The 55915-nt window shown below is 66.8% G+C and carries 48 protein-coding genes (2 of these 48 running past the window's edge); 22 read left to right on the plus strand and 26 right to left on the minus strand.

Annotated features, from left to right (window positions below; translation table 11 throughout):
• Nucleotides 1-996: the 5' portion of an AraC family transcriptional regulator gene (locus tag AC1Q5W_RS14220; RefSeq protein ID WP_492643503.1), read on the minus strand. It extends 48 nt beyond the left edge of the window; only the first 996 of its 1044 coding nucleotides appear in the window; the start codon lies at nucleotides 994-996; its stop codon lies beyond the left edge, outside the window.
• A 180-nt stretch (nucleotides 997-1176) separates the two neighbouring features.
• Between AC1Q5W_RS14220 and AC1Q5W_RS14225 the strand changes: the two genes are divergently transcribed.
• The 3 genes from AC1Q5W_RS14225 to AC1Q5W_RS14235 are packed head-to-tail and all read left to right on the plus strand — an operon-like array spanning nucleotide 1177 to nucleotide 3996.
• On the plus strand, nucleotides 1177-1791 hold the full coding sequence (locus AC1Q5W_RS14225; protein WP_492643502.1) for a DedA family protein: 615 nt from the start codon (nucleotides 1177-1179) through the stop codon (nucleotides 1789-1791).
• Nucleotides 1788-3248, plus strand: a complete 1461-nt coding sequence (locus AC1Q5W_RS14230; RefSeq protein ID WP_492643501.1) for a pyridoxal phosphate-dependent decarboxylase family protein — start codon at nucleotides 1788-1790, stop codon at nucleotides 3246-3248. The genes AC1Q5W_RS14225 and AC1Q5W_RS14230 overlap by 4 nt, the downstream gene beginning before the upstream one ends.
• 16 nt (nucleotides 3249-3264) lie before the next feature.
• A complete protein-coding gene (locus tag AC1Q5W_RS14235; RefSeq protein WP_492643500.1) occupies nucleotides 3265-3996 on the plus strand; it encodes a sulfite exporter TauE/SafE family protein in 732 nt (243 codons plus the stop codon).
• Between the two features lie 42 nt (nucleotides 3997-4038).
• Here the strand turns inward: AC1Q5W_RS14235 and AC1Q5W_RS14240 are convergent, their stop codons facing one another.
• Genes AC1Q5W_RS14240 through AC1Q5W_RS14250 form a run of 3 tightly spaced genes read right to left on the minus strand, consistent with a single transcriptional unit; the run spans nucleotide 4039 to nucleotide 9909 of the window.
• Entirely contained in the window at nucleotides 4039-5484 is a 1446-nt protein-coding gene (locus AC1Q5W_RS14240; protein WP_492643499.1) for an efflux transporter outer membrane subunit, read from the minus strand.
• The gene (locus tag AC1Q5W_RS14245; protein WP_492643498.1) at nucleotides 5477-8632 is read right to left on the minus strand and encodes an efflux RND transporter permease subunit; all 3156 of its coding nucleotides are present in this window, start codon (nucleotides 8630-8632) and stop codon (nucleotides 5477-5479) included. The genes AC1Q5W_RS14240 and AC1Q5W_RS14245 overlap by 8 nt, the downstream gene beginning before the upstream one ends.
• A gap of 11 nt (nucleotides 8633-8643) precedes the next feature.
• Nucleotides 8644-9909, minus strand: a complete 1266-nt coding sequence (locus tag AC1Q5W_RS14250) for an efflux RND transporter periplasmic adaptor subunit (protein ID WP_492643497.1) — start codon at nucleotides 9907-9909, stop codon at nucleotides 8644-8646.
• A gap of 166 nt (nucleotides 9910-10075) precedes the next feature.
• On the opposite strand from AC1Q5W_RS14250, the gene AC1Q5W_RS14255 reads away from it, so the two are divergent.
• From AC1Q5W_RS14255 to AC1Q5W_RS14270, 4 genes are all read left to right on the plus strand, one after another.
• Nucleotides 10076-10708, plus strand: coding sequence for a TetR family transcriptional regulator (locus AC1Q5W_RS14255; protein ID WP_492643496.1), 633 nt, complete (start codon nucleotides 10076-10078; stop codon nucleotides 10706-10708).
• A gap of 89 nt (nucleotides 10709-10797) precedes the next feature.
• Complete coding sequence (locus AC1Q5W_RS14260; protein WP_492643495.1) at nucleotides 10798-12990, plus strand: FUSC family protein; 2193 nt, start codon at nucleotides 10798-10800, stop codon at nucleotides 12988-12990.
• Nucleotides 12991-13060: 70 nt separating this feature from the next.
• The gene (locus tag AC1Q5W_RS14265; protein ID WP_492643494.1) at nucleotides 13061-15973 is read left to right on the plus strand and encodes an aconitate hydratase; all 2913 of its coding nucleotides are present in this window, start codon (nucleotides 13061-13063) and stop codon (nucleotides 15971-15973) included.
• 48 nt (nucleotides 15974-16021) lie between these two features.
• Nucleotides 16022-16333, plus strand: a complete 312-nt coding sequence (locus AC1Q5W_RS14270; RefSeq protein WP_492643493.1) for a hypothetical protein — start codon at nucleotides 16022-16024, stop codon at nucleotides 16331-16333.
• Between the two features lie 65 nt (nucleotides 16334-16398).
• On the opposite strand, the gene trhP is transcribed toward AC1Q5W_RS14270, so the two are convergent.
• Nucleotides 16399-17784 (minus strand): prephenate-dependent tRNA uridine(34) hydroxylase TrhP, encoded by a 1386-nt coding sequence (trhP, locus tag AC1Q5W_RS14275; protein ID WP_492643492.1) that lies wholly within the window; start codon nucleotides 17782-17784, stop codon nucleotides 16399-16401.
• A gap of 99 nt (nucleotides 17785-17883) precedes the next feature.
• Here trhP and AC1Q5W_RS14280 point away from each other — a divergent pair, with 99 nt between their 5' ends.
• Nucleotides 17884-19065, plus strand: coding sequence for an FAD-dependent monooxygenase (locus AC1Q5W_RS14280; protein WP_492643491.1), 1182 nt, complete (start codon nucleotides 17884-17886; stop codon nucleotides 19063-19065).
• A gap of 8 nt (nucleotides 19066-19073) precedes the next feature.
• Here AC1Q5W_RS14280 and AC1Q5W_RS14285 read toward each other — a convergent pair whose 3' ends face one another.
• The 5 genes from AC1Q5W_RS14285 to adh form a co-directional block, all read right to left on the minus strand.
• Nucleotides 19074-19496: a bacteriohemerythrin gene (locus AC1Q5W_RS14285; protein WP_492643490.1), complete on the minus strand. Its 423-nt coding sequence runs from the start codon at nucleotides 19494-19496 to the stop codon at nucleotides 19074-19076.
• 21 nt (nucleotides 19497-19517) lie between these two features.
• Entirely contained in the window at nucleotides 19518-21101 is a 1584-nt protein-coding gene (locus AC1Q5W_RS14290) for a methyl-accepting chemotaxis protein (protein WP_492643489.1), read from the minus strand.
• 175 nt (nucleotides 21102-21276) lie between these two features.
• Nucleotides 21277-22566 carry a kynureninase gene (kynU, locus tag AC1Q5W_RS14295; RefSeq protein ID WP_492643488.1) on the minus strand — a complete coding sequence of 430 codons (1290 nt, stop codon included), beginning with the start codon at nucleotides 22564-22566 and terminating at the stop codon, nucleotides 21277-21279.
• Between the two features lie 75 nt (nucleotides 22567-22641).
• Nucleotides 22642-23007 (minus strand): DUF779 domain-containing protein, encoded by a 366-nt coding sequence (locus AC1Q5W_RS14300; RefSeq protein ID WP_492643487.1) that lies wholly within the window; start codon nucleotides 23005-23007, stop codon nucleotides 22642-22644.
• Nucleotides 23008-23089: 82 nt separating this feature from the next.
• Nucleotides 23090-24610, minus strand: coding sequence for an aldehyde dehydrogenase (gene adh / locus AC1Q5W_RS14305; protein WP_492643486.1), 1521 nt, complete (start codon nucleotides 24608-24610; stop codon nucleotides 23090-23092).
• 351 nt (nucleotides 24611-24961) lie between these two features.
• Here adh and AC1Q5W_RS14310 point away from each other — a divergent pair, with 351 nt between their 5' ends.
• A complete protein-coding gene (locus tag AC1Q5W_RS14310) occupies nucleotides 24962-26929 on the plus strand; it encodes a sigma-54-dependent Fis family transcriptional regulator (RefSeq protein WP_492643485.1) in 1968 nt (655 codons plus the stop codon).
• A gap of 1 nt (nucleotide 26930) precedes the next feature.
• On the opposite strand, the gene AC1Q5W_RS14315 is transcribed toward AC1Q5W_RS14310, so the two are convergent.
• The 3 genes from AC1Q5W_RS14315 to AC1Q5W_RS14325 are packed head-to-tail and all read right to left on the minus strand — an operon-like array spanning nucleotide 26931 to nucleotide 29429.
• Nucleotides 26931-27248, minus strand: coding sequence for a YkgJ family cysteine cluster protein (locus AC1Q5W_RS14315; RefSeq protein ID WP_492643484.1), 318 nt, complete (start codon nucleotides 27246-27248; stop codon nucleotides 26931-26933).
• A gap of 12 nt (nucleotides 27249-27260) precedes the next feature.
• Nucleotides 27261-28181 carry an ornithine carbamoyltransferase gene (gene argF, locus AC1Q5W_RS14320; RefSeq protein WP_492643483.1) on the minus strand — a complete coding sequence of 307 codons (921 nt, stop codon included), beginning with the start codon at nucleotides 28179-28181 and terminating at the stop codon, nucleotides 27261-27263.
• Between the two features lie 33 nt (nucleotides 28182-28214).
• Nucleotides 28215-29429 carry an aspartate aminotransferase family protein gene (locus tag AC1Q5W_RS14325; RefSeq protein WP_492643482.1) on the minus strand — a complete coding sequence of 405 codons (1215 nt, stop codon included), beginning with the start codon at nucleotides 29427-29429 and terminating at the stop codon, nucleotides 28215-28217.
• A gap of 240 nt (nucleotides 29430-29669) precedes the next feature.
• On the opposite strand from AC1Q5W_RS14325, the gene AC1Q5W_RS14330 reads away from it, so the two are divergent.
• Complete coding sequence (locus AC1Q5W_RS14330) at nucleotides 29670-30014, plus strand: DUF3579 domain-containing protein (RefSeq protein WP_492643481.1); 345 nt, start codon at nucleotides 29670-29672, stop codon at nucleotides 30012-30014.
• A gap of 36 nt (nucleotides 30015-30050) precedes the next feature.
• Here AC1Q5W_RS14330 and AC1Q5W_RS14335 read toward each other — a convergent pair whose 3' ends face one another.
• Both AC1Q5W_RS14335 and AC1Q5W_RS14340 read right to left on the minus strand, forming a co-directional pair.
• Nucleotides 30051-30350 (minus strand): flagellar basal body rod protein FlgC, encoded by a 300-nt coding sequence (locus tag AC1Q5W_RS14335; protein ID WP_492643480.1) that lies wholly within the window; start codon nucleotides 30348-30350, stop codon nucleotides 30051-30053.
• 77 nt (nucleotides 30351-30427) lie between these two features.
• On the minus strand, nucleotides 30428-31078 hold the full coding sequence (locus AC1Q5W_RS14340) for an FMN-dependent NADH-azoreductase (RefSeq protein WP_492643479.1): 651 nt from the start codon (nucleotides 31076-31078) through the stop codon (nucleotides 30428-30430).
• Between the two features lie 121 nt (nucleotides 31079-31199).
• On the opposite strand from AC1Q5W_RS14340, the gene AC1Q5W_RS14345 reads away from it, so the two are divergent.
• Both AC1Q5W_RS14345 and AC1Q5W_RS14350 read left to right on the plus strand, forming a co-directional pair.
• Nucleotides 31200-32120 (plus strand): LysR family transcriptional regulator, encoded by a 921-nt coding sequence (locus AC1Q5W_RS14345; protein WP_492643478.1) that lies wholly within the window; start codon nucleotides 31200-31202, stop codon nucleotides 32118-32120.
• Between the two features lie 18 nt (nucleotides 32121-32138).
• Nucleotides 32139-32678, plus strand: coding sequence for a flavin reductase family protein (locus AC1Q5W_RS14350; RefSeq protein ID WP_492643477.1), 540 nt, complete (start codon nucleotides 32139-32141; stop codon nucleotides 32676-32678).
• A 126-nt stretch (nucleotides 32679-32804) separates the two neighbouring features.
• On the opposite strand, the gene rpsT is transcribed toward AC1Q5W_RS14350, so the two are convergent.
• Entirely contained in the window at nucleotides 32805-33104 is a 300-nt protein-coding gene (gene rpsT / locus AC1Q5W_RS14355) for a 30S ribosomal protein S20 (protein WP_492643476.1), read from the minus strand.
• Between the two features lie 104 nt (nucleotides 33105-33208).
• Between rpsT and murJ the strand changes: the two genes are divergently transcribed.
• The gene (murJ, locus tag AC1Q5W_RS14360) at nucleotides 33209-34774 is read left to right on the plus strand and encodes a murein biosynthesis integral membrane protein MurJ (protein WP_492643475.1); all 1566 of its coding nucleotides are present in this window, start codon (nucleotides 33209-33211) and stop codon (nucleotides 34772-34774) included.
• Nucleotides 34775-34796: 22 nt separating this feature from the next.
• Nucleotides 34797-35642: a SirB1 family protein gene (locus tag AC1Q5W_RS14365; RefSeq protein ID WP_492643474.1), complete on the plus strand. Its 846-nt coding sequence runs from the start codon at nucleotides 34797-34799 to the stop codon at nucleotides 35640-35642.
• Between the two features lie 74 nt (nucleotides 35643-35716).
• On the opposite strand, the gene AC1Q5W_RS14370 is transcribed toward AC1Q5W_RS14365, so the two are convergent.
• The 5 genes from AC1Q5W_RS14370 to purM form a co-directional block, all read right to left on the minus strand.
• A complete protein-coding gene (locus tag AC1Q5W_RS14370) occupies nucleotides 35717-36721 on the minus strand; it encodes a GlxA family transcriptional regulator (RefSeq protein WP_492643473.1) in 1005 nt (334 codons plus the stop codon).
• A gap of 21 nt (nucleotides 36722-36742) precedes the next feature.
• Entirely contained in the window at nucleotides 36743-37312 is a 570-nt protein-coding gene (locus tag AC1Q5W_RS14375; protein WP_492643472.1) for an isochorismatase family protein, read from the minus strand.
• Between the two features lie 117 nt (nucleotides 37313-37429).
• A complete protein-coding gene (locus AC1Q5W_RS14380; RefSeq protein ID WP_492643471.1) occupies nucleotides 37430-38299 on the minus strand; it encodes a ParA family protein in 870 nt (289 codons plus the stop codon).
• A gap of 133 nt (nucleotides 38300-38432) precedes the next feature.
• Nucleotides 38433-39623: an MFS transporter gene (locus AC1Q5W_RS14385; protein WP_492643470.1), complete on the minus strand. Its 1191-nt coding sequence runs from the start codon at nucleotides 39621-39623 to the stop codon at nucleotides 38433-38435.
• A gap of 8 nt (nucleotides 39624-39631) precedes the next feature.
• Complete coding sequence (gene purM, locus AC1Q5W_RS14390; RefSeq protein ID WP_492643469.1) at nucleotides 39632-40675, minus strand: phosphoribosylformylglycinamidine cyclo-ligase; 1044 nt, start codon at nucleotides 40673-40675, stop codon at nucleotides 39632-39634.
• Nucleotides 40676-40807: 132 nt separating this feature from the next.
• On the opposite strand from purM, the gene AC1Q5W_RS14395 reads away from it, so the two are divergent.
• From AC1Q5W_RS14395 to AC1Q5W_RS14420, 6 genes are read left to right on the plus strand one after another with little or no spacing between them, the layout of a single operon-like run.
• Entirely contained in the window at nucleotides 40808-41890 is a 1083-nt protein-coding gene (locus AC1Q5W_RS14395) for an AI-2E family transporter (RefSeq protein WP_492643468.1), read from the plus strand.
• 10 nt (nucleotides 41891-41900) lie between these two features.
• On the plus strand, nucleotides 41901-42587 hold the full coding sequence (gene hda, locus AC1Q5W_RS14400) for a DnaA regulatory inactivator Hda (RefSeq protein WP_492643467.1): 687 nt from the start codon (nucleotides 41901-41903) through the stop codon (nucleotides 42585-42587).
• Nucleotides 42587-43321, plus strand: coding sequence for a histidinol-phosphatase (locus AC1Q5W_RS14405; protein WP_492643466.1), 735 nt, complete (start codon nucleotides 42587-42589; stop codon nucleotides 43319-43321). The genes hda and AC1Q5W_RS14405 overlap by 1 nt, the downstream gene beginning before the upstream one ends.
• Nucleotides 43322-43328: 7 nt before the next feature.
• A complete protein-coding gene (gene pcnB, locus AC1Q5W_RS14410) occupies nucleotides 43329-44930 on the plus strand; it encodes a polynucleotide adenylyltransferase PcnB (RefSeq protein WP_492643465.1) in 1602 nt (533 codons plus the stop codon).
• Nucleotides 44931-44937: 7 nt separating this feature from the next.
• Entirely contained in the window at nucleotides 44938-45408 is a 471-nt protein-coding gene (gene folK, locus AC1Q5W_RS14415) for a 2-amino-4-hydroxy-6-hydroxymethyldihydropteridine diphosphokinase (protein WP_492643464.1), read from the plus strand.
• A 59-nt stretch (nucleotides 45409-45467) separates the two neighbouring features.
• Nucleotides 45468-47066 (plus strand): methyl-accepting chemotaxis protein, encoded by a 1599-nt coding sequence (locus tag AC1Q5W_RS14420; protein WP_492643463.1) that lies wholly within the window; start codon nucleotides 45468-45470, stop codon nucleotides 47064-47066.
• A 35-nt stretch (nucleotides 47067-47101) separates the two neighbouring features.
• On the opposite strand, the gene AC1Q5W_RS14425 is transcribed toward AC1Q5W_RS14420, so the two are convergent.
• Genes AC1Q5W_RS14425 through AC1Q5W_RS14440 form a run of 4 tightly spaced genes read right to left on the minus strand, consistent with a single transcriptional unit; the run spans nucleotide 47102 to nucleotide 51359 of the window.
• Nucleotides 47102-47557 carry a RidA family protein gene (locus AC1Q5W_RS14425; RefSeq protein ID WP_492643462.1) on the minus strand — a complete coding sequence of 152 codons (456 nt, stop codon included), beginning with the start codon at nucleotides 47555-47557 and terminating at the stop codon, nucleotides 47102-47104.
• Nucleotides 47558-47571: 14 nt separating this feature from the next.
• On the minus strand, nucleotides 47572-48477 hold the full coding sequence (locus AC1Q5W_RS14430; protein WP_492643461.1) for a transglutaminase family protein: 906 nt from the start codon (nucleotides 48475-48477) through the stop codon (nucleotides 47572-47574).
• Nucleotides 48477-51086 carry a circularly permuted type 2 ATP-grasp protein gene (locus AC1Q5W_RS14435; RefSeq protein ID WP_492643460.1) on the minus strand — a complete coding sequence of 870 codons (2610 nt, stop codon included), beginning with the start codon at nucleotides 51084-51086 and terminating at the stop codon, nucleotides 48477-48479. Before AC1Q5W_RS14435 ends, AC1Q5W_RS14430 begins: the two co-directional genes overlap by 1 nt.
• 36 nt (nucleotides 51087-51122) lie before the next feature.
• Nucleotides 51123-51359: a DUF3079 domain-containing protein gene (locus AC1Q5W_RS14440; protein ID WP_492643459.1), complete on the minus strand. Its 237-nt coding sequence runs from the start codon at nucleotides 51357-51359 to the stop codon at nucleotides 51123-51125.
• Between the two features lie 197 nt (nucleotides 51360-51556).
• On the opposite strand from AC1Q5W_RS14440, the gene AC1Q5W_RS14445 reads away from it, so the two are divergent.
• On the plus strand, nucleotides 51557-51760 hold the full coding sequence (locus AC1Q5W_RS14445; protein WP_492643458.1) for a hypothetical protein: 204 nt from the start codon (nucleotides 51557-51559) through the stop codon (nucleotides 51758-51760).
• Nucleotides 51761-52036: 276 nt separating this feature from the next.
• Here the strand turns inward: AC1Q5W_RS14445 and AC1Q5W_RS14450 are convergent, their stop codons facing one another.
• Nucleotides 52037-53776, minus strand: coding sequence for an STAS domain-containing protein (locus tag AC1Q5W_RS14450; protein WP_492643457.1), 1740 nt, complete (start codon nucleotides 53774-53776; stop codon nucleotides 52037-52039).
• A 57-nt stretch (nucleotides 53777-53833) separates the two neighbouring features.
• Between AC1Q5W_RS14450 and AC1Q5W_RS14455 the strand changes: the two genes are divergently transcribed.
• A protein-coding gene (locus AC1Q5W_RS14455; RefSeq protein ID WP_492643456.1) for a DNA internalization-related competence protein ComEC/Rec2 crosses the window boundary here: on the plus strand, nucleotides 53834-55915 show its 5' portion. 357 nt of this gene lie beyond the right edge of the window; the window shows 2082 of its 2439 coding nt (coding positions 1-2082); its start codon is at nucleotides 53834-53836; the stop codon falls past the right edge of the window.

Consider the following 55915-nt stretch of genomic DNA (forward strand, 5'->3'; position numbering starts at 1 on the left):
CCGCAGTTCCCGGGGGCTGCAGCCAAACCACCGGTGGCAGCTGCGCGTGAGGACCGAATGCTCGCAATAACCCACCATGAGCGCAATGTGGGCCAGACTTGGTTTGGTCGATTGCAGCAGCAGTTCCAGAAAGCGGTCGCGTCGCACGGCGTCGAGCAGCGTGTCAAAACGCTGGCCTTCCCGCTGCAGTCGGCGCTGCAGGGTCTTGGGGTGCAGGGATAGTGCGGCCGCAATGTCGGTCTGGTTCACGCGACCCATGGCCATCAGCTGGCGCAGCAGGGTACGCACCCGATCCGATACCAGGTTGTGCGACGTGCCGAAGTGCTGCTCGATGTAGCTTTGCGCCATGTGCATCAGGAGCGCGTTCCTGCCGGGGAGCGCCGTGTCGAGCTCCGCCGTGGCAATGCGCACCGCGGCGAAAGCGGTATCGAAACGGCATTCGCAATCCAGGTACCTGGCGTAGTGCGCGCTGGAGCCCATGCGGGCGTGGGGAATCAATACCTGTTGGGGGCGGAGCTGGTTGTTGGTGAGCCAGCGCAGGACGTTCAGGACTCCCAGGAGCACGAACTCCGTTGCCTGTGCGCAGGCCGTCAAGGTGCCGTCGTTGACGATGACGGTCACGTCCACCAGATGGGGCTGGTCGGGCACGGGAACCAGGGAGGTGCGCATCACCGGGCTGAAGATGTGGCTGTATTGCGCCCCCAGGGAGAGGGCGGCCTTCAGGGTCTCGGCGTGCCGCATCAGCAGGGTCAGGGGGCCTTCCAGGAAGGCGGTCTGGTGCTGGGCCAGCTTCAGGCCAAAGTCAGGGCATTTTCCCGCCTGCGCCGTGTTTTCCAGCAAGCGGATAAAGGCCTGGTAGGCGATGAAATTGTCGGTCTCGATCAGGTTGCGGATCGACAGGTTCACCTTGCGCAACTCGGCCAGCGGATCCCTTCCAATGGACCGGGCGGCTGTTTCATAGCCCTGCAAGGCAGCGGCGCGTATCAATGTGGTCATGGAGGGCGTGTTTTTCCGTTGGATCAGGGCTTACCCGAATGTCCTTGAAAGTCAAATCATAGTCCTTCATTGTCAAGTTTTGCATGCGCAAACACCGCACCATCCGGGAAGTGGTCGGGTCAACGCCGCAGCTTGGCGTGTGCAGTGCCCGGTGGACCTTTTTGAGAAACGGAAAACTCCATGATGGAATCGGTCTGGCCCTTTGTGCAATCGTTGCAGGGCATGCCTGCGTATGGCGTGATGTTCGCTTTGTTGTTCGGTTGCGGCATCGGTTTGCCGATGAATGAGGACATTGTGTTGCTGGCCGCCAGCGCCCTCACGCTTAAGGGGGTGATGGAACCGGTGCCATTGATGGTGGTGGCCTGGTTTGGCCTGTTGGGCGGCGATGCGCTGGTGTTTCACTGGGGACACCGTTTTGGCGCCGGCCTGCTGCGCCATCCTTTTCTGGCGCGCATCATGCCGCCCCACAAGCTTGAAGCCATGCAGGCCACGATGCACCGCTATGGGCCGGCCTACATTTTTGTCGTGCGGTTTTTGCCTGGCATTCGCACCGCCCTGTTCCTGGCTGCGGGCTCGCTCAAGATGCCTTACCGCCACCTGTTCGTCTACGACGGTCTGGCCGCGCTGATCGAGCTGCCGCTGCTGGTGTATGGCGTGCGCTATGTGGGAGGGCGTTGGGAGGAAATCCTGGCCCTGGTGCACCAGTTTCAGGGCTTTATCGTACCCGCCCTCATTGGGGGGCTGCTGGCGCTGTGGCTCTACCGCCGATTCAAACCCAAAGGAAATACACCATGAACACCAAGATGGCTCTGCCCAGCCAAGGTCGTCCCCAGGCGGACGTGCTGGCTGAACTCAAGACCTACGCCAGCGACGACCCCCATTACAAAGAGGGGCGCCTGTGGAGTCTGGTGTACTACCTGAACGAGGAATACGCCCATTTCCTGGGCGAGGCCTACCAGGAGTTTTCCAGCGCCAACGGCCTCAACCCCACGGCGTTCAAGAGTCTCAAGCGGTTCGAGAACGACATCATTGCCAGCGTGGCTGACCTGTTGCACGGGACACCCGAAGTGTGCGGTGTGGTCACTTCGGGCGGCACCGAAAGTTGTCTGCTGGCCGTCAAGACCTACCGCGATCTGGCCCGCACGCGTGGCGTTACCCGCCCTGAGATGGTGCTGCCGGTCACCGCGCATGTGGCCTGGTTCAAGGCCTCCGAATATTTTGGCGTGAAAGTGCGCCGGCTGCCGTTGGACAAGAGCCTGCGTGCCGATGTGAAGAAACTGGCGCGTCTGTGCAACCGCAATACGGTCATGATTCTGGGCTCCGCCCCCGAGTACCCGCACGGAACCATAGACCCCATCGAAGCCTTGGGCGCCATTGCGCTCAAGCGCAGGATACCCCTGCATGTGGATGCCTGCGTGGGTGGGTTCATCCTGCCGTTCATGGAGATGAACGGGCGCCCGCTGCCGCTGTGGGACTACCGCGTGCCCGGTGTGACCAGTATCTCTGCCGACATCCACAAATACGGTTTTGCCTCCAAGGGGGCGTCTACCATCACCTACCGCAATCTCGACTACCTCAAGCACCAGATGTTTGTGTACGAGGATTGGCCTGGCGGCGTGTTTGCTTCCCCCGCCTTGCTGGGAACGCGCCCCGGCGGCGCCTATGCGGCCGCGTGGGCTGCCATGCAGCACTTTGGCAAGAGCGGCTACCGTGATCTGGCGCAGCGCACCACGCAGGCTTTTGACAAGATGAAGCAGGGCGTTCAAGCCATTCCCGAGCTGTATGTGATGGGAGATCCCACAGGGCCGCTGCTGGGCTACGGGTCTGCGGACCCCGGGGTCAACATCTTTGCCGTGGGCGACCAGATGGATGCCAAGGGCTGGAAGGTCAACCGCCTGCAAAGGCCGGACGGCCTGCACGCCATGATCACCGCCAGCCACCTGGAGGTGATGGATGCCTATCTGAGCGACCTGCGCGAAGCGGTGGCGACCGTCAAGGCCCACCCGGAACTGGCACAGAGCGGCAGCGCGGCGACCTACGGCATGATGAGCCACATCCCCTTGCGCGGCATGGTGCGCAAGAAGGTGCTCGACATGTTTGCCCAGATGTACCAGGCGGGCGGGCAGGATATGGACCTGCATGGCGGCCATGCTCACGCGCCGGAACCGGGTCTGAAGGGCCAGATGAACGCCGTGGTGGAGCGTCTGGCGCAGTGGTACGTCGCCCGGCAGCAGAAGAAAACGCTTCGTTGAGCCACTCTGGGCGCACATGGATTGGACCTGGATCAGCTTGGGGGCGTTCATCCTGTGTGGATTTACGCTCGAAGTCATCAGCGGTTTTGGTGGCACGGTGATCGCTCTGGCGCTGGGTGCGCTGGTGCTGCCCATCGCCACGCTGGTGCCGGTTCTGGTGCCTTTGTCCATGACCCTGGGTCTGGCCATGGCGTGGCGCCACCGTGGCCACATCGACCGTCACCTGCTGCTGCGCGTGGTGTTGCCCGGCATGGCTGCGGGAACCGTGCTGGGTTATGGCCTCAAGCCCTGGCTGAACGAGTCGCTGATGCGCCAGGTGTTTGGCGTGCTTATTGTGTGGTTTGCGGCGCGCGCGCTGTGGCGCAACCACCATGCTGCGCCTCTCACCACGCGCCCAGTCTGGCTGACCCAGGCGCTGATCACGCAGGCCGGCATCACCCATGGTCTGTTTGCCTCGGGCGGCCCCTTGCTGGTGTACGCCCTGTCGGGGTTGCCCTTGAACAAGGCGCGCTTTCGCATGACCCTGATTGTGGTGTGGCTGGCGCTCGACAGTGGCCTGACCCTGGCGTTCTGGCTCGATGGCCGGCTGGGCCGTGCCCTGCCCATGGTGGGGGCCTATTTGCCGGTCATCGGAGTCGGCTGGTGGCTGGGGGAATGGTTGCACCACCGTGTCAGCGAAGCGCGCTTTCGCACTTTGACCGCGGTGGTGCTGCTGGTGACCGGCTGCCTGCTGGTGTGGCCCCGGTAGCGGGGCGGCATTTGCGCAAGCGAGCCGGTCTACTTACCGCCGTTAAGGGGTTGCCGTGGCCTCTTTCCAGCCGCCACCCAGCACCTTGTACAGCGTCACCAGGTTCTGCACCTGCTGCACCTGCACCTGCACCAGGGCCTGCTGCGCCGCAAACAGCGAACGCTGGGCGTCCAGCACCTCAAAGGAGTTGGCTGCACCAGCCTTGAAGCGCAGGTCTGTCAGCTGCATGCGCGTTTTTTCGGCGTCCAGCTGCGCGGTCTGGGCGCGCAGCTGCTCGTCCAGTGTGGCGCGGCCGGCCAGGGCGTCGGAGACTTCCTTGAAGCCGGTCTGGATGGCTTTCTCGTACTGGGCCACCGCAATGTCGCGGCTGACCTTGGCGGCGTCGAGGTTGGCGCGGTTGCGTCCGGCATCAAAAATGGGCACCAGCAACTGGGGCGCAAAGGTCCAGGCCGAGGTATCAGTGGTGAACAGCTTGTCGAGGTCGCTGCTGGCCACGCCCACGCTGCCGGTGAGGGTGATGCGCGGGAAGAAGGCGGCCCGGGCCGCGCCGATGTTGGCGTTGTAGGCCAGCAGCTGCTGTTCGGCCTGCCGCACGTCGGGGCGGCGCACCAGCAGCTCGGAGGGCACACCGGCTGGCAGGTCGGGCAGCAGGTTCTGGCCCGTCAGGGCCAGGCTGGCGGGCAGGTCGGCCGGCAGTGGCTGGCCCACCAGCAGCACCAGGGCATTTTCGTCCTGTGCACGCTGACGGGTGAGCTGGGCCAGCGAGGCCTTGGCGCTTTCCAGCAGGGACTGCGCCTGGCTGAGGTCCAGTTTGGAGGCCGCGTCGTTGTCGAACTTGAGCTGGGTGAGCCTGAGCGACTCCTGGCGCGTGGCCAGCGTCTCGCGCGTGACCCGCAGCAGCTCGTCGTCGGCCAGCAGGTTCAGGTAGGTGTTGGCGACCGAGGCGATCAGCGCAATCTGTACCGTCTTGCGCGCTTCCTCGGTGCTCAGCAGCTGCGCCTGCGCGGCCTGGCTCAGGGCCCGGACCCGGCCGAAGAGGTCCAGCTCGTAGGCGGTGACGCTCAAACCGGCCGTGAAGGTGCTGCCCACGGCTCCCGAGGCCGTGGCGCCGCGCGAGCCGGTGATGCCGGCATTCACGGTGGGCAGCAGGTCGGCCCGGGCCACCTGCAGCTTGGCGCGGGTTTGCTCAATCGTGAGCACCGCCACGCGGAGGTCGCGGTTGGCCTGCAGGGACAGCTCGATCAGGCGTTTGAGGCGGGCGTCCCGGAAGAAGTCCTGCCAGTCGATATCGGCTGCCACCCGGGGCGCGCTCGCGGCTGCCGTTTGGGCGGTGGCCGGCGCGTTGGCAAAGCTGCCGGCCACGGGTGCTGGCGGGCGTTCATAGCTGGGGATGAAGCTGCAGCCGGCCAGCCACAGGGCGGCAGCCAGGGTGCTCAGGCGCAGCAGGGGCTGCGAGGGCTGCGGGTGGTGCATGCGCAGGTCATTCATGGGTGTCGACTCCTATCTGGTGACCGTGCTCGGCATCAAACTGGTGCTGGCGTTCGCTGCCCTTGAAAAAGCTGCGCACCACCACGAAAAAGATCGGGACAAACAAGACGGCCAGCACGGTGCCCACCAGGCTGCCGCCGATGACGCCGGTGCCGATGGCGCGCTGGCTGGCCGAGCCCGCGCCGCTGGCTATGGCCAGTGGCAGCACGCCCAGCATGAAGGCCATGGAGGTCATCAGGATGGGGCGAAAGCGCATGTGCGCGGCCGCCAGCGCCGACTCGATGACGCCCTTGCCCTGGGCCTGCAGGTCCTTTGCGAACTCGATGATCAGGATGGCGTTCTTGGCCGACAGGCCGATGATGGTGATCAGGCCCACCTGGAAGTACACGTCGTTGGCATAGCCGCGCAGCACCGTGGCCAGCAGCACGCCCAGCACGCCCAGGGGCACCACCAGAATCACCGCCAGCGGGATGGACCAGCTCTCGTACAGCGCCGCCAGGCACAGGAACACCGCCAGAATGGCAAAGCCGTACAGCACCATGGCTTGCGAGCCCGCCAGTTTTTCCTCGCGGGACTGGCCGGTCCACTCGAAGGCGAAGCCCTCGGGCAGCTGGGCAGCCAGTTTTTCCATTTCGTCCATGGCCGCGCCCGAGCTGTAGCCCGGAGCCGCCGAGCCGCCGATGCGCATGGCCGGGTAGCCGTTGTAGCGCACCGTCTGCATGGCTCCCTTGACCCAGCGCGTGCTGGCAAAGGCGGACAGCGGCACCGGCTTGCCCTGGGCGTTGGCGGTGGTCAGCTGCAGGATGTGCTCGGGTTGCATGCGCGACATGGCGTCGGCCTGCACCACTACGCGCTGCAGGCGACCCTGGTTCGGGAAGTCGTTGATGTAGGCCGAGCCCAGCGCCGTGGAGATGGTGGCGTTGATGGAATCAAAACCCACCCCCAGGGCACTGGCCTTGTCGCGGTCAATGTCGATCTGCAGCTGCGATGCATCTTCCAGCCCGTCCGGACGAACCTGGGTAAGCAGCTTGCTCTTGGAGGCCATGCCCAGCAACTGGTTGCGTGCGGCCACCAGGGCGTCGTGGCCCTTGCCGCCGCGGTCCTGCAGACGGAAGGTGAAGCCTGAGGCCGTGCCCAGTTCGGGAATGGGTGGCGGGCTCAGGGGGAAGATGAACGCGTCGCGAATCCCCATGAGGGCGCCAAAGGCGCGCCCTGCAAGGGACTGGGCGGAGTGCTCTTCGCCCTTGCGCTCGGACCAGTCCTTGAGGGTCACAAAAGCCAGTGCGGCATTCTGTCCCTGGCCGGAGAAGCTGAAGCCCAGCACGCTCACCATGTTTTGCACTTCGGGCTGCTTGAGGATGAAGCCTTCCACCTGCTGCATCACATTGAGCGTGCGCTCCTGGGTGGCGCCGGGCGGCAGTTGCACGTTGACCAGCATGGTGCCCTGGTCTTCATTGGGCAGGAAGGAGGTGGGCAGACGCAGGTAGAACACCACCACCGCCGCAATGATGGCCACGTAGATGATGAGATAGCGGCCGGCTCGCTTGAGCAGGCGGGCCACAAAGCCCTCGTAGTTCTTGGCCGTGCGGGAGAAGCCGCGGTTGAACCAGCCGAAGAAGCCGCTCTTGGCGTGGTGGTGGCCGGCTTCCACCGGCTTGAGCAGGGTGGCGCACAAGGCCGGGGTGAGCGACAGCGCCATGAAGGCCGAGAAGCCGATGGAGCTGACCATCACCGCCGAGAACTGGCGGTAGATGTTGCCGACCGAGCCCTTGAAGAAGGCCAGCGGCACAAACACCGCAATCAGCACCACGGTCACGCCGACGATGGCGCCCGAGATCTGGCCCATGGCCTTGCGCGTGGCCTGCAGCGGTGGCAGGCCTTCCTCGCTCATGATGCGCTCCACGTTTTCCACCACCACGATGGCATCGTCCACCACGATGCCGATCACCAGCACCATGCCGAACATGGTCAGCACGTTGATGGAAAAGCCCAGTGCCAGCATGGTGGCGAAGGTGCCCATCAGTGCTACCGGCACCACGATGGTGGGGATGATGGTGTAGCGGAAGTTCTGCAGGAACAGGAACATCACCAGGAACACCAGGATGATGGCCTCCACCAGGGTCTCTGCCACCTGGCTGATGGAAATCTTCACGAAGCGCGAGCTGTCGTAGGGAATGGTCCACTTCACGCCCTTGGGAAAGTAGGGCTGCAGTTGTTCCATGCGTTGGCGCACGGCCTGGGCGGCCGCCAGGGCGTTGCCGCTGGGCGCCAGCTGAACGCCGATGCCGGTGGCGGGCTGCCCGTTCAGGCGTGCCGAGGTGGCGAAGGACTGGGCGCCCAGCTCGATGCGCGCCACGTCCTTCAGGCGCACAGCCGAGCCGTCGGCATTGGCCCGCAGCACGATGTTGCCGAACTGCGCTTCGCTGCTGAGCTGGCCGTTCACCACCACGGTGGCCGAAATGCCCTGGCCGGTGATGTTGGGCAGATCACCAATGGCGCCGGAGGAGACCTGCGCGTTTTGCGCCTTGATGGCGTTGTTCACATCGGCGGCGGACAGGTTGTAGCCGGTGAGTTTGGCGGGGTCGATCCAGATGCGCATGGCGCGCTCGGTGCCGAACAGCTGGGCCTGGCCGATGCCGGGCAGGCGCTGGATTTCAGGCAGCACGTTGCGCGAAGCGTAGTCACCCAGTGCCACCACGTCGAAGTCGGGGTTGTCCGACGACAGCATGGTGAACAGCAGGAAGTTGGAACGCGACTTGTCCACCCGCACGCCCTGCTGCGTCACTGCGGCCGGCAGGCGGGGGGTGGCCCGCGACAGGCGGTTCTGCACGTCGACCTGCGCCAGGTCGGGGTTGGTGCCGGGCTCGAAGCTGACGGTGATGGTGCCGGTGCCGTTGGCTTGCGCCACCGATTCCATGTAGATCATGCCGGGCGAGCCGTTCATTTCGCGCTCGATCACGGAGAGCACGCTGTCCTCCAGCGTCTGGGCCGAGGCGCCAGGGTAGCCGGCCGTGATCACGATGGACGGCGGCGCCACCGGCGGGTACTGTGACACGGGCAGCTGCGTGATCGCAACGCTGCCCATCACCAGGATGAAGAGTGCAATGACCCAGGCAAAGATGGGCCGGTTGATGAAGAACTGGGCCATGGACGTGCCCCTTATTTGGTGGCCGAGGCCGTGGCGGCGGGAGCCGAGGCTGCTGGAGCTGCAGGCGCTGCTGCGTCGGCGGCCGCGCCAGCACCCTTCCAGGGCACGGCCTTGACCGGCGCGCCGGGCACCATCATTTTCTGGAAGCCGTCCACGATGACCTGGTCACCGGGCTTGAGCCCGTCCAGGATCACCCACTGGCTGTCCTGCGCGTTGCCGACCTTGACCGGGCGGGGGCCGGGCTTGCCATCGGCACCGACGACCAGCACGGTGTCCCCCTGATTGGTGCGGGTGACCGCCTGCTGCGGCAGCAGCACGCCCGAAGGCAGTTCGGCCTGCGACAGGCGCACGCGCACGTACTGGCCCGGCAGCAGCAGGCCGTCGGGGTTGGCTACTTCGGCGCGCAGCGTGATCTGGCCCGAGGTGGCATCCACCGTCAGGTCGGAAAACAGCAGCTTGCCGGGCTTGGGCAGCTCGGTACCGTCCTCCAGCACAATGCGCACGGGCACCGAGCCGTCGCCTGCGCTGCGCAGTTGCTTGGAGGCAATGGCCTTGCGCAGGCGCAGCACGTCGGTGCTGGACTGGGTGAAGTTCACGTACACGGTGCCGGTTTGCTGGATGACGGCGAGCTGGGTGGCTTCGGTCTGGCTCACCAGGGCGCCCTCGGTCACCAGCGACTGGCCGATGCGTCCGGAAATGGGGGCCGTGACGGTGGCGTAGTCGAGGTTGATGCGGGCGGTCTGCACGGCGGCCTTGGCGGTGGCCAGGTCGGCTTCGGCCTGCTTCTGCGTGGTGACCAGCGTCGCGTATTCCTGCTTGCTGATGGCGTTGGCTTCCACCAGCGGCTTGTAGCGCTCCACCTGGGCCGTTGCCTGGGTCAGATTGGCCTGGCCTTTGACGACGCTGGCCTGGGCGCTTTCCAGAGCAGCCTGGTACGGTGCGGCGTCAATCCGGTACAGCACCTGCCCGGCCTTGACTTCGCTGCCTTCACGGAACAGCCGTTGCTGCACCACACCGGTGACGCGCGCACGTACCTGGGCCACGCGCACCGGGCTCACGCGCCCGGGCAACTCGGTCTGCAGTGCCACCGACTGGGGCGCCACGGTGACCACGCCCACCTCGGCGGGCGGCATGCCGCCGGGACCGGCGGCAGGGGTGCCGTCCTTGGCGCCGCAGGCAACCAGGATCGCGGCCAGCGGCAGCAGGGCCAGCAAGGCCGGGCGGTGAAAGAGGGCGGTGCGGCCTTGGAAATCAGCAACAGAATGGGTTGAGGACATGGAAAATCCTTGTGACAGGGAGAGGGATGACCGGGGTGCCGAAAGCGGTCGTGTTGCGCCAGTCTAGGGGAGTGCAACAAAAACTGCTGGCAATTGCAAATTTCTGAATTAGTATACATACATCGTTGAATGTATGTTGTAAACCCTTCGTAAATCCAAGCCCATCATGGTCCGCCGTACCAAAGAAGACGCCTTGCTGACCCGCGACCAGATTCTGGACGCCGCCGAGCGCGTGTTCCAGCGTCGCGGGGTGTCGCGCACCTCGCTGCAGGAGATTGCCCAGGATGCCGGCCTCACGCGGGGCGCCATCTACTGGCATTTCCAGAACAAGGCCGATGTGTTTGACGCCATGCTGCAGCGCGTGACCCTGCCCATGGTGGCCAGTCTCAACAGATCCCCTGAGGAAGAGGCCGCAAATCCGTTGCAGCACCTGTGCCGCAACGTTGCCACGGCTTTCCACCAGACCGTGCACGACCAGCAGGTGCAAAGGGTGTTTGAAATCGCGTCCCACAAGGTCGAGTACGTGGACGAGTTGCTGGCCCTGCGCGTGCGTCACATATCCGAGCGCGATGAGTGCATGGACGACCTGCACCGCCTGTTGTCGCTGGCGGTGGACAGCGGGCAATTGCCCAAAAGCATTTCCGTGCGCCCAGCGGCCATCGGACTGCACGCGCTCATCGACGGCCTGATGCATAACTGGCTGCTGGACCCCAAGGCCTTTGACCTGGAGGTGGTCGGCGCGCAGGCGCTGGATGCCTACCTGGCTGGGCTGTCACTGCCGCGGGTCGGGCGCACCTAAAACAGCTATATTGGCCGGCAACGGTTTTGTGCTGCTGCGGTGTTCCTGCCTAGCGGAGTTTCCATGTTCCCCAACCCGATGACGGCCTGATGGTGCGTTCCTCCGATTTCCGTTTCCAGGCGGCCCTGCGTGTGCTGCTGAGCCACTATGTGCTCAACGGTCTGTCGGCGGCATTGGGGCTGCTGCTGATCTCTGGCAGCGTCCATTACCTGCTGGGCAGTTTTGCCGCGGCGGTGGCATCCGTCGGCGTGGTGGTCTGCATTCCGCCAGACCAGGCGGCGCCCCGGCGCGGCAAGTTCTGGCAATTGCTGCCGGCCGCCCTGATCGGGTTACCGTTGTTCTGGGCCGTGCAACGGCTGCACGCCGCGCCCGTTCATCTGGGGCTGCTGCTGGTGCCGGCCACGTTCGTGGCATTTCTGGGGGCGGCCTGGGGCAAGCGCGGCTTGCCGATTTCGATCTCCATCATGTTTGCGATGGTCTTTTCCATGGCGGTGCCGCAGAACACCACCGCCGGGGTCAGCAGCCTGTATTTCGCGCTGGGTGCGGGCCTGTATGTGGTCTACGCCACGTTGTCCAATGCCGTGCTCAACGCCCGCTACCGGGTCCAGATGCTGGCCGACACGCTGTTGTCGCTTGCCGCGCTCATGCGCACGCAGGCGCAGCAGTTTGCACCGGGGGAAGCGCCGCAAGGGGCACAACGCCCCCTGATTGGCCAGATCCTGCAACAGCAGGCGGCGCTGGCCGACCAGTTGCAGGCGGCCCGCAACATCGTGCTGGAGTCGCCGCGTACACCGGGTCGCCAGCGTCTGGCCGGCATGCTGATTGCGGTGCTGGAAATGCGCGACCATCTGCTGGCCTGCGAGCTGGACCTCGATACCCTGAAGACCCATACCGGTCACGCCCCCTTGCTCGGCGCGTTGCGGGAGGTGCTGCAAGCCATGGCCCAGGAAATTGCGCAGCTGGCGGATGCCCTGCTGCAAGGGCGCCGTCCGATTCCCTTTGCCAGCCACCGGCCCCAGCTGGCGGCACTGCGCTGGGAGCCGGAGGCCCCATCCGCCGGCGACGCGGCCACCCCCGAGCCGGCCGTGCTGGCCCGCGGCCTGGCCAACCGCGTGGGCAACATCAATGATGAGGCGCTGCGCCTGATTGCCCTGGCGCGTGGCGAACTGGAGCCCGACCTGGCCATCGTGCGCACGGCCTGGCAGATGTTTGTCAGCCCCACGGCGTGGTCGTGGCGGCCTTTTGGCGGACTGTGGCGCTGGGAGGCGCCGGCGCTGCGCCACGCCATCCGGGCCGCGCTGGCCATTGGCACGGCGTACGCCCTGTCGCTGGCGCTGCCCTGGGGGACGCACGACTACTGGATTCTGCTGACCATCGTGGTGGTGTTGCGGGGCAGCCTGGCGCAGACGCTGGAGCGGCGCAACAGCCGGGTGGCGGGAACGCTGGTGGGTTGCGTGCTGGCGGGGGCCTTGTTGGCGGTCCACCCATCCCATTGGGTGCTGCTGGTGATCGTGACGCTGGCCCAGGCTGTCTCCCATGCCTTCGCCATCAAGCGCTATCTGGTGACGGCGGTGGCGGCCACAGTGCTGGGCCTGCTGCAGGCGAACATGCTCAACGCCGGGGTCAGCCCGGTGTTCGAAGTGGTCGAACGCGTGGCCGACACGCTGATGGGCGTGGCCATTGCCTGGGCGTTCAGCTACCTGCTGCCGTCGTGGGAGCGCACCCAGATTCCGGCGCTGGTGGCCCGCACGCTCGCGGCCCAGGCCCGTCACGCCCGCGTGGCCCTGGGGCTGGGGCAGTTGCAGGCCGTAGACAACACGCCCGAGCTGGCGTGGCGGCTGGCCCGGCGGGAGGCGTATGACAGCCTGTCAGCCCTGGTGCAGGCCACGCAGCGCTCCCTCTCGGAGCCGCGCGCGGTGCGCCCTCCGCTGGAGCCCTTGGGGCGCTTGCTGGCGCACAGCTACCAGATGCTGGCGCAGCTCACCGCCGTCAAGTCCATGTTGCTGCGCCGGCGCGGGCACCTCAAGCCCGAGCAGATCGGCCAGGCACTGAGCCAGACCGCTACCCTGATCGAAGGGACACTCAAAGGCCCGCAGCCGGCGGGTGCGGCAGGTGTGGCGCGCACCCGCGGGGTGGCGCCGGAGACGATGTGGCTGCCGGACCCCTTTGAAACCGATCTCAGCCCCTGGGTGCTGCGCCGGCTGGCCCTGGCCAGCGACATGGCTGTGCAGCTGCGCGACGACGCCGACGAAGTGGTGCGGGAGCTGGCGACACCCCAATAGGCACGTGTTTGCCATGGCAATGGGCTTGCTGCCAGAATGGGGCCATTGATACCCTTCACAGGAGATTGTCATGTCCCACGCGTTCGCATCCACCCTCAAGACTTTCAAGACGGCATCGGGAAAAACGGGACGGCTGTACTCCCTGCCGGAACTGGCGGACCAGTTTCCTCGCGTGAACCGCCTGCCGGTGTCGATCCGCATCGTGCTGGAGTCCGTGCTGCGCAACTGCGATGGCAACAAGGTCACCGCCGAGCACGTGGCGCAGCTGGCCAACTGGGAACCCCGCGCCGCGCGCACCGATGAAATTCCTTTCGTGGTGTCGCGCGTGGTGCTGCAGGACTTCACGGGCGTGCCGCTGCTGGCCGACCTGGCCGCCATGCGTAGTGTGGCGGTGAAGTTGGGCAAGGACCCCAAGCGCATCGAACCCCTGGTTCCCGTGGACTTGGTGGTGGACCACTCGATCATGGTGGACCACTACGGCACGCCCGACGCGCTGGACCTGAACATGCGGCTGGAGTTTCAGCGCAACCGCGAGCGCTACGAATTCATGAAGTGGGGCATGCAGGCCTTTGACACGTTTGGCGTGGTGCCCCCGGGCTTTGGCATCGTGCACCAGGTCAACCTGGAATACTTGGCGCGCGGCGTCCACCAGGCCAAGGACGGCACCTGCTATCCCGACACCCTGGTGGGCACCGACAGCCACACCACCATGATCAACGGCATCGGCGTGGTGGGCTGGGGGGTGGGCGGCATCGAGGCGGAAGCCGCCATGCTGGGCCAGCCGGTGTACTTCCTGACCCCGGACGTGGTGGGCATGGAGCTCACCGGGCGCCTGCGCGAGGGCGTCACCGCCACCGATCTGGTGCTGACCGTGACCGAGCTGCTGCGCCAGCAGAAGGTGGTGGGCAAGTTCGTCGAGTTTTTTGGCGAGGGCACACGCACGCTGGCACTGCCCGACCGGGCGACCATCGGCAACATGGCGCCCGAGTACGGCGCCACCATGGGCTTCTTCCCGGTGGACGAAAAAACCATCGAGTACTTCCAGGGCACGGGCCGCACCAAGGCCGAGATCGAGACGTTTGAAGCCTACTTCCGGGCGCAGGGCCTGTTTGGCATCCCCCGGCTGGGGGACATTGACTACTCACAGGTGGTCAAGCTGGACCTGGGCAGCGTCACCCCCAGCCTGGCAGGGCCCAAGCGCCCGCAGGACCGCATCGAGCTGGGGCAGGTGGCGCGGCAGTTTGCCGCACTGTTCAGCAAGCCCAACGCCGAGAATGGCTTCAACCAGAAGGCAGACCGCCTGCGCATGCGCTACCCGGTGCACCCCACCCGGGCTGCGTGGGACAGCGTGGCCCCGCCGCCACCGGCGCTGGACCCGCTCGCCAGCCGCGATGTCGCCGAGATGGTGCAGAACCGCTCCACGCTGGAGGCCAGCAAGTCCCCGGCGCAGGCGACCCGGCACACGGCTGACACGGTCAGTGTGGGCCATGGCGACGTGCTCATCGCCGCCATCACCAGCTGCACCAACACCTCCAACCCTAGCGTGCTGCTGGCCGCGGGCCTGCTGGCCAAGAAGGCGGTGCAGGCGGGGCTGACGGTGCAGCCCCACATCAAGACCTCGCTGGCGCCGGGCTCGCGCATCGTGACCGAGTACCTCACCAAGACCGGCCTGCTGCCCTACCTGGAACAGCTGGGTTTTGCGGTGGCCGGCTATGGCTGCACCACCTGCATCGGCAACGCGGGCGACCTCACGCCCGAACTCAATGCGATGATCACGCAAAACGACCTGGTCTGTGCTGCCGTGTTGTCCGGCAACCGCAACTTTGAGGCGCGCATCCACCCCAATCTCAAGGCCAACTTCCTGGCCAGCCCGCCGCTGGTGGTGGCCTATGCCATTGCCGGCACCGTGCAGCGTGACCTCATGACGGAGCCGGTGGGCTGGGTCAAGGGCCCCGACGGCCAGGAGCAGGCCGTGTACCTGGGCGACATCTGGCCTACCAGCGACGAGATCTACCAGCTGCTCGCGCACGCCATGAACGGCAAGGCCTTCCAGGCCAACTACGGCAAGGTCAAGACCGAACCGGGCCCGCTGTGGGAGCAGATCAAGGGCGTGGCCGGGCAGATCTACACCTGGCCGCACAGCACCTACATTGCGGAGCCTCCGTTCTTCAGTACGTTTGCTATGGATTCAGGAGCTGTTCACGCAGATTCCATAAGGCCCAGAGGCCCGAATGATGCTGGAAATGTGTTTGACGCCCGCATCATGGCGCTGTTTGGCGACTCCATCACCACCGACCACATCTCGCCGGCCGGCTCCATCAAGGAAAGCTCGCCAGCGGGCCAGTGGCTGATCCAGAACGGGGTGTCCAAGGCCGACTTCAACAGCTACGGTGCGCGCCGCGGCAACCACGATGTCATGGTGCGCGGCACCTTTGCCAATGTGCGCATCAAGAACCTGATGCTGCCGGCCGACGCCGCGGGCTCGCGCGAGGAGGGCGGCGTCACCCTGTTCCAGTTCGAGGAACACGGCGCCAAGGCCGAGAAGATGTCCATTTACGACGCCGCCATGCGCTACATGGCGCAGGGCACGCCCACCGTGGTGTTTGCCGGCGAGGAATACGGCACCGGTTCCAGCCGCGACTGGGCGGCCAAGGGCACGCAGCTGCTGGGCATCAAGGCCGTGGTGGCCAAGAGCTTCGAGCGCATCCACCGCAGCAACCTGGTGGGCATGGGTGTGCTGCCCCTGCAGTTCAAGGGCGGCGAAAGCTGGCAGACCCTGGAACTCACCGGCGACGAGCACATCGACATCATCCTCGACCCCGACCTGCAGCCCCAGAGTGATGCCGAGCTGGTGGTGACCCGCGCCGACGGCAGCCGTACCGTGGCGACGCTGCGTCTGCGCATCGACACGCCCATCGAGGTGGAGTACTACCGTGCCGGCGGCATCTTGCCGTTTGTGCTGCGGCAACTGCTGCAGGGCTGACGGCGGGGCTGCATTTTGGTTCTATGATCCTGTCATCAGGAGTAAACCATGCGCAGTGAAGTTTTCGTCAAGTTCAATAACGCCGCACCCGTGCGGGTGGCCATCAACCCCGAGCAGGCCATGGAGCGCGATGCCGCGCGCCAGTGGCTGGACCAGCAGTTCACCGAAATGGAGTGCGAGCCCCTGCGCGCCACCGGCAAGTTGCTGATGGCCGACCGCGTGGTGGTGGTGGCCCAGGCCGCGGGCCCGGCCAAGTTCGCCGACGCCCAGTGGGCCCAGGCCTTTGCCTATGCCGCCAGCGCGGTGCTGGGCAAGCCGGTGATCAATGTGGATGCCGACACTTTGAGCATCACTTACTGATCCAGCCACCGCGCAGCTTGCGTGGGTAGCTATCAAAAAGTGAGCAAGCGCGTGGCTGACCGGCCTCAGGCCGGCAGCATGCGCGCCAGCAGGGCGCCCGCAAAGCGCGCTTCCAGCGGAATGCGCACCTGCAGCGGGCTGCCGGGCGCCGCCGTGATGGCTTCGCCATCCAGGTTGCGCATCTGCTCCAGCGTGAAGGTGTGGTTGCCGCTGGGGTGAATGACCTCGATCTGGTCGCCCACCAGGAACTTGTTTTTCACCTCGACCTCGGCCCAGCCGTCGGTGACCCCGCGCACTTCGCCCACGAAATGGCTGTGGCCGATGTCGGAGTGGCCGGTTTCGTAGTTCTGGTAGTCCTGTGACGGACGGCGCTCCAGGAAGCCGCTGGTGAAACCGCGGTTGGCCAGGCCTTCGAGCTCGGTGATGAGCTGGGGGTTGAAGGGCCGCCCGGCCACCGCATCGTCAATGGCGCGGCGGTAGGTCTGCGCGGTGCGAGCCACGTAGTACAGGCTCTTGGTGCGGCCTTCCACCTTGAGCGAGTCCACGCCAATCTTCACCAGGCGCTCCACGTGCTCCACGGCGCGCAGGTCCTTGCTGTTCATGATGTAGGTGCCGTGCTCGTCTTCCATGATGGGCATGAGCTGCCCCGGGCGCCCGGCTTCCTCCAGCAGGTAGACCTGGTCGGCGGCCGGGTGGCGCGGGCTGCCGCCGCAGGCCGCGAAGGACTGCTCGGCTTCCTGCTGGGCTTCGTTGAAGTTGAAGCCGGCTTCCATCTTGATGGCGATGGCCTCGCCGGTATTGGGGTCCACGGCACTGGGCTGGGTGGCGTAGTTCCAGCGGCAGGCGTTGGTGCAGGTGCCCTGGTTGGGGTCGCGCCGGTTGAAGTAGCCACTCAAGAGGCAGCGGCCCGAGTAGGCAATGCACAGCGCGCCGTGCACGAACACCTCCAGCTCCATGTCGGGGCATTCCTGGCGGATCTTCTCGATCTCGTCCAGGCTGAGTTCGCGCGAGAGGATGATGCGCGTCACGCCCACCTTCTGCCAGAACTTCACCGCCATGTAGTTGACGGTATTGGCCTGCACCGAGAGGTGGATGGGCACGTCGGCGAAATTGCCTTTGTCCATGCCTTCGCGCACCATCATGATCAGGCCGGGGTCGGCCATGATGATGCCGTCGGGCCGCATGGCAATCACCGGCTCGATGTCGCGCAGGTAGGTGCGCACCTTGTCGTTGTGTGGCAGCAGGTTGCTGGTCAGGAAAAACTTCTTGCCCCGGGCGTGCGCTTCCTGGATGCCGGTTTCAATCTGCTCCAGGCGAAACTCGTTGTTGCGCGCGCGCAGGCTGTAGCGGGGCTGGCCGGCGTAGACCGCGTCGGCGCCGAAGTCGTAGGCGGCACGCATCTTGTCCAGGGACCCGGCGGGCAGCAGCAATTCAGGGGATTTGAGGCTCATGGCCTCTATTGTCCCGCACCGGGCCATCGGGTGCCATGCGCTGATTCAAACCTGTCGTACGTCAAGGGTTTGACCGGGTATTTCCCGCACAATTGCCCCATGTCACGAAAAATTTTGATAGCGGGCGGCGGCATTGGGGGGCTGGCAGCCGCCATGGCCTGCAGCCAGGCGGGTTGGCCCGTGCAGGTGCTGGAGCGTGCCGGCGCGTTCACCGAGGTGGGGGCGGGCATCCAGATGGGCCCCAACGTGGTGCGGGTGTTGTATGGGTGGGGGCTGGGCCAGGAGTTGAGCCGGGTGGCGGCGTTTCCGGCGGTGCTGCGGGTGCGCGATGCCGCCAGCGGAGCCGAGCTCGGGCGCCTGCGCCTGGGGGAGCGGGCCCGTGCGCTGTACGGCGCCCCGTACGCCACCATCCACCGCGCGGACCTGCACCAGGTGCTGCTCAAGGCCCTGCGGCCGCGCACGGACGTGCAGTTGCTCCTGGACCAATGGGTGGAGAACCTGGTCCAGGAGCCGGACGCGGTGCGTGTGCAGACCCTGGGCGGGCTGGAACTGCAGGGTGATGCCCTGGTGGGGGCCGATGGCCTGTGGAGCCACGTGCGCCAGCTGGTGCTGGGCGACGCCCCGCCCCGCGTGACGGGCCATCTGGCCTACCGGGCCATGGTGCCCCAGCGGGACGTGCCCGAACGGTTGCGCAGCCAGGATGTGACGGTGTGGCTGGGGCCGGGCTTGCACGTGGTGCAGTACCCGGTGCGCCGCGGCGAGTGGCTGAACGTGGTGGGCATTGTGCAGGGGCGCATCAACGGCAACGAAGAGGAGTGGGACCATGCCACCCATGCCGAGGACCTGCGCGCCGCCATGGCGCACACCTGTGCCCCGCTGAAGGACCTGGTGGGCGCCATCGATCTCTGGCGCCTGTGGGCGCTGTGTGACCGGGCGCCCATGCGGGGCGCCCATGAACAGGTCCGCGGGCGGGTGGCGCTGTTGGGCGATGCGGCGCATCCCATGCGGCCCTACATGGCGCAGGGTGCGGGCATGGCCATTGAAGACGCGGCCTGCCTGCAGCAGGTGCTGGCGGGGCCCGAGCGGCCGCTCGAGCAGCGCCTGCAACTCTATGCGCAACAGCGCTGGCAGCGCAACGCGCGGGTGCAAGCGCGGTCCATCCGCAACGGCGAGATTTTCCACGCCTCCGGCCTGGTGCGCTTGGGGCGCGACCTGTCCATGCGCCTGCTGGGCGAGCGGCTGCTGGACGTGCCCTGGCTGTACCGCGGACCGGCCGCCTGACCCGGCGGCTAGGCGGCGCCCGCCCGGCGCGGGTGTTTGGGTTTCACGTAAGGGACCAGCTCCTTGTCGGAGCGGCGGATGTGGATGGACAGCCAGTCGCGCAGCTTGGATGACAGCTGGGACGCCACGGTGATGCTGCCGTTGGCATATTTCTGCTGCAGGTCACGCATGTCGGCCATGAACCGGTCGTGGACCTGCTTGTGGCCCGCCAGACCCGGGAAACCAATGGCTGCCATCAGGGCTTCTTCCCGCACCAGGTGTTCCTGGGTGTAGAGCACGACTTCGGACAGGACCTTGGCGACCACGGTGTGCCCCAGTCCCTGGCTGGTCGCCGTGTGCAGTTCGTTGACCAGCGCCACCAGCTTCTGGTGGTCTTCGTCCAGCGCCCCGTTGTCGATGACGAGGTCCGGACCCCATTCGAAATAGGCCATGGTGCGGTTCTCCTGCGGTGTTCAGGCGGTGGGGGAGGGCAGCGCCAGCAGATGGCTGGTGTGGTCGAGCTTGAAGACGCTGACCGATGCCACCAGTTGCTGGGCCTGGTGCGCCAGCGCCTGCGCGGCGGCGGCGGCCTCTTCCACCAGCGCCGCGTTGCCCTGTGTGACCTGGTCCATCTGCCCCATGGCGAGGTTGATCTGGTCGATGCCCGCAGACTGGTCGCGACTGGCGGTGCTCATTTCACCCATGATGTCGGACACCCGGCGCACACTCACCACGATTTCGTCCATGGTGCTGCCGGCCTGCTCCACCAGCTTGCAGCCGTCGACCACATTGGCCACCGAGGTCTCGATGAGCTGCTTGATTTCCTTGGCGGCCGTGGCCGAGCGGCCGGCCAGGCTGCGCACTTCGCTGGCCACGACGGCGAAGCCGCGGCCCTGCTCACCCGCGCGCGCCGCTTCCACGGCGGCGTTCAGGGCCAGGATGTTGGTCTGGAAGGCAATGCCGTCAATGACGCCGATGATGTCGGCGATTCTGGCCGAGGAGGTGTTGATGTCTTCCATGGTCTGCACCAGCTGGCCGACCACGGTGCCGCCCTTGATCGCCACTTCGGAGGCGGCACTGGCCATTTCATTGGCCTGCCGCCCGCTGGCGTAGTTCTGCTTTACGGTGTCGGTGAGCTCCCCCAGCGAGGCGGTGGTCTGCTCCAGTGCGGCGGCCTGTTCCTCGGTGCGCTGCGACAGGTCCTGGTTGCCGGCGGCAATCTCGCTGGTGGCGTTGGCCATTGCGGCCGTGCCGTTGCGTACGTTGGAGACGATGTGGACCAGACTGGTGTTCATGTCCTGCAGGGCATGCAGCAGTTGCCCCGTTTCATCCTGGGTCCGGATCTGGATGTGACTTCCCAGGTTGCCGTCGGCAACGGCCCGGGCCACCTGGACGGCCTGCTGCATCGGGCGGATGATGGAGCGGGTGATCGCGTGTGCGGCAAATACCCCCAGCACGGTGGCCAGAAAGCCCAGCACCAGCATCAGCGTGCGTCCGGACGCAATGCTCTGGCTGGCCTCGGCACTGCTGGCCAGCACGATCTCTTTCTGCAGGCTGCTCAGGGCGGCAATGGGTTCCTGCAAGGCGTCAATGGCGGGCAGGGTCTCGGTGTTCATGACCTGCACGGCCTCATCGTGCTGTCCCTGTTCGACCAGCTGGCGGACCTTGGTGAAGGAGGCAACATACAGACCGCGCTTTTCCTTGATGGTGGCCAGCAAGGCCCGGCCCTGGGGCAGGTACACCATCTGCTCCAGTGTGGCCAGCGCGTCGTCGATGGTTTTCTTGTTGGTGTTGATCTCGTCCTTGATCCGGGCCAGTTGCTGGGGATCGGTGACGATCAGCAGTTCCATGGTGCGCCGGGCGTTGGCCCGTGTGGTGGCATTGATCACGCTGGCGGCTTCGGCTTTGACCCAGTCCTTCTCGACCGTGCGCGTGGTGATTTCGCCCACCTGGTTCAGGCGCAGCACGGCAATGGCGTTGGCCGTGATGATCAGGAGGATCAGCAGGCCAAAGCCCAGACCCAGTCGTTTGCCAATGGAGAGGTTGTTCACGTTCATTGCTGTTGGGAGTGGATGGAGGGGACAGGGGATGGAGCGGCCAGCCAGCCGGGTCGTCCCGTGGGAGGCAGGCCAGGGGGCTGCCAAAAGGAACCGAGGGAACTGCGAATCAAGGGCGAGCCCCATTTTATCCGATGGGGCAGGGCCACTCCCCCGATGGAAAGGCGGGTACCACTCAGGTCACCGCGTGCTGCTGGCGGAACTGCGCGGCCTGCCATTCCCCGCTGTGCAGCACCTGGTGCAGCTGGTCCACAGCGGTCCACACATCGGCAAAGCCGAGGTACAGCGGCGTGAAGCCAAAGCGCAGGATGTCGGGGTGGCGGTGGCCGTCGCCGGCGCGAAAATCACCCACCACGCCCCGTGCAATCAGCGCTTGCACGATGGCAAAGGCGCCGGACTCGCCGTTTGCCGATTCGCGCGTCAGGCTCACCTGTGAGCCGCGCTGGTGGTGCGCCCGCGGGGTGGCCAGACCCAGACCATGGCCGGCGCAGCGCTGCTCCACCAGCGCCATGAAGAGGTCGGTCAGCGCCAGTGACTTGGCGCGCAAGGCCGCCATGCCGCCCAGTGGCTGCGCCGCGGCAAAGGCGTCCAGGCCGCATTCCAGCAGGGACAGGCTCACGATGGGCGGGGTCCCGCACAGGTAGCGGGTGATGCCGGTGGCCGGCTCATAACCGGGCGTGAAGGCAAACGGTGCCGCATGGCCCCACCAGCCACAGAGCGGTTGCCAGAAGCGGTCGGTGTGGCGGGGGTGAACCCAGACGAAGGCCGGAGCGCCTGGGCCGCCGTTGAGGTATTTGTAGCCGCAGCCAACGGCGAAGTCGGCGTTGGCGCCCTGCAGGTCGACCGGCACGGCGCCTGCGCTGTGCGCCAGGTCCCAGACCACCCGCGCCCCGGCCGCATGGGCCGCCGCGGTGACGCCGGCCATGTCGTGCATGGCGCCGGTGCGGTAGTTCACATGGGTGAGCACCAGCACGGCCACCTGGGGTGTCAGCGCGGCGGCGATCTCGTCGGACTCCACCAGCTGCAGGGTGTAGCCGCGCTCGCGGCACAGGCCTTCGGCAATGTACAGGTCGGTGGGGAAGTTGCTGCGCTCGCTCACCACCAGCTTGCGCTGCGGCGTGTCCTGCGCTGCCATGGACAGCGCGGCGGACAGCACCTTGAACAGGTTGATGGAGGTGCTGTCGGTGACCACCACCTCGTCTGCTGCGGCTCCGATCAGGGGCGCGAGCTGGTTGCCCAGGCGCTGGGGCAGGCTGTGCCAGCCGGCCGTGTTCCACGACCGGATCAGGTCGTGTCCCCATTCCCGGGTGACCACTTCCGCCGCGCGGGCGGGGGCGGCCTTGGGCATGGCACCCAGCGAATTGCCGTCCAGGTAGATGACGCCAGGGGGAACGGAAAACAGCTCGCGCAGGGTGCGCAGCGGGTCGGCCGCGTCGCGGGCCAGGCAGTCTAGCAAGGTGATCATGGTCGGGAAACTTACCACCGCTGCACCCGGTTTGGTGTCGGTAATTCCCAACAGGAAACGGAAATGGCCGACGTGTCAGTCCAGCGGTGCCAGGGCCGCGTATTCGGCGTCGGTAAACAGGCGTGAGCGGGTGATGAAGCTCACCCCTTCGGAGCCTTCCAGCGAAAAATTGTCGCTATGGCCGGCAACGACGTCGATGACCAGCTGAGTGTGCTGCCAATAGGCGTACTGCGACGCGCTGATGTAGAACGGACAGCCACCGATGTGGCCCAGCAGCCGGTCGTGGGGACCGGTCGTCAATTCGCCCACCAGGTAGCACATGGGGGCACTGCCGTCACAGCAGCCGCCCGACTGGAAGAACATCAGCTGCTCGCCGTGCCGCGCCTGCAGGCGTGCGATCAGGGTCTGTGCCGTCTCGGTGGCGATGACGCGTTCAACCATGGCATTCTCCTTGTGGCATTGGGTGCGCCAGCGCAGAGGGCGGCCGCTGGCCGCCCTCGTGTGCATTCACCCAGGGGGGTGATTAGAAGAAGCCCAGTGCCTTGGGGCTGTAGCTCACCAGCAGGTTCTTGGTCTGCTGGTAGTGGTCGAGCATGACCTTGTGCGTTTCACGGCCGATGCCCGACTCCTTGTAGCCGCCGAAAGTGGCATGGGCTGGGTAGGCGTGGTAGCAGTTGGTCCAGACGCGGCCGGCCTGGATGGCGCGGCCCATGCGGTAGGCGGTGGCACCGTTGCGCGACCACACGCCGGCACCCAGGCCATAGGGCGTGTCGTTGGCAATGGCCAGGGCTTCGGCCTCGTCCTTGAAGGTCGTTACCGCCAGCACCGGGCCGAAGATTTCTTCCTGGAAGATGCGCATCTTGTTGTGGCCCTTGAACAGGGTGGGCTGGATGTAGTAGCCCCCCGCCAGATCGCCCGGCAGCTGGGCGCGGTCGCCGCCGATGAGCACCTGCGCGCCTTCTTCCTTGCCCAGCTTCAGGTAGGACTGGATCTTGTCCATCTGTACCTGGGAGGCCTGCGCGCCCATCATGCTGTCGGTGTCCAGCGGGCTGCCCTGCTTGATGGCCTTGACGCGGGCCAGCACGCGTTCCATGAACTTGTCGTAGATGGATTCCTGGATCAGTGCGCGCGACGGGCAGGTGCAGACCTCGCCCTGGTTGAAGGCAAACAGCACCATGCCTTCAATGGCCTTGTCGAGGAAGTCGTCGTCCTTCTCCATGATGTCGGCAAAGAAGATGTTGGGCGACTTGCCGCCGAGCTCCAGCGTGGCGGGAATCAGGTTGTTGGCTGCGGCCTGGGCAATCACGCGCCCCGTGGCGGTGGAGCCGGTGAAGGCAATCTTGGCAATGCGCTTGCTGCTGGCCAGTGGCATGCCGGCTTCGCGGCCAAAGCCGTTGACGATGTTGAGCACGCCGGCGGGCAGCAGGTCGGCAATTAGCTCTGCCAGCACCAGGATGGAGATGGGGGTGGACTCGGCGGGCTTGAGCACCACGCAGTTGCCGGCGGCCAGTGCGGGGGCCAGTTTCCAGGCCGCCATCAGGATGGGGAAGTTCCAGGGAATGATCTGGCCGACCACGCCCAGGGGTTCATGGAAGTGGTAGGCGATGGTGTCGCCGTCGATCTCGCTCAGGCTGCCTTCCTGCGCACGCAGGCAGCCGGCAAAGTAGCGGAAATGGTCCACGGTGAGGGGAATGTCGGCGTTGAGCGTCTCGCGGATGGCCTTGCCGTTGTCCACGGTCTCGGCGTAGGCCAGGGCTTCCAGGTTGGCTTCAATGCGGTCGGCAATCTTGAGCAGGATGTTGGCCCGCTCGGCGGCCGGCGTCTTGCCCCACTGGGCCGAGGCGGCATGGGCCGCGTCCAGCGCCCGCTCGATGTCTTCCGCGGTGGAGCGGGCGGCTTGGGTGTAGGGCTTGCCGGTGATGGGGGTCACCACGTCAAAGTACTCGCCGCGCACGGGGGCGACGAACTTGCCGCCGATGAAATTGTCGTAGCGGGTCTTGAAAGCGACTTTGGCGCCGGCGGTGCCGGGGGGTGCGTACAGCATGGGTTGTCTCCAGTCAGTTGTTGGTTTCAATGGGAAGCCGCGTACCGGGTGGTACGGCTGCTCCGCCGGCACCTGTTTGCAGGAGCTGTGCCAGCCGCGCCTTTCAACCGGAAATCCCGTAAACCGGGCTCAAATGCCCCGTCTGCGGGGTGGGGCGCGGGCAGGGCGGTGCGCCAGGTGTGCCAACGCACGGGACAGGTTGTGTCAAAACGGAACAGTCGGGTGGCATTTCTGGTTGAAACAGCGTGCGTCACAGGCGCACAATGCAAGACTTGCCGCCGCAGCCGTAGCGGCAAGGCTGGAGATGGTGCACCCATCCCGTGCCCCCGAATCATCAGGAGACAAACGGCCATGCCATCCAACGCCCTGCAGGAACGACCGGTGCCCAGTGTGCTGCGCGAAGCACGCCGTCAGTTGATGAACCGTGGCAGCCTGCCACCGGATCTCATCGCGCCGGAGCTGGCGCGCTCCTGGCTGCGCAGCTGGCAGGCGGGCCTGCAGCCCTGCGGCCGCATGCCGGGCGCGCCCAATGCGTCGGCGGCCCAGCTGGCGCGGGAGCTGGAGCGCCAGCGCGAGCTGGTGGCCCATGCCCGGCCGGTGATGGAATTCCTGTACGAGCAAACCCGTGACACCGATAGCATGGGCATCTTGGCCGGCGCTGACGGCATGCTGCTGCATACGTTTGGCGACCCGCAATTCATTGGCCGTGCCGAGCGGGTGGCCCTGCGCCCGGGCGCGAGCTGGCACGAGCAGTACCGGGGCACCAATGCCATCGGCACAGCGCTGACTGATGACCGGGCGGTGGTGGTGCATGCCGACGAGCATTATCTGGAGCGCAACGGCTTCCTGACCTGCGCTGCCGTGCCCATTCACGACTCCCATGGCTGCCTGCTGGGGGCGCTGGACGTTTCGGGCGACCACCGTGGTTACCACCGCCACACCCTGGGCCTGGTGCGTTCGGCCGCCCGCATGATCGAGCACCGCCTGTTTGACACCCGCCACGACCCGCGCCAGTGGCGCGGCCTGCGGCTGCGTTTCCATGTCCAGCCCGAAGGCATTGGCACGGTGGCCGAAGGCCTGCTGGCCGTGCGCGAGGACGGTTCCCTGGCTGGCGCCAATGCCGCTGCGCTGGATCTGCTGGGCCTGGACTGGCCCGGCCTGCCCGCGGTGCGGCTGGGTCAGGTGCTGGCCGAGTCGCTGGACCGTTTGCTGGACTGGTCCCAGCGTGCCAGTTCCACGCCGCACGTGGTGCACACGGCGTCCGGGCGCGCCGTCTGGGTGCGGGTGGAGGCCGGTTGCCTGACCAGCTCCCTGCACCCGGATCGCCACCGGGAGCGCACGGTGGCGGGTGTGCCGTCACGGGAGCAGCCGGCCGATGCCCTGGCCAGCCTGGACACGGGGGACGTGGTGCTGCAGGCCGCCATTGCACGGGCCCGCAAGGTCATGGACAAGCCCATCGCGCTGCTCCTGCAGGGCGAGTCGGGCGTGGGCAAGGAGCTGTTTGCCCGCGCGGTGCACGAAAGCAGCGCGCGCCGGGGGCAGGCCTTTGTGGCCGTGAACTGCGCGGCCCTGCCGGAGAACCTGATCGAGGCCGAGCTGTTTGGCTACCAGGGCGGCGCCTTCACGGGGGCGCGGCGCGAAGGCGCGCCGGGGCGCATCCGCGAAACGCATGGCGGCACGCTGTTCCTGGACGAGATTGGCGACATGCCGCTGGCCCTGCAGGCACGCCTGCTGCGGGTGCTGCAGGAGCGCGAGGTGGTGCCGCTGGGTGGCGGCAAGCCGGTGGCGGTGGACTTCTGCCTCATATGCGCCACCCACCGCGACTTGCCCGCGGAACTGGCCAGCGGGCGTTTCCGGGAGGACTTGTATTACCGCCTGAACGGCCTGACCCTGCTGCTGCCGGCCCTGCGGGATCGCACCGACCTGGACCATCTGCTGGCACGGACCCTGCAGACGCTGCTGCCGGATCGCAACGTGGCCGTGGCGCCGGACGTGCTGCAGGCCCTGCGCGGCTACCGCTGGCCGGGCAACATCCGCCAGCTGGTCAATGCCCTGCGTACCGCCTGCGCCTTGCTGGATGCCCACGAGGGGGTGATTGGCTGGGAGCAGTTGCCCGACGACCTGGTGCGCGCACTGAAAACCCCAGTGTCGCCGCTGGCTGTCAACGGGGCGCTGGCGGACGAGGCGCTACTGGATCTGCGTACCCTGTCGCGTCAGACCATAGGCCGTATGGTCGCGGACTGCGAGGGTAACCTGTCGGAGGCAGCGCGCCGCCTGGGCATCAGCCGCAACACGCTGTACCGCAAGCTGCGGGAGTGAGTCAGCCGGCGGCCGCGTTCAGCGGCTCCAGGCCATGCCGGCTGCGGGCCCGGTGGCAGGCGTCGGAGCCTTCCTCGAATTCGCGGCACGGGGAGGGCCGCCATTCGTAGATGCCGCAGCCTACCGCTTCACCCACCTTGCCGGTGAGCGCCGCGCAGCGGATGGGAACGTGGTCGGTCCCCCGCATGCGGGCCGTGCTGCCGTTGACTTCCACCGCCAGCCCGCTGGGCACGCGCCCGCCCATGTCGTCGAGTTCGTAGACCGCAAAGTCCACGCGGAAGCAGGCGCAGCAGGCGCCACAGGTGGTGCAGGCACTCACGCGCAGGTGTCCTCAGCTCTGGCGGCCCAGCAGCAGGTATTCCATCAGGGCCTTCTGCACGTGCATGCGGTTTTCTGCTTCATCCCACACCACGGACTGGGGCCCGTCGATGACCTCGGCCTGTACCTCTTCACCCCGGTGTGCGGGCAGGCAGTGCATGAACAGGGCATCGGGCTGCGCGGCCGCCATCATGCGGGTGTCCACGCACCAGGCGGCAAAGGCCTTGCGCCGCGCTTCGTTCTCGGCTTCGTAGCCCATGCTGGTCCAGACATCGGTGGTCACCAGGTCGGCGCCGGCACAGGCGTCCATCGGGTTGCTATAAGTTTCATAGCTACCTGCGCCCATTCCGTTTGGTGTGGTGGCCACTTTCTCGTCCAGTTCATAGCCGTTGGGGGTGCTCACGCGCAGATGGAAACCCAGCAGGGCGGCGGCCTGCAGCCAGGTGTTGGCCATGTTGTTGCCGTCGCCCACCCAGGCCACGGTCTTGCCCTGGATGGAGCCGCGGTGTTCGATGTAGGTGAAGATGTCGGCCAGGATCTGGCAGGGGTGGAATTCGTTGGTCAGGCCGTTGATGACCGGTACACGCGAGTGGGCGGCAAAGCGCTCGATCTTGGTCTGCTCGAAGGTACGGATCATCACCAGGTCGGTCATGCGGCTGATGACCTTGGCGCTGTCTTCAATCGGCTCGGCGCGGCCCAGCTGGCTGTCACCTGTGGTGAGGTGCACCACGCTGCCGCCCATCTGGTACATGCCGGCCTCGAAGCTCACGCGGGTGCGGGTGGAGGCCTTCTCGAAAATCATGGCCAGCGTGCGGTCCACCAGCGGGTGGTGCTTTTCGTAGGACTTGAATTTCTTCTTGATCAGAGCCGCCCGCTCAAACAGGTAGGCGTATTCGTCGGCGCTGAGGTCACTGAATTGCAGGTAGTGTTTCATGGGGTGTGGCGGGCAATCGGTTGGGACACGCGCTCAGGCCTGGAGCAGCTTCTTGATCAGGGGACACAGGATGGCCACGATTTCGTCGGCTTCGGCGGTGGTCAGGATCAGGGAGGGCACCAGACGGACCACGGTCTCGGCCGTCACGCTGATCAGCAGGCCGTGGTCGGCGCATTCCTGCACCAGCGCGGCGCAGGGCTTGGACAGGTCCACGCCCAGCATCAGTCCCTGGCCGCGGACTTCCTTTACGGCACCGCTGGCCAGTTCGGCCGCCAGGGCCTTTTCCAGCGCCGCTTTCAGGTGGGCGCCCACCGTGGCCGCATTGGCCAGCAGCTTCTGCTCTTCCATGATGCGGATGGTTTCCACGCCAGCGCGCATGGCCAGCGGGTTGCCGCCAAAGGTACTGCCGTGGTTGCCGGGTGCAAAGATGCCGGCGGCCTTGGGGCCGGCCACCACCGCGCCCACCGGCACGCCCGAACCCAGGCCCTTGGCCAGGGGCATGACGTCGGGCTGGATGCCGGCCCACTGGTGGGCGAACCACTTGCCGGTGCGGCCCATGCCGCACTGCACTTCGTCGATCATCAGCAGCCAGTCGCGCTCATTGCACAGGGCGCGCACGTCGCGCAGGTAGTCCATGTGCATGGGGTTGATGCCGCCTTCGCCCTGGATGGCTTCGAAGAACACGGCCACCACATTGGGGTTGCCCTCGGTGGCGGCCTTGAGCTGTTCGATGTTGTTGATGGGCACGCGGATGAAGCCTTCCACCAGCGGGCCGAAGCCAGCCTGCACCTTGGGGTTGCCGGTGGCGCTCAGTGTGGCAATGGAGCGGCCATGGAAGGCCTTCTCGTAGACCACGATCTCGGGGCGCTCAATGCCCTTGTCGTGGCCGAACTTGCGTGCCAGCTTGAGCGCGGCCTCGTTGGCCTCCAGGCCCGTGGAGCAGAAGAACACATTGCTCATGCCCGAGCGCTCGACCAGCAGCTTGGCGAGTTCTTCCTGCAGGGTGACGTGGTAGTAGTTGGAGGTGTGGATGAGCTTGGTCACCTGGTCCTGCAGGGCGGCCACCAGCTTGGGGTGGTTGTGCCCCACGGTGTTGACGGCAATGCCGCCGAGCGCATCCAGGTAGGCGCGGCCATGGGTGTCCCAGACGCGGCAACCCTGACCATGCGTGAAGGCAATGGGCAGGCGGCCATAGGTGTTCATCACGTGGGGTGAAGACGGTGCGGCGGGTTGCGTGGCGGCGGTCATGTAGAGGCTCCGGGTTGGCTCAGAAACAAGGCGGCCCAACTCAAACAGAGGCTGGTTGGGCCGTTGAAGCCTGATTTTAGGCGCATCGCCCGATCGGGGCCGGTGACAAATTGGCATCACAGTGATGCGGTGTTGCCTGGCACGCCAAGCTGTCATCTTCATGACAGTTGCGGGGGGTAGAATTCCCCGCATGGCACAACATGCCGGTTCCGTCCGAGAGCCGCGATATACGTCCAACCGATGGCTTCCACACCTCCCAAAGAACTCTATATCCTGGGGTTGACCCGACAGGGCAAAACGTTCCGTCCCAGTGATTGGGCCGAACGCCTGGCAGGGGTGATGAGCCAGTTCCGCCCGGGCGGACCACAACCCGGCAGCCATCTGGGCTACTCGCCCTGGTGCATTCCCACCGCCATCGGCGCGGTGAAATGCGTGATCATCCACAGCGACTTGCGCGACTACGACGTCATGGCTTGGGACTTTTGCATGAACTTTGCGAAAGACAACGATCTGCAGGTCAGCGAGACCCGGCCCGAACTGCCGGCCGGTGCACCGGCCCGCGACCCCGCCACCGGGCGCGGCTAACCTTCAACGGGCGCAATGCGCCGCCGCCACACCACCTTATGCGGTGGTGTCGAACAGGGCTCCCGCCATCTTGTCGCTGGTCTTGAAAACGGCCAGATTGGCCAGGAACGCGTTTTTGGCCTGCAACTGGGTCACCACGTCGGTTTCCAGTGCGGGGCCTTCCACGTCCGAGCGGGTGAGGGACGTGGTCACGCCACCGCTGGCCTGCGCGCTCTGCACAACTTCCTGGCGGTGGAACTCGGCGGTTCCGAGGTTCGCAATGTTGTGCGCAGACGCGTTGAGCTGCGTCTGCGCTGCGTTCATGCCCGAGAGGGAGATGGAGGCAATGGAAGTCATGTCAAATTCCCGCGTGCGGACTGCCCGCATGCCCATTTGAGCACAAATTCTCCGCGCAGGCATCCCCTGGGGATGCTTCAGGCTGCCACAGCGGCGCGTGGCTGGTTGGCGGCAACGCTCACCAGACCCTTGATCTGGGTCTGGGCACCGGCCAGAGCCGCGGCTTTTGCGTCTTCGCCCATGGCCAGGCCTTCGGCGCGCACAAACTGCACGTCGGTGATGCCGAAGAAGCCGAACACGGTTTGCAGGTAGCTTTCCTGGTGCTCCATGGCACGGCCCGCGTCGCTGGTGGAATACACGCCACCGCGGGTCGATGCGACGAGCACCGTCTTGCCACCGGCCAGTCCCTGGGGACCTTTCTCGGTGTACTTGAAGGTGCGGCCGGCCTGGGCCACGCGGTCAATCCAGGCCTTGAGCTGGCTGGGAATGGCGAAGTTGTACAGGGGGGCTCCCACCACGATGACGTCCGCGGCGAGGAACTGGCTGACCAGCGCCTCCGACAGGGCGTTTTCGCGCTGCTGCACCGGGCTCAGGGGGGCGTCCTGTGCGCCCAGGCGAAAGCCCAGGGAGTCGATGGACAGGTGGCTGGGCGCGTTTTCTGCCAGGTCGAGGTAGTCCACCACCGTACCGGGGTGGGCGGCTACCCACTGGGCAACGATGTGGCCGGTGAGTTGGCGGGAAACCGAGTTGTCGCCCAGGACGCTGGAATCAATGTGAAGCAGTTTCATGATTAATCTCTCTTAGAACCACGGTGTGTGGCAACGGATTAATTGTGATGGTGATATCAATATTTGATAAGTAGGCGAAAATGCGATTCATTGTCTCGAATATGTAGCGAATGGAGCGCCCATGCAGGATCTCAACGACATGGTGTACTTTGCGGAGGTGGTGGACCGCAAGGGGTTTGCGGCGGCGGGCCGTGCGCTGGGCGTGCCCAAGTCCCGGCTGTCGCGGCGGGTGGCCGAACTGGAAGCCCGTCTGGGGGTGCGTCTGTTGCAGCGCACCACGCGCAAGCTGTCGCTGACCGGCGCGGGTGAGCTGTACCACCGGCACTGCGCGGCCATCCGTGACGAAGCCCTGGCCGCTGCCGACGCCGTGGCCCATATCCAGACCGTGCCACGCGGCACCGTGCGGGTGACCTGTCCGGTCACGCTGGCGCAGTCCACCATTGGGCCCTTGCTGCCGGCGTTTCTGGCCCAGAACCCCCTGGTCCGGGTGGAAATGCAGGTGACCAACCGGGTGGTGGACCTGCTGGAAGACGGGGTGGATGTAGCCCTGCGGGTGCGCACCGATCTGGGCGAAAGCGCCAGCCTGGTGGTCAAGAACCTGGGCACCACGCAGTCCTGGCTGGTGGCCAGCCCGGCGCAACTGGCACGCGAAGGGCGGCCCGCCACGCCGCAGGACCTGGCGCAGCTGTCCACCGTGGCCATGTCCTGCACCGATGGCCGCTCGGCCTGGTGGCTGCAGGGCCCCGGCGGGCACGCCTACGAATTCCAGCACCGCCCCTGCTACACGGCCGACGACTTGCTCACACTCAAGTTCGCCGTGGTGGCGGGCACCGGCATTTGCGTGCTGCCGGACTACATGTGCCAGGAAGAGCTGGCGGATCAGCGCCTGGTGCCGGTGCTCCCGGGCTGGTCGCCCCGGCCGGGCGTGGTGCATGCGGTGTTTCCGTCCCGTCGGGGGCTGGTGCCCGCGGTGCGGCAATTTCTGGATTTTCTGGGCAATCACATGCTGGGTGAGCGCATCATCAACATTCCCAAGGGTTGATACAACGGAGGTGGCAACATGGCCAAGCGCGCGTTTCCTTTGTCCAAGGTCTATGGTCTGCTGGAGCCGGGGCCGGTGGTGCTGCTCACCACCGCGCGCAAAGGCCAGGCCAACGTGATGGCGCTGTCCTGGCTCACCATGATGGAGTTCGAGCCGCCGCTGGTGGGCTGCATCGTCAGCGGCCGCGACTTCAGCTTTGCCGCCCTCAAGGCCACCCGTCAGTGCGTGCTCAACATCCCGACAGCGGAGCTGGCTAGCCAGGTGGTGGGCTGCGGCAACACTTCCGGGCGCCAGGTGGACAAGTTTGCGTCCTTCGGGTTGACACCGGTGGCCGCGTCGCTGGTGGAGGCGCCGCTCATTGCCGAGTGCTACGCCAACCTGGAATGCCGGGTGGTCGACACGCGGCTGGTGAACCGCTACAACTTTTTCGTGCTGGAGGTACTGAAGGCCTGGATGGATCCGGCCCGCAAAGACCAGCCACGCACGCTGCACCACCGGGGGCGCGGCGCGTTCATGGTGGCCGGCGAGACCATCACCCTGCCGTCCCGGATGAAGTGAGGACGAAAAGCGTGCGGACACAAAAAAGCCGTCTTGCGACGGCTTTCCTGCTTTGCTGGTAGCGCACCCGTTACAAACGGCGCGCGGGGTGTTTTGAGGGCCCTGCGCGTGCGATGTGCCTAAAAATTAGGCTGCGAGAGCCAAGGCTTTCACCTTGGTAGCCAAACGGCTCTTGTCGCGGGCTGCCTTGTTCTTGTGGAAGATGCCCTTGTCAGCCACGGTGTCCACCACGGCTTGCATCTTCGCAAACAGTTCAGCAGCTTTGGTCTTGTCGCCAGCCAGAACGGCTTTTTCCACATTCTTCACCGCGGTGCGGTATTTGGAACGCAGGGAGGTGTTTGCTGCATTGATCTTGACGTCCTGACGGACGCGCTTACGGCCCGACGCCAAGCGCGGGTTCTTTTTCTTGGGTTTTCCAGATGCCATAGTAATAATTCCTTGTGTCTGAGGATGATGCCAGCAAAGCCGATCATTATATAGCAGGACGTAAATTCGCAGGGGAGCGCCGCCCAGCAGCTACACTTTGCGCCGTGTCGCTATTCAAATCCGCCTCTATTGTTTCCCTGTTGACCCTGGCGTCGCGCATCACCGGGCTGGTGCGTGAACTCCTGATTGCATCGATGTTTGGCGCCAGCGCCATGACGGATGCGTTCAACGTGGCCTTTCGCATTCCCAACTTTTTCCGCCGCCTGTTTGGCGAAGGGGCGTTCAGCCAGGCGTTTGTGCCGGTGCTGGCGGCCACGCGGGCACAGCACGGGCACGACCGCACCCACCAGCTGGTGGACCGGGTGGCCACGGTGCTGGGGTGGGCGCTGCTGCTGACCTGTGTACTGGGCGTGCTGGGTTCGCCGTGGCTGGTCTGGGCCATGGCCAGCGGCCTGCAGCAAAACCCGCACGGCTACGACGTGGCCGTGGTCATGACGCGCTGGATGTTCCCGTACATCGGCTTCATGTCCATGGTGGCGCTGGCCGCGGGCGTGCTCAATACCTGGAAGCATTTCGCCGTGCCCGCCGCCACGCCGGTGCTGCTGAACCTGTCCATGATCGGGGCCGCCTGGCTGGGCGGGCCGTGGTTCAAATCGATGGGGCTGGAGCCCATTTACGCACTGTGTGCCGGCGTGCTGGCCGGTGGTGTGCTGCAGCTGTCGGTGCAGTTCGTCGCGCTGCACAGAATGGGCATGATGCCGCACCTTGGCTGGCGCTGGTCGGCCCTGCGCGCCGCCTGGGCCGACCCGGGTACCCGCAACGTGGCCACGCTGATGGTGCCGGCGCTGCTGGGGGTGAGTGTGGCGCAGGTCTCCACCCTGATCAACACCCAGATCGCCTCCCACCTGCCCAGCGGCAGCGTGAGCTGGCTCACCTACGCCGACCGGCTGATGGAGTTCCCCACCGCCATGCTGGGCGTGGCCCTGGGGGTGGTGCTGATGCCGCAGCTCTCGCTGGCCAGTTCGCTGGGCGATGCCAAGAAATACTCCGCCCTGCTCGATTGGGGGTTGCGCATCGTGGTGCTGCTGTCGGTGCCCTGCGCCCTGGGGCTGCTGCTCTTTTCCAAGCCTCTGGTGGCGGTGCTCTACCATTACGGCGCGTTCACGGCCTACGACGTGCAGCAGACCTCCGTGGCCCTCATGGGCTGGGGCGCGGGCCTGGTGGGCATCGTGGCCATCAAGGTGCTGGCGCCGGGCTACTATGCCAGCCAGGACATCAAGACGCCGGTGCGCATTGCCGTGGCGGTGCTGGTGATCACGCAGCTGCTCAATCTGGTGTTCGTGCCCCTGTTCAAGCACGCCGGGCTCTCCCTGTCCATCAGCCTGGGTGCGCTCATTAATGCCCTGTGGCTGCTGACGGGCTTGCTGTGGCGCAAGAAGTACCGGCCCGAGCCGGGATGGGGGCGCTTTGCCCTGCAGGTGCTGGCGGGCAGCGCCTTGCTGGTGATTTACCTGCTGTGGGCGGTGCAGGCCTTCCCCTGGATCGAACTGCGCGGCGAGAGTCTCAAGCGGATTGTTTTGCTGGCGCTGTTGCTAGCAGGGTCGGGTGTGGTGTATCTTGGGGCTGTGTGGGCTGCCGGACTGAACCTGCGGCAGTTCCTGCGACGCTGAACCCCTAGCGAGGAGATTCGCCATGAACCTGACGTTTGACGTTCCCACGCCGCTGGATCATTTCGCGTCGCTGGTGCAAAGCGATGGCGATTTCGTGCTGTTCGAGGCCGCCGTGAGCCTGGCGCAGGACGAGTACCCCGAGGTGGACGTGCAGACCGTGCTGGACGAGGTGGACCAGTTGCTGGCGCGGGTGCGCCGGCGCATTCCGGCCGATGCCGCGCCGCTGCAGAAGCTGCGGGTTCTCAACCAGTTCTTCTACCTGGAGCTGGGTTTTGGCGGCAACGTCAACGACTACTACGACCCGGACAACAGCTTCATCGACGTGGTGCTGCGCACGCGCCGGGGTATTCCCATCGCCCTGGCCGTGCTCTGGATGGAGTTGGCCCAGGGCCTGGGCCTGTCCGTGCGGGGCGTGGGGTTCCCCGGGCATTTCATGGTCAAGGTGAATCTGCCCATGGGTCAGGCGGTGCTGGACCCCTTGAGCGGCAAATCGCTCAGCCGCGAAGATCTGGCCGAACGGCTGGAGCCGTTTCGCCGGCGCAGCGGGCTGCTCGACGAGTTCGAGGCGCCGCTGGGGCTGTACCTGCAGACCGCAACCCCCCGGGACATCATCGCGCGCATGCTGCGCAACCTCAAGGAAATCTACGAATCCCAGCGCGACTGGCAGCGCCTGCTGGCGGTGCAGGAGCGCTTGGTGGTCTTGCTGCCCGAATCGTGGCCCGAGTACCGCGATCGCGGTCTGGCGCACGCCGAACTGGGGCACGCCGAGCAGGCTGTGGCCGACCTGGAGTGCTATCTGGTGCACGCCGACGACCTGGTGGATGTGGACGCCATTGCACAACGGGTGGACGCCCTGCGGCGCAGCTGAGCCTGCCGGGGGCAGTCAGCTCCCATTTTTTTAGGCATGGATGCCGCTTGAGCCCGTATCTATTGCGTATGCAGCTATTTATTTGATAGCGAAGCGGCGTCGGATGGCGTGCCCGCCACGGCAAACTGGCGCCACGCCCGGCGCAGTTGGGTGTCCGAGCCGAAGCCGGCTAGCTCGGCGGCCCGGGTCACGTTGTGGCCGGACTGCAGGGCCGCCTGCGCCACCGCCAGCCGGATGCGGCGCAGGTACTGCAGCGGGGCCACGCCCGCGTGCTCCAGGAACAAGCGTGTCAGGTGGCGCGGCGAGGTGTGGGCCACGGCCGCCATGCCGGGCACGCTCCAGTCGCCTTGCGGCGTCTGGCTGACGGCGTCCTGCACGCGGTGCAGCGCCGGGTGCATGTGGTTGCGGTAGGCCAGGAAGGGCGACAGCTCGGGGTCGTGCGGGCCGCGCCGCAGCGCCACCACCATGGTCTGCGCCACCTGTGCGGCCAGCGCCGGGTCGCATACGGTATTGATGCGGTGCAGGACCAGATCGATGCCGGTGGTGACCCCCGCGCTACTGAAGACCGCGCCGTCCTCGACAAATACCCGGTTGGCCACCACGTCGCAGCGGGGCTCCACGCGTTGCAGTTCATCCAGGTGCTGGTGGTGTGTGGTGGCGCGCCGCCCGGCCAGCAAGCCTGCGTGGGCCGCCAGCACCGCACCGGCGCAGATGGTGACCAGCTCCACCTGGCCGCTGGCCAGCCGCAGGCCGCGCAGCCAGTGCAAGACGGCGCGCGCAGCGTCCGAGTCCACCGTGATGGTCTGGCCCGGCTGGCCAACCAACACTACCCAGCACGGTGTGGTGGTGGGTAGCGCCGGCAAGCGCTCCAATCCGGTCACCGCTACGCCCACGGAACTGGTGGCGCTGGGGTGGGGGCTGACAAAGTGCAGCGCAAACCGGGGTGCCAGGCCCTGTGCCACCAGCGTCTGGTTGGCCATGCGCAGGGCCTCGGCGGGGCCGGCCCAGTCCAGGATCAGGCTGTCGGGCAGCAGCACAAAGTAGACGTCGATCAACCCGGTTTTACCTGGCGTAGGCATGGCGGTGGCGGCTGTGGCGTATTACGGTGCGGCAGCGGCTGCGCGTTGCAGGGCCTGCTCGACGGTGCACAGCGTGGCAAACCGGTCCTGCAGGACGGTGGCGGTGCGGGCTTTGATGTCGGCGGCGCTCAGGGGGCGGCCGTCGGGCTGCAGCATGTCGTAGGTGAGGGTGGCGTCCACCACGTAGTCCACGCGCCAGCCCAGGTCGGACGCATGGCGGGTGGTGGTTTCGCAGCACTGCTCGGTCCGGATGCCGCTGATGATCAGGCGCCCGATGCCGTTTTCCGTCAGCCATACGTCCAGCCCGGTGCCCACCAGCGCGCTGTGGCGGTGCTTGTGGAAGGTGGCTGCCGGGGTGAACGGGGTCAGTCCCTGCAGCGGCGTGACGTGGCCGGACTCCAGTGCGAAGGGGTTGGCGGCATCGGCCGGACCATCCACATGCAGCACGCGCACCACCGGAACGCCCCCGGCCACGCAGCCGGTGATGAGTGCGTTCTGCGCCGCCAGGTAGGCGGGCATGTCGCGCTCGGTGGAGTACGGGCGGTGGCGGAACGACTCCTGGGCATCAATCACAATCAGACAGCTTTTCATATCAGGGACTCCTTTGTAGCAGAGGTTGGAGTCCTTATTGTTGCTGGGGTGTGATGGTCAGTCCGCTCGGCAGCGGACAGGTTCCGATCAAATCAGGACATGATGACTGGAGCGGGCTCAGTGGCGCAGCAGGCTCCGGGGCCCCGAAAAATGGTCCAGCCCGCCTGGGTGCCGCGGCAAGGGCAGGCTATCGGTGGGCGGCTGTGCCACCGGGGTGGCCGGCGCAAACACCGACAGGCGGCTGCCGTGCACTAGCGCCTCCTGCGCAGGCATCAGGCTGGCAGCGCGGGGGGCCGCAATGCGCTCGCCGCCGGCATCGACGGGTGCCGGTGCGGTGGCGGGGGGCTGGGAGGGCAGGCCGACCAGGGGCTGCAGCCACTGCACGATGGGTTCCCACTGATGCAGGTCGGCGCTGTCTGCGGGGAGCGGGCCGTCGAACAGGGTCTGTCCGCTGTCCAGGCTGCGCACATACATCTGGGCTTCGCGCAGGAAGCCGATGAAGGGCACCTGCTGCGCCTGCGCCCACGCCTCCAGCGTCTGCGCGGCCCGGGTCCGCGCGTCGATGCGCATGCCCACGATGCCCAGCTTGCAGCGACCGGAGGCCACCCGCGGCAAGGCTTGCAGCTCGGCCAGGCAGGCGGCGGCAGACTCGCGGTCGAACAGGGAATTGCACAGGGGCATCACCACGGCGTCGGTGGACATGATGACCTTTGCCAGCTCGAACCCGTGCATGCCGCCGGGGGTGTCCAGCACGACGTGGGTGACCCCGGGCGGGACCTTGAGGACGTTGCGCTGGTCGATGGCCCAGGGCACGATGGCCGGCAGGGCGGCGTCACGCCGCTTGAGCCAAGCCCGGGTGGACTGCTGGCGATCGACATCGCCCAGCATCACGGCCGCGCCCTGGCGGGCCAGCCAGGTGGCGAGGTGCGTTGCCAGGGTGCTTTTGCCACTGCCTCCCTTGCGATTGATCACGGCGATTACCGGCATGCAGTCGTGCTCCAGAGCGGACGATGCTGCAGTTTGGATCAAAAAGTGCCAAAAGTCCAGACGGAACGGGCGTAAGCAGCTATGAATTTACTAGCAAGCAGGTGCTTGCCCCGTGCCCGGAGCCGGCGCGCGCTCAGTGTGCCCGGGTTGCGAACGCCGGTTTGAACCACAGCAGCAACAGCGCCAGCGTGCCGATAAGCGCCCCCGCCGTGAAGGTGGCCGGTGCGCCCCAGACGTCCCAGAGCAGGCCGGCCAGGGTGCTGGCGGCCAGCAGGGCCAGGCCGCTGACCAGGTTGAACAGCCCGTAGGCGGTGCCCCGCAGGTGGGCCGGCGCGGCGCCGGCCATCATGGCCGACAGCAGCCCTTGGGTCATGGCCATGTGCAGGCCCCACAGGGCAATGCCGCCCCAGATGCCGATGCCGCCGCGGGCCAGCAGCACATCGGCCCCGATCAGGGCCAGCAGGCCCGCACCCAGCAGGTGCTTGGGGTTGGCCTGGTCGGAGAGCTTGCCAAACGGGTAGGCCAGCGCGGCGTACACCAGGTTCATGGCAATCAGCACCAGGGGCGTCCAGGCCAGGGGCAGGCCGTCCTGCTGGGCGCGCAGCACCAGAAACGCTTCGCTGAAGCGGGCCAGCGTGAAGGTGGCGCCCACCGCCACCAGCCACCAGTAGGCTGCGTCGAGCTGGGCCAGGTTGCTGCGGGTCAGGGGGTTGCCGGCGGTGGCGGCCTTGGGGTGGTGGGGCTCGCGCACGCCCAGGTACATCAGCAGCGCGGCCAGCGTGGAGGGGATGGCGGCGGCCCAGAACACGGCGCGGTAGTCGTTGGCCCACAGCAGCATCAGGCCCATGGCCAGCAGCGGGCCGACAAACGCGCCCACGGTGTCCAGCGCCTGGCGCAGCCCGAAGGCGGCGCCGCGGATGCTGCCGTGGGTGATGTCGGCTATGAGGGCGTCGCGCGGGGCATCGCGCACGCCCTTGCCCATGCGGTCCATGATGCGGGCCGCGGCGATGGACCCTATGCCCGGCGCCATGGCCAGCAGGGGCTTGGCCAGGGCCGACATCAGGTAGCCGCCCAGCACCAGGGGTTTGCGCCGCCCCAGGTAATCGCTCAGGCTGCCGGAAAAGACCTTGACCACCATGGTGGTGGCACCCGCCAGGCCTTCGATCAGCCCCACCAGCGAGGCGCTGGCGCCCAGGCCGGCGATCAGGAACACCGGCAGTAGGCCGCTGACCATCTCGGTCGAGATGTCGGTCAGCATGCTGACCAGGCCCAGCGCCCAGACGCCGGCGGGCAGGTGGTGGGTCTTGGCTGCCGGTTCAGCCACGGGCTGTGTCAGGCAACGACCACTGGGGCCGCGTTGCCCCGCGCTGCAATGGCGCCAATGGTGTAGACGGTTTCGCCGGCCGCGCGCAGCGTGGCTGCGCAGGCGTCGGCGTGGGCGGCGTCAATCACCACCACCATGCCGATGCCGTTGTTGAAGGTGCGGTTCATCTCGATGTCGTCAATGCCGGCGGTCTTTTGCAGCCAGGCAAAGAGTTCGGTCTGCGGCCAGCTGCCCTTGGTCAGGTGGGCGGCCATGCCTTCGGGCAGCACGCGGGGAATGTTCTCCAGCAGGCCGCCGCCGGTGATGTGGGCCAGGGCCTTGATGGGGTGCGCGGCCAGCGCGGCCAGCACGTTCTTCACGTACAGGCGGGTGGGCTCCATGATGGCCTGCTTGAAGGGCTTGCCGTCCAGCGTGGCGGGGGTGTTGGCGCCGGCACGCTCGATGCACTTGCGCACCAGGCTGAAACCGTTGGAGTGCACGCCGGCGGAGGCCAGGCCCAGCACCACGTCGCCGGGCTTGACGCCGGCGCCGGTAAGGATCTTGGACTTTTCGACCGCGCCGACGGCAAAACCGGCCAGATCGTATTCGCCGGCCGGGTACATGCCGGGCATCTCGGCCGTTTCGCCGCCAATCAGGGCGCAGCCAGACAGTTCACAACCCTTGGCAATGCCGCCCACCACGGCAGCCGCCGTGTCCACGTCGAGCTTGCCGCAGGCGAAGTAGTCCAGGAAGAACAGGGGCTCGGCGCCCTGCACCAGTACGTCGTTGACGCTCATGGCCACCAGGTCGATGCCCACGGTGTCGTGCATGTTCCACTCGAAGGCCAGCTTGAGCTTGGTGCCCACGCCGTCGGTGCCGGAGACCAGCACGGGCTCCTGGTAGCGCTTGGGCACCTCGAACAGGGCGCCGAAGCCGCCGATGCCCGCCAGCACGCCTTCGCGCATGGTTTTCTTGGCCAGCGGCTTGATGCGCTCGACCAGCGCGTCGCCTGCGTCAATGTCAACGCCGGCATCTTTGTAGGACAGGGGAGTGGTGGAGCTTGAATTGGTCATGTGAAGTGGCGGGCCATGGCTGCCGTGGCAGAGCCCTATAGAATTTGGCTAGATTTTAGCTGCGACCGGACACACCCTTCGGGTAATTGTCAGTCTTCGCTGAAACTGCGTTTTAAGGGTCTACCTCACTGTATGCAATTCACCCCTCCCCAAAAAAGTTTTGTCGCCTGGAGCCTGATCGCGGCATTGCTGGCTTGCGCGCTGTGGCTGATTGCCCCGGTGCTGACGCCCTTTGTGGTGGCGGCCGTGCTGGCCTATGCGCTGACGCCGCTGGTGAACTGGCTGGACGATGCGGCGGGGGGCCGCGTTCCCCGGCTGCTGGCCGTGGTGGTGGTCGAGCTGCTGTTTGTGTTCGTGGTGGGGGCCGTCCTGCTGCTGATGGTGCCCATCCTGGCCAAGGAGCTGCCTCAGATGCGTGAGCAGCTGCCCATGGTGCTGGAGAGCCTGGGCGCGTCCCTCAAGCCCTGGCTGGCGCAGTGGGGCATCCACCTGAACCTGGACCTGGCCAGCGTCAAGGTCTTTGTCGTCAAGCACCTCAATGCCAACGTGGAAAACACCGTGGGCGGCGTCCTGGCGTCCCTCCGGCTGGGGGGCAGTGTGGCGTTTTTTGTCATCGGCAATGCGATTCTCATTCCGGTGGCGCTGTTCTACCTGCTGATGGACTGGGACCGCCTGGTCGGCCTGGTGCGGGAGCTGATTCCCCCGCGCCTGCGTGGTGCCACGGACAGTTTCCTGGACGAGGCCGATGCCGTGTTGGGGCAGTACCTGCGCGGCCAGTTGCTGGTGATGGTGCTCATGGCGCTGTTCTACAGCACGGGCCTGTCGCTGTTTGGGCTGGACCTGGCGGTTCCGATTGGTGTGTTTACCGGCCTGGCCATGTTTGTGCCCTACGTGGGGTTTGGCGTGGGCCTGGTGCTGGCGGCATTTGCCGGCTTGCTGGAGTTTTCCAGCACGGTGGGCGTGGCCCGGGCGGCCATCATGATCGCCGTGGTGTACGGTGGGGGGCAGATCGTCGAGGGCTTCTTCCTGACGCCCCGCCTGGTGGGCAAGCGCATTGGCCTGCACCCGCTGGCCGTCATCTTTGCCCTGCTGGCGTTTGGCCAGCTCTGGGGATTCGTGGGCGTGCTGATTGCGCTGCCGGTCAGTGCCGTGTTGCTGGTGGCGGTGCGCCGCGTCCGGTCCGGCTACCTGGCCAGCCATCTGTACCGGGGCTGAAGGTGACCGCATGAAGCAGATCGCGCTGGATATTGGCCTGTCGACAGGCCCCACGCTGGCCAATTTTTGTGCCGGCCCCAATGAGGCGGCCCTGCGCCACCTGGAATTGTGGGTGGGCAGCAAGGCCCAGGCCCAGACCCGCTCGCCGGTTCCCACCTACCTGTGGGGCCCCAGCGGCAGCGGCAAGAGCCACCTGCTCAAGGCCGTCCGTGAAGCCCTGCGCGAGCAGGGCGCGCGCGTGGGCTGGCTGGACCCCTCGGTGCACGATGCGCCCGAGTTCAGCGAGTCCTGGGCGGCCGTGCTGCTGGACGACGTGCACCTGTATACCGCGGCGCAGCAGCATGTGGCCTTCAACTGGTTTGTGAACGCCCAGACCCACCAGCGCCCGGTGCTGGCGGCGGGGGCGTTCGCGCCGGTGGACCTCAAGCTGCGCGACGACCTGCGCACCCGTCTGGGCTGGGGTCACATTTTCAGCCTGCAGCCCCTGAGCGAGCCCGAGCGCCGCGCCGTGCTGCGCAAGGCGGCCGACGCCCGGGGCGTGTTCCTGAGCGACGAAGTGATGGACTTCATGCTCAACCGCTTCAGCCGCGACCTGGGCAGCCTGATGGAGCTGCTGGAGCTGCTCGACGGCTACGCCCTGCAGACCCAGCGCGCCGTCACCATTCCCCTGATCAAATCCATGATGGACAACCACTGATGCAAGCACCCACCCCCCAAGCCGCCACGGGCGCCCAGGGGCTAGACCGGGGTGCGAAGACCCCCCTGGCCCTGTTTGACCTGGACTACACGCTGATTCCCATCGACTCCGATTACGAGTGGGGTGAATTCACCACCGCCCGGGGCTGGACCGACGCGGCGGAGTTCAAGCGCCAGAACGATGTGTTCTACGAGCAGTACAAGGACGGAACGCTCGACATACGGGCCTACGTGCGTTTTGCCACCGCTGCCGTGCGTCGCCAGGGTGCTACCAATTCCATAGCTGCGCACGCAGATTTCATGCGGGAAGTCATCCAGAAAGCCATACAACCGCAGGCGCTGGAACTGGTGCGCCAGCACCAGCGGGCCGGCGATGCGGTGGTGATCGTCACCGCCACCAACGAGTTCGTGACGCGCCCCATTGCCCAGGCTTTTGGTGTGGACGAACTGATTGCCGTGGAGCTGGAGCGCGACGACCAGCCAGGTGGCTCGGGCTGGTTCACCGGCGCCATTCGCGGCGTGCCCTCGTTTCGCGAGGGCAAGGTCACGCGGGTGGAGCAGTGGCTGCAGGCCCGCGGCCTGTCGTGGGATACCGTGCAAACCACGTTCTACTCCGACTCCATGAACGACCTGCCGTTGTTTGAAAAGGCCTGCATACCGGTGGCGACCAACCCGGACGACCGCCTGCGCACACTGGCCCAGGCGCGTGGATGGCGCATACTTGACCTGTTCTAGAGAAAACATGATTAAAAAATTCATCGATAAATTGCTGGGCAAGACGCCTGCTGCCCCCACGCGCAAGAAGCCCCAGTTCGGCAAGCGGGTGGACATTCCGGTGTCGGTCCACGGCATTGATCCCAACCTGGTGGACGAACGCGCCATCAACGTGGTGCGCACCCTGCAGGGTGCCGGCTTTGAGGCCTATGTGGTGGGCGGCGCGGTGCGCGACTTGCTGGTGGGCCTGCGTCCCAAGGACTTCGACGTGGCCACCGACGCCACCCCCGAGCAGGTCAAGGGGCTGTTCCGGCGCGCTTTCATCATCGGGCGGCGTTTCCGCATCGTGCATGTGGTTTATGGCCGTGGGCGCGAGCATGAAGTGATTGAAGTCTCCACCTTTCGCGCCTACCTGGACAACGCCGCCGCCGAGCAGGTGGCGGGCAACGAGCGCACCAGCAAGAGCGAACTGGCGGGCATGAAGCACGCCGTGGACAGCACGGGGCGCGTGCTGCGCGACAACGTCTGGGGTCCGCAGGACGAAGACGCCACCCGGCGGGATTTCACCATCAACGCCATGTACTACGACCCGCAGTCGCAGACCGTGGTGGACTACCACAACGGTTTCAAGGACGTGAAGAACCGCGTGATCCGCATGATTGGCGACCCGGCCACGCGCTACCGCGAAGACCCGGTGCGCATCATCCGTGCCGTGCGCTTTGCTGCCAAGTTGAGCGGTCTGGGCTTCAGCCTGGAGTCCAAGACGGCGGGGCCGCTGGTCAAGTCCCAGGCCCTGCTGGCCGACGTGCCGCAAAGCCGCCTGTTTGACGAAATGCTCAAGTTGCTGCAGACCGGTCACGCGCTGGCCTCCATCGAGACCCTAAAGAAACTGGGCATGGCCAAAGGCATCTACCCGCTGCTGGACGTGGTGGTGGAGCGTGCCGGACAGCCCTTTGTGAATGCCGCCCTCAAGGACACCGACCGCCGCGTGGGCGAAGGCAAACCGGTGGCGCCGAGCTTCCTGCTGGCCTGCGTGCTGTGGGCCGACGTGCGCGACGGTTGGGCGCGCCGCCTGGAGCAGCGCCAGCATGCGCACCCGGCACTCATGGATGCCATTGATGATGTGTTCCACGCCCGCATTGGCGATGTGTCGGGCGGCGGCAAGCTCGCCGGCGACATGCGCGAAATCTGGGTCATGCAACCGCGTTTCGAGAAGCGCGTGGGCAGCACGCCGTTTGGTATGGTGGAGCAACCGCGCTTCCGCGCGGCGTTTGACTTCATGCGCCTGCGCGCCGACATCGGCGAAGTCGACGAGTTGCTGGCCGACTGGTGGCAGGAGTTCAGCATGGCCGACGACACCCTGCGCCAGGACATGGTGGACCAGGTGCGCGAAGAGCAGCACAAGCGCCCGCGCGCGCCACGTGCGCCGCGCGCTGCGGCCGCGCCAGCCGATACCGGCACGGCAGGCAGCGCCCGCAGCGGCGACGCTTCTGACGCCCCTGACGGTGCGGGCCCGGAGGCCGCTGGCGAAGAGGGCGGTGGCGCCCCCCGCAAGCGCCGGCGCCGGCGCCGCTCCGGTGCTGCCCGGGGTGCCGGCAATCCCGAGGGAGGTGCCGATACCGGCGCCTGAGTTGTCCATGCGGGACCTGACCACCGCCTACATCGGTCTGGGTGCCAACCTGGGGGATGCCTGTGCCGCCGTGCTCCAGGCCGTGCAGGACATTGCCGCGCTGGACTGCGTGGTGCTCACCCGGCAATCGTCGCTGTATGCCAGCGCGCCGGTGGACTCCCACGGACCGGATTACGTGAACGCCGTGGTGGAAGTGCAGACCCGCCTGCGGGCGCACGAACTGCTGGCACAGCTGCAGGCCATTGAAACCCGCGCCGGCCGCCTGCGCCCCTACCGCAACGCGCCGCGTACGCTGGACCTGGACATCCTGCTGTTTGGCGACACGCGCATGGACAGCCCGGAACTCATGCTGCCGCACCCCCGCATGGCGCAGCGCGCCTTTGTGCTGGTGCCGCTGGCCGAGATCGCGCCGCAGGCGGTTGCTGCCGGACAGATGCAGGCGGTGCAGGGGCAAACCATTAGAAAACTGGACGCGTGAGGCGCGATTGGCGGTCATAGAATGAATGCGTCGCAGATACGCTATCTCGAGGAGACACCATGAACTTCAACAACATGCGACTCGCCACCAAGCTGTGGCTGTCTACGGGCGCCATTGTCTTGGGCCTGGGCCTGATCATTGCCTTTGCGGCGGTGCGCAACGCCGGTGACCGTGCCGAAAGCACCGCCAAGCTGGAAGTGGCGAGCCAGAAGACCCGCCTGGTCGGCCAATGGGCGGCGCTGACCGAAGTCAACGCGGTGCGCTCGCTGGCGGTGGCCATGACCTCCGACCCCGCCGTGGTCAATGGTTTCAAGGACGACATTGCGGCCACCTCGGCACAGATCAGCGATATCCAGAAAAAAGTGGATGCCATGGAGCTGTCGGCTGCCGACCGGGCGCAACTGCAGAAAATTGCCACCAACCGCAAGACCATGCTGGACCTGCGGGTCCAGGGCAACCAGCTCAAGGTCGACCAGAATTTCGATGCCCTGGCGACCCTGATGACGACCCAGTACCGCCCGGCGGTTCTGGCCTACCAGCAGTCGCAAAAGGATTTCGTCGCCATGCAGGAAGCGGCTTTTGAGGACATCCGCCAGTACTACGCCCAGCGCAGCAAGAACACGGTCACCTTTGCCGCCGCCGGCGTGGCCCTGCTGATTGTGGTGCTGCTGGCGGGCTCTGCCACGCTGATCCGCTCCATCCGCACGCCCCTGCTGCAGGCCAACGACTTGGCGGCCCGCATCGCGCAGGGCGACCTGAGCCAGCAGATGGACCTGACGCGTGGAGATGAGTTTGGTGACCTGATGAAGTCGCTGGCGGCCATGAACGAATCGCTGGGCCGCATGGTCTCGCAGGTGCGTCGCAGCACCGACAGCATCGCCACAGCCAGCGCCGAGATTGCCACCGGCAACAACGACCTGGCGCAGCGGACCGAGCAGACGTCGAGCAACCTGCAGGCCACGGCGTCCAGCATGGATCACCTCACCAGCAACGTGCAGCAGAGCGCCGACAACGCGCGCCAGGCCAGCTCGCTGGCCGCGCGGGCGTCGTCGGTGGCGGAAAAAGGTGGCACCGTGGTGGAGCAGGTGGTGTCCACCATGCAGGAGATCAACACCAGCAGCCAGAAGATCGCCGACATCATTGGCGTGATTGACGGCATTGCCTTCCAGACCAATATCCTGGCGCTCAACGCCGCGGTGGAGGCGGCACGGGCCGGCGAGCAGGGGCGCGGTTTTGCGGTGGTGGCCACCGAGGTGCGTTCCCTGGCCGGGCGCTCGGCCGAGGCCGCCAAGGAGATCAAGAACCTCATCGACACTTCGGTGGAAAAGGTGGAGTCGGGCGCCCGTCTGGTGGCCGACGCCGGCAGCACCATGCGCGACATTGTCGAATCGGTCCAGCGCGTGACGGCCGTCATTGGCGAGATCACGGGGGCGGCGACCGAGCAGAGCAGTGGTATCGCCCAGGTCAATCAGGCTATTGGCAACCTGGACCAGATGACCCAGCAGAATGCGGCGCTGGTCGAGGAAAGCGCTGCCGCCGCGCAAAGCCTGCGCGAACAGGCCGATCGCATGAAGGAAGCGGTGGCGGTCTTCAAGGTGCTGAGCCGCCACGATGACCCGGGGCACCCGGGGGCGACGCTGGCCCTGCCGCGCGCCTGAGCAGGGCGGCGCCAGGCGCCGCCGGTCGGGCCGGTTCAGGCCAGTTCGGCAATCAGTTCAATTTCCACGCAGGCTCCCAGTGGAATCTGCGCCACGCCAAAGGCGCTGCGGGCGTGTGCGCCCTTGTCGCCGAACACCTGGCCCAGCAGTTCGCTGGCGCCGTTGGTCACCAGGTGCTGCTCGGTGAAATCGCCGGTGGAGTTCACCAGTGACATCACCTTGACGATGCGCTTGATGCGGTTCAGATCGCCCACGGCGGCGTGCAGCGTGCCCATGAGGTCAATGGCAATGGCGCGGGCGGCGGCTTGACCTTCTGCGGTGTCCATGTTCTTGCCCAGTTGCCCCACCCAGGGTTTGCCGTCTTTCTTGGCGATGTGGCCGCTCAGGAAAACCAGGTTGCCCGTCTGCACAAACGGAACGTAGGCGGCCGCCGGCGTGGCCACGGCGGGCAGGGTGATGGAAAGGCTGGCGAGTGTGTCGTAGATGTTCATGGCCGCAATTCTAGTTAGAAAGCCAGGGGCTCCACCGTCACGCCCACGGTCAGGGTGTGGTGGGCGCCGCCGTGGATCACCCCCCGCAGGGGCGAGACGTCGGCATAGTCCCGGCCCACGGCGAGGGTGACATAGTCTTCACCCGGGGTGCCCCAGCCTTCGCGGTTGTTGGTGGGGTCCAGGTCGTACCAGCGCGTGCCGCCGGGGGTGTCGGGCAGGTCCGGCAGGTACACCGTGGCCCAGGCGTGCGAGGCATCGCTGCCCACCAGGCGCGGCTGGCCGGGGGGCGGCTGGGTCAGCAGGTAGCCGCTCACGTAGCGCGCGGGCAGGCCCATGGCACGCAGGCAGGCGATCAGGATGTGGGCGAAATCCTGGCACACGCCCTGGCGCTGGTGCAGTGCCGCCAGCGCCGGGGTGCTGACCTCGGTGCTCTGGCTGGCGTAACGGAAGTCACGGTGGATGCGCTGCATCAGGTCGCGCGCGGCCTGCAGCGAGGGCGTTCCGGGGGCAAAGCTGGGCTGGGCGTAGGCCGCGAAATCGGCGTGGCGCGGCACGTGGGGCGAGGCAAACACAAATTCGGCTGCGGCGTCAAAGGGGGTGTGCGCGCCATAGCGCAGGCTGTCCCGCACGGTCTCCCAGGCAAGCTGGCTCTGCGGCGGCGGGGGCGTGCGGGTGCGTACCACGCTGTGCGCCACCACGGTAAGCCGGGTGTGTGGCACCTGCAGTGCGAAGTAGGTGCGCGTGTTGCCGTACACGTCCTGCACCGCCAGGTGCTGCGCCGGTGTGGGTTCGATGAGCAGGCTGTGGGCCAGCAGTTGCTGGGTGGCCGTGTTCAGGGGCTGCAGGTAGGCGATGTGCTGGGCGGCCTCCACGGCCGGCACATAGTCGTAACAGGTGGAGTGGGTGATCTGCAGCTGCATCAGGTCCCCAGGCTGTGTCCGGCCTCGCCCGCGTGCGTGAAATAGGTGGCGCCCAGTGCGTGGGCCACCTGGTACACCGCCTGGCCGCACGCTGCCAAGTGCTCGGTCAGATCGGTGAAGGCCTTGTCGGCACCGGCTTCGTGCAGGCCTGCCGGCGGCCAGGCGCCGGGGTCGGGGTCGGGTATGGGCAACACGGGTGGGCCGGACGGTGGGGGGCTGCTGCCAGCCAGCCGCGCCAGCAGACTGCGCAGGGTATGCGCCACCTGGCTCAGGGATTGGGGCTGGCTGCGGTCCTGCACCAGCCGGTGGAGGAGTGTCGCCGCGTCATGGGGGGGCAGCGGTGGCGTGGGCAAGGCCAGCGTCGGGTCAAACAGGGCGGCGACGACGGCACCGGCGTGCGCCTGCTGGACGGCGCCGCTGGCCAGGCCGTGCTGGAGCGCGCTGGACAGGAAACCCAGGCGCTCCAGATGGCGCCCAATGTCCAGCAGCAACCAGCCGTCGTCTTCCCGCGGTTGGCGGGCCTGCAGCCCGGCGAGGGTGGCCAGCTGGTCGCGGGTGTGCTGGAGGGTGTCCCGCGCCGCCTGCACGGTGTCGGTGGCGGGTTCGGAGCAACGGCTGAAAAAAGTTTCCTCGGTGTGCCGTATCAGGTTCCAGTGCGCCTGCGGCAGGCGTTCGCGTACGGCGGCGCCGGCCAGCCGCATGGCGCGCAGGTTGTAGCCCACGCTGGTGGTGGTGCCCAGGCTGGCGACCAGCGTGTGTGCGAAGGCCTGGAGTGTCGGGGGGGCCGGTGTCAGGGGCGGGCAGTCTGGCGGCACCAGGGTGGCGTAACGGGTCATGCGCTCCAGCCAGGCCAGCAGGGGCGGGGTGGGTGGGGCGTCGGCCGACAGACAGGTCAGCGTGAGTTGCGCCAGGCGTGCCTGGTTGTCGGTGCGCTCGGCATAGCGGCCCAGCCAGAACAGGTTTTCGGCGGCCCGGCGGCTGATCCATGGGGGCTGCGCGAGCGGGGTCGGTGGCGTCAGTGGCGCCAGTGACGCCAAGGGGGGTTGCAGCCGGTCGGCGGGGTCCACCGGGCCGGCGTTCAGGGCCCAGACGTCGGCGCTGCCGCCGCCCTGCACCTGGGCCAGTCCACCGGGCAGCACGCGCCAGGACTGGGCGCCGTCCGACACGGCAAACACCCGCAGCATCACCGGGCGCGGCACCAGGTCTGCCGTGTTTGCGGCGGGATCTGGCGCGGCCCAGGTGGGCATCTGCGAGAGGGGAACCTCTGTCTGCAGGGTGTAGTCGTCGCCGTGGTGGCGCAGGCGCGCGGCCCAGGCTTGCCGCGCTTGAGGGTCGAGTTCACGCCCCTGCACGGGGGCGTGCGCGGCGGAGTCGGGATAGGTGGGGCGAATGACGCACTCCGTCAGCCGGGGCAGTGCGTCTTCCAGCGCCGGGCGCTCGCCGCACCACCAGGTGGGCAGCGCGGGCAGGCGCAGCGTTTCGCCCAGCAGGTGCTGGGACAGGGCCGGCAAAAAGCCCAGCAGCGCCGGCGACTCCAGGAAGGCTGAGCCCGGCGCATTGGCCACCAGCACGTGGCCGGCCCGCATGACCTGGAGCAGGCCGGGCACGCCCAGCGCGGAATCGGGTTGCAACTCCAGCGGGTCCAGGTACGCGTCGTCCAGGCACTTGAGCAGGCCGTGGATGGGCACCAGCCCGCGCAGGGTCCTGAGGTACAGGCGCAGGTCGCGCACCACCAGGTCGCGGCCCTCCACCAGCGTCATGCCGAGGTGGCGCGCCAGAAAGGCGTGTTCGAAATACGTTGCGCTGTAGGGGCCGGGCGTGAGCAGGGCGAGGTGTGCGTCCTGGCCCGCCGGGCTCATGCGCTGCAGGCTGTGCACGAGTGCGCGGTAGGTGCTGCCCAAGTGCTGCACTGCCAGGCTTTCACAGGCGCGCGCAAAGAGGGGAGACACCGCCAGCCGGTTTTCCAGCAGGTGGCCCAGACCTGCCGGGGCCTGCGTGTGCTGGGATACCACCCACCAGTGGCCGTCCGGCCCGTGGGCGAGGTCGAAGGCGGCCAGGTGCAGATGGGTGCCGCCCGGCGGTACCCAGCCATGCAGGGCCCGCGCGTAGCCCGGGTGCCCCTGTACCAGGGCCGGGGGCAGGAGGCGCCGGGCCAGCAGTTGCTGGGGACCATACACATCGGCCAGTACCCGGTCGAGCAGGCGCATGCGCTGCGCGATGCCGGCTTCGATGTGCTGCCAGCTGGCCGGTGGGAGGATCAGTGGCAGCAACTCCGGCGACCACGGGCGTTGTGGTCCGCCGTCGTCGCGGTAGGCGTTGCAGGCCACGCCGTTGTCGTGAAGCTGACGCTGCAGGCGGGCGTTGCGCTGCGCCAGGTCGCCCAGGCCGTCGGTCTCACATTGGGCAAAGAATTGGCTCCAGATGTCCGTGATTCCTGCGTGGTCAGCTATGGAATGTGTAGCAAATGGCGGTGTGGCCGCATCGGTGTGGGTGCGCCCGCGCAGTTCGTCGAAGTGACCGGGCGCGGCCGGGGGCGACGCCAGCGCCTGGGCCAGTGCGCGCACCGGCGGGGTGGTTTCGGCGGTGGAGGGGGCGGGCACGTGGTTCACGGTGGCCCAGTATGCCGCAAACGGTGTGCAGCGCCGTCAGGCAGGCGGGAGGGGACCTTGGGGGGCACCGATTACGGCGGGATCGGCTGGCTCAGCCGGGGTGACGGCGGTGTCGTTGCCCCAATCCTGCCAGCCTTCTCCGAACAGCTCATACGGGTGTTGGGTGCGGTCCGACCCGTTGCCGCACATCATGGCATTGGCCGGGCAGTACTTGTCGCAGCCCCAGCAAATGCGCTCGGGGTTGGCCGGATGGTTGGGGAATTTCTTTGACATGGTCTGCCGCCAGAGCGCCATCTTAGGGCGTATCGGATAACCCCACCGGCAGCAGAGCCTGCGCCGCAGGGCCCTGCAGGAGTCGCCCGGCGCGCGGCAGCGACTTTGTCTTGACGAGCGGGTTTGCGTCTTTTGCCGCATTGCTCTACGCTTTTAACCGTTGAAAGCCGTCGCCTTCAATCCTTCAGGAGAGCACCATGACCCACTCGCAGAACCCGCGTGATCAGCAGACTCCGCATGCCCGCAAGGTCGAGAATGACCACAACAAGCTGGGCGAACAGCACACCACCCAGTTGAACCAGGGCAAACGCACCCCGGATAGCCGCAGCGACCGCGAGTCGCACGTCGGGGGCAGCAACCAGTCGCAGTCGCGCCGGGGGCCGGTGGGTGGCAAAAAGTAGCCTGCCTGACGCTGCCGTGTCCAGAAACACCATGCGATTGGAGATGTTGGCACGTGACTTGGAGAGCCGTTACGGCGCGGGTGATGCGGCCGTTGCCGAAATCAGGCGGGCCCTTACAAGCATGGCGCCCGCGGTGATCGCCCGAAGAAGCGTTTTGGCCGCGCGCCCCCAGTACAAGCCGATGCGGCTCAGCCGGTTTGGAATAGGTCCGTCCGGCGCGCACTGAAGACCTGCGTTCCCTGCGGAGCGAGGCCCGCTGCAGCCGCCGGCGTGGGTTCAGCTGGCGCGCACGGCGATGTGCGCGTAGTGGTCCAGCCCCAGCATGCGGAAGAACTGGGCCACCAGGCGCGGCACCTGAACGAAGCGGATATGGCGGCCCTCGGCGGTGCTGGCGGTCGCCCAGTTCAAGATGGCGCTGGCCGCGCTGAAGTCGGCGCGGGCCAGCAGCGCACACGAAACCACCACGTCCGGGGCCGATTGCGAGGCCGTGTACAGATCCGCCAGGGCTTGTGCAGCGTCTCCGGTGAGTTCGCCCACCAGGTCGCAGGTGGCAATCTGCGCACCCGACCCCGGTGCGTCTTCGAGCGGGGCGATGATGGAGTCTTCTGCCAGGTTTGCGAATGCGCTGGGTGCGGCGTCCTGCACGCAGGTGCATTGCACGGATTTCCAGGACGGGGGTGACACTTCGTAGACCACGCAATAGTCCAGCGCGGCCCCGTCGAACGCGTCCTGCCGTTGCAGGATGCACAGCGCATCCAGGCGCATGCGCCACCATACGGGGTCCACGCTGGGGTCGTCCGCCGGTGTGTGCAACTCCAGCGCGTGCAACAGTTGGTCGATGCCGTGCCAGTGCAGTTGCACCGGGTGGGTACACCAATAAGCAAATACTTCGGACAAGGCCGTGGCGGCCTGCGGCTCAATAGTTGCCAACAGGCTCCAGTCCACATGCCAGTTGGCAGTCGGGCCGGGGAACCGTGCCTGCAGGGCGGTCAGGGCGGCGGCATCGAGGACGGCTGGGCAGACCCAGGCGGTTCCCTGGTCTGCCATGCCCCGGCTTGCGACGGGCGCGGGAGTTGCGGCAGCGCCCCGTCCCAAGCGGTCCGGCAGCGAGAACCACTCCGCTGGCGAGCGGCCAAAGCGCTCCGCGTAATCCATGGCAACGACATCAAAGCCGTCCTGCTGGCCCGTGGCCCGGTACAGGTCGAACAGCGCGAAGACCACACTGTCAACCGTCTCGGCGTTGATGCCCTCACCCTGGAGCAGCCCCAGCAGCACGGCCTCGGCGGCTGCGTTGTCGCCCTCGGCAAAGCGCATGGCGGCATCCTGCAGGCCGCTTTCCAGGGGACTTGGCGGCGCCTCGTCCACCACCGGCGTCGCCACCGCCCGCGCAGGGGAAGGCTCGGGTTGTGGAGCGGCTTCGGGCGCCGGGGGCGCTGCCGGCGCCGGTGCCGGGGCGGCGGGCTCCAGCAGCATGCCTGTGAAATCCAGATCGAAGTCGTCACTGATTGGCGACTCAGCGGCCGGAGCGACGCGCCGCTCGGTCAGGACGGGCAACGGTGCCGCGCCGGGGGGCGGTGCCGGTTTGGCCGCAGCCGGCTGGGCCGGCGCCGGCAGATCCGTGCGCCTGGCCATGCGCGCTTCGGTCGGGGCTTTGCCGCGAGCCCAGGCATTGACCATGTGGGCTTCAATGGCGTTGATCTTCTGCAGCGTCGAGGCCCGGTCGTCGGCGCCGTACCCGGAGCTGTGCTGGAACACCGAGGGGCGTCCTATGCCTTCGCCGCCCAGGGTTTCCGTTCCGCGTTGCTGCTTGTGCAGCTTGCGCAGGTAGTTGAATTCACGCCGGCGCACCAGGTCGTCCTGCCGCTTGCGCTCGATCAGGTCCGTGAGCGGATTTTTGTCGGTCTCGCCGCTGCGCGTCTGCAGTGAATCCTGGGCGCTCGCCTGGTCCGAATCGGACGCGCGGAAATAGCGCGCCACTTTCGACAGCAAGCCCGGCGGTTGTTGTTTGGTCCCCATGCCACAGTCTACAACGCAGTTTCCGGTTTGCGCGGGCATGCGGGTTAGCATGGATGCATGCCTACCGCACCGTATTTCCCTGCAGGTGTGACCCGCAACCTCTTTGCGGCCTTGCTGGGTTTTGTCGCGGGCACGGCCCTGCAGCTGCAGCAGCCGGCATTGTGGGGGTGGCCGGTTTATGCGGGTCTGGTGGCTCTGGCCGGCATCTTGTATGCGTTGACAGCTATAAAAAACATAGCAAATGGCGGGCGCATGGCGGCGCTGGTGCTGGCCTGCGCCCTGCTCGGGGCGGGCGTGGCGGGGCTGCGCGCCGGGGCGTATCTGGCAGACGCGCTGGAGCCGGCGCTGGAAGGCCGCGACGTGCGCGTGACCGGGGTGGTGGCAAATTTGCCACAGCGCAACGAAGCCGGTCTGCGCTTTCGGCTGGAGGTGGAGTCCGCGCAGTTGGACGGCCAGCCAGTTGCCGTGGCGCCCCGCATGGACGTGGGCTGGTATGGCGGCGTCTACCTGCGCGGCGACACGCCGGGGGAGGCCCTGGCGGGCCTGAACCGCCTGCCCGAGGCGCTGCAGGCCGGCGAGCGCTGGCAGATGACCCTGCGGCTGAAGGCGCCCCACGGCAGCCGCAACCCGCACGGTTTTGATTACGAGCTGTGGCTGTGGGAGCAGGGCGTGCAGGCTACGGCCTATGTGCGCGCCGGTCCGGCAGACCCGGCTTCGGTGCGCCTGGGGCAGACGGGGCGCTACCCGGTGGCGCTGGCGCGCCAGGTGGTGCGCGACCGGATCTTTGCCCGCGTGGCCCAGCGTCAGACCGCCGGCGTGCTGGCCGCGCTGGTGGTGGGTGACCAGGCGGCCATCGACCGGCTGGACTGGGACGTGTTTCGTGCCACCGGCGTGGCGCACCTGGTGTCCATCTCCGGGCTGCACATCACCATGTTCGCCTGGGGGGCGGCCTGGCTGGTCGGCAGGCTGTGGCGGCGCTCGGGGCGGCTGTGCCTGGCGCTGCCCGCGCCCAGCGCGGCCCTGCTGGGCGGGGTACTGTTGGCCAGCGCCTATGCCGTTTTTTCCGGCTGGGGAGTGCCGGCGCAGCGGACCTGCCTAATGTTGCTCACGGTGGCGGTGCTGCGCCTGACGGGCGCGCGCTGGCCCTGGCCGCTGGTGTGGATGCTGGCCTGCGCCGCAGTGGTGGCAGCGGACCCGTGGGCGTTGCTGCAGTCCGGCTTCTGGCTGAGTTTTGTCGCCGTGGGGGTGCTGTTTGCTACCGATTCAGGAGCTGCACGCGCAGATTCCACGGGTGCTGCGGGGCTGAAAGGCGCCATTTTTTCCAACCTGCGGGAGCAGTGGGTCATCACGGTGGCGCTGGCACCGCTGACCCTGCTGCTGTTCGGCCAGATGTCCCTGGTGGGGCTGGCGGCCAATGCGCTGGCGGTTCCGTGGATCACGCTGGTGGTGACGCCGCTGGCCATGCTGGGGGTTGCCGTGCCCGCGTTGTGGGCGGTGGCGGCCGGTGCCGTGGACGGACTGCTGGCCTGTCTGCAATGGCTCGCCAGCTGGCCCTGGGCCACCCTCTCGGTGGCCATGCCCCCCTTGTGGGTGGGAGTGGCCGGGGTGCTGGGGGGCGTGCTGCTGGTGGCGCCGCTGCCGCGGGCCTTGCGCACCCTGGGCCTGCCCCTGTTGTTGCCGGTGCTGCTGTGGCGCGCGCCGCTGCCCCCACCCGGGCAGTTCGAGCTGCTGGCCGCGGACATTGGTCAGGGCAACGCCGTGCTGGTGCGCACTGCCAGCCATGCGCTCCTGTACGACGCCGGCCCCCGCTTCGGCCTGGAAAGCGATGCCGGCAACCGCGTGCTGGTGCCGCTGCTGCAGGCGCTGCACACGCGGCTGGACACGGTGGTGCTCAGTCATCGGGATGCGGACCATGTGGGCGGCGCGGCCTCCGTGCTGGCCATGCAGCCGCAGGCGCAGCTGCTCAGCTCCATCGAGGCGGCCAACGCGCTGCAGACTTTGCATCCGGCGCAACGCTGCCTGGCGGGGCAACGCTGGGAGTGGGACGGCGTGGTGTTCGAGGTGCTGCACCCGCAGGCGGGGGACTATGACGCCGTGACCAAGTCAAACGCCCTTTCGTGCGTGCTGCGCATCTCCAAT

It is taken from the genome of Rhodoferax sp. MLSD5-FHT05B10 (genome assembly GCF_058793415.1).

What these genes read in the sequence shown, in the direction of transcription:
- AC1Q5W_RS14225 (WP_492643502.1), top strand. Translation starts at nt 1,177, where the DNA reads ATGATGGAATCGGTCTGGCCCTTTGTGCAATCGTTGCAGGGCATGCCT.
- AC1Q5W_RS14230 (WP_492643501.1), top strand. Translation starts at nt 1,788, where the DNA reads ATGAACACCAAGATGGCTCTGCCCAGCCAAGGTCGTCCCCAGGCGGAC.
- AC1Q5W_RS14235 (WP_492643500.1), top strand. Translation starts at nt 3,265, where the DNA reads ATGGATTGGACCTGGATCAGCTTGGGGGCGTTCATCCTGTGTGGATTT.
- AC1Q5W_RS14240 (WP_492643499.1), bottom strand. Translation starts at nt 5,484, where the DNA reads ATGAATGACCTGCGCATGCACCACCCGCAGCCCTCGCAGCCCCTGCTG.
- AC1Q5W_RS14245 (WP_492643498.1), bottom strand. Translation starts at nt 8,632, where the DNA reads ATGGCCCAGTTCTTCATCAACCGGCCCATCTTTGCCTGGGTCATTGCA.
- AC1Q5W_RS14250 (WP_492643497.1), bottom strand. Translation starts at nt 9,909, where the DNA reads ATGTCCTCAACCCATTCTGTTGCTGATTTCCAAGGCCGCACCGCCCTC.
- AC1Q5W_RS14255 (WP_492643496.1), top strand. Translation starts at nt 10,076, where the DNA reads ATGGTCCGCCGTACCAAAGAAGACGCCTTGCTGACCCGCGACCAGATT.
- AC1Q5W_RS14260 (WP_492643495.1), top strand. Translation starts at nt 10,798, where the DNA reads ATGGTGCGTTCCTCCGATTTCCGTTTCCAGGCGGCCCTGCGTGTGCTG.
- AC1Q5W_RS14265 (WP_492643494.1), top strand. Translation starts at nt 13,061, where the DNA reads ATGTCCCACGCGTTCGCATCCACCCTCAAGACTTTCAAGACGGCATCG.
- AC1Q5W_RS14270 (WP_492643493.1), top strand. Translation starts at nt 16,022, where the DNA reads ATGCGCAGTGAAGTTTTCGTCAAGTTCAATAACGCCGCACCCGTGCGG.
- trhP (WP_492643492.1), bottom strand. Translation starts at nt 17,784, where the DNA reads ATGAGCCTCAAATCCCCTGAATTGCTGCTGCCCGCCGGGTCCCTGGAC.
- AC1Q5W_RS14280 (WP_492643491.1), top strand. Translation starts at nt 17,884, where the DNA reads ATGTCACGAAAAATTTTGATAGCGGGCGGCGGCATTGGGGGGCTGGCA.
- AC1Q5W_RS14285 (WP_492643490.1), bottom strand. Translation starts at nt 19,496, where the DNA reads ATGGCCTATTTCGAATGGGGTCCGGACCTCGTCATCGACAACGGGGCG.
- AC1Q5W_RS14290 (WP_492643489.1), bottom strand. Translation starts at nt 21,101, where the DNA reads ATGAACGTGAACAACCTCTCCATTGGCAAACGACTGGGTCTGGGCTTT.
- kynU (WP_492643488.1), bottom strand. Translation starts at nt 22,566, where the DNA reads ATGATCACCTTGCTAGACTGCCTGGCCCGCGACGCGGCCGACCCGCTG.
- AC1Q5W_RS14300 (WP_492643487.1), bottom strand. Translation starts at nt 23,007, where the DNA reads ATGGTTGAACGCGTCATCGCCACCGAGACGGCACAGACCCTGATCGCA.
- adh (WP_492643486.1), bottom strand. Translation starts at nt 24,610, where the DNA reads ATGCTGTACGCACCCCCCGGCACCGCCGGCGCCAAAGTCGCTTTCAAG.
- AC1Q5W_RS14310 (WP_492643485.1), top strand. Translation starts at nt 24,962, where the DNA reads ATGCCATCCAACGCCCTGCAGGAACGACCGGTGCCCAGTGTGCTGCGC.
- argF (WP_492643483.1), bottom strand. Translation starts at nt 28,181, where the DNA reads ATGAAACACTACCTGCAATTCAGTGACCTCAGCGCCGACGAATACGCC.
- AC1Q5W_RS14325 (WP_492643482.1), bottom strand. Translation starts at nt 29,429, where the DNA reads ATGACCGCCGCCACGCAACCCGCCGCACCGTCTTCACCCCACGTGATG.
- AC1Q5W_RS14330 (WP_492643481.1), top strand. Translation starts at nt 29,670, where the DNA reads ATGGCTTCCACACCTCCCAAAGAACTCTATATCCTGGGGTTGACCCGA.
- AC1Q5W_RS14335 (WP_492643480.1), bottom strand. Translation starts at nt 30,350, where the DNA reads ATGACTTCCATTGCCTCCATCTCCCTCTCGGGCATGAACGCAGCGCAG.
- AC1Q5W_RS14340 (WP_492643479.1), bottom strand. Translation starts at nt 31,078, where the DNA reads ATGAAACTGCTTCACATTGATTCCAGCGTCCTGGGCGACAACTCGGTT.
- AC1Q5W_RS14345 (WP_492643478.1), top strand. Translation starts at nt 31,200, where the DNA reads ATGCAGGATCTCAACGACATGGTGTACTTTGCGGAGGTGGTGGACCGC.
- AC1Q5W_RS14350 (WP_492643477.1), top strand. Translation starts at nt 32,139, where the DNA reads ATGGCCAAGCGCGCGTTTCCTTTGTCCAAGGTCTATGGTCTGCTGGAG.
- rpsT (WP_492643476.1), bottom strand. Translation starts at nt 33,104, where the DNA reads ATGGCATCTGGAAAACCCAAGAAAAAGAACCCGCGCTTGGCGTCGGGC.
- AC1Q5W_RS14365 (WP_492643474.1), top strand. Translation starts at nt 34,797, where the DNA reads ATGAACCTGACGTTTGACGTTCCCACGCCGCTGGATCATTTCGCGTCG.
- AC1Q5W_RS14370 (WP_492643473.1), bottom strand. Translation starts at nt 36,721, where the DNA reads ATGCCTACGCCAGGTAAAACCGGGTTGATCGACGTCTACTTTGTGCTG.
- AC1Q5W_RS14375 (WP_492643472.1), bottom strand. Translation starts at nt 37,312, where the DNA reads ATGAAAAGCTGTCTGATTGTGATTGATGCCCAGGAGTCGTTCCGCCAC.
- AC1Q5W_RS14380 (WP_492643471.1), bottom strand. Translation starts at nt 38,299, where the DNA reads ATGCCGGTAATCGCCGTGATCAATCGCAAGGGAGGCAGTGGCAAAAGC.
- purM (WP_492643469.1), bottom strand. Translation starts at nt 40,675, where the DNA reads ATGACCAATTCAAGCTCCACCACTCCCCTGTCCTACAAAGATGCCGGC.
- AC1Q5W_RS14395 (WP_492643468.1), top strand. Translation starts at nt 40,808, where the DNA reads ATGCAATTCACCCCTCCCCAAAAAAGTTTTGTCGCCTGGAGCCTGATC.
- hda (WP_492643467.1), top strand. Translation starts at nt 41,901, where the DNA reads ATGAAGCAGATCGCGCTGGATATTGGCCTGTCGACAGGCCCCACGCTG.
- AC1Q5W_RS14405 (WP_492643466.1), top strand. Translation starts at nt 42,587, where the DNA reads ATGCAAGCACCCACCCCCCAAGCCGCCACGGGCGCCCAGGGGCTAGAC.
- pcnB (WP_492643465.1), top strand. Translation starts at nt 43,329, where the DNA reads ATGATTAAAAAATTCATCGATAAATTGCTGGGCAAGACGCCTGCTGCC.
- folK (WP_492643464.1), top strand. Translation starts at nt 44,938, where the DNA reads ATGCGGGACCTGACCACCGCCTACATCGGTCTGGGTGCCAACCTGGGG.
- AC1Q5W_RS14420 (WP_492643463.1), top strand. Translation starts at nt 45,468, where the DNA reads ATGAACTTCAACAACATGCGACTCGCCACCAAGCTGTGGCTGTCTACG.
- AC1Q5W_RS14425 (WP_492643462.1), bottom strand. Translation starts at nt 47,557, where the DNA reads ATGAACATCTACGACACACTCGCCAGCCTTTCCATCACCCTGCCCGCC.
- AC1Q5W_RS14430 (WP_492643461.1), bottom strand. Translation starts at nt 48,477, where the DNA reads ATGCAGCTGCAGATCACCCACTCCACCTGTTACGACTATGTGCCGGCC.
- AC1Q5W_RS14440 (WP_492643459.1), bottom strand. Translation starts at nt 51,359, where the DNA reads ATGTCAAAGAAATTCCCCAACCATCCGGCCAACCCCGAGCGCATTTGC.
- AC1Q5W_RS14445 (WP_492643458.1), top strand. Translation starts at nt 51,557, where the DNA reads ATGACCCACTCGCAGAACCCGCGTGATCAGCAGACTCCGCATGCCCGC.
- AC1Q5W_RS14450 (WP_492643457.1), bottom strand. Translation starts at nt 53,776, where the DNA reads ATGGGGACCAAACAACAACCGCCGGGCTTGCTGTCGAAAGTGGCGCGC.